The following is a 47,265-nucleotide window of genomic DNA, read 5'->3' as shown; positions in this document are numbered from 1 at the left end:
GGGGGCCCCCCCCGCGCCCCCCCCCCCGCCGCCGCCGCCCCGCCCACCCCGCCCCCCGCCGCCCCGGGGCGGGGGGGGGGGCGGGCCGGGCCCCCCCGGGCCGCAGCGCCGCCGGGCCGTCGCTGTCAGGCCGCCAGGCGCGCCTCGGCCGCCGGGTAGGTGACCCCGTGGTCCGTCAGGACCTCGGAGACCGTCCCGGGCCGGGAGACCAGGGCCAGGAGCAGGTGCAGGGTGCCGATGTGGCGGTCCTTGCGCCCGAGGGCGATGCGGAGCGAGCGCTCCAGGACCTTCTTCGAGCCCTCCGTGAAGGGGAGGTGGCGGTGGCCGGCGCGGCCGTCCGGGTCGTCCCGTCCCCACGCCGACCGGAGCGAGGCGCCCAGGGTCCGCCTGCGCGGCGCCGGGGCCGCGAGCGCACCCTCGCCGTGGGCCTCCTCGACGCGGGAGACGATCTCCGAAAGGTCGATGCCGAGCCCGGCCAGCGCCTCCTCGTCCGCCCGGGACAGGCCGCCCCGGCGGCGGGCCGCGGCGAGGTCCGCCGCCACCGCCGCGCGGTCGACGTCCAGGGCGTCCAGCGCGCCCCGCGACAGCAGGGCGAGCAGCAGGTGTTCCTCGGTGACCGAGGCCGATCCGGCCCGCCGGGCTTCGGCCACGGCGCCGGTCACGGTGTCGCGGGCCTCGGTCGTGAAGCGTTCGAACATCAGAGCCTCCCGTGCTTCTTGTGCACGGCCTGCCGGCTGACGCCCAGCTCGGCCGCGATCTCCTGCCAGGACCATCCCTGCGCGCGGGCACTGCGTACCTGTACGGCCTCCAGCTGCTCCAGCAGCCTGCGGAGGGCGGCCACGGCACGCAGGCCCACGCGCGGGTCACGGTCTCCGGCCCGTTCGGCGAGATCGGTTGCTTCCGTCATGACGTCAATTTAGGTTGACGCGGGAGGTGTGTCAACCCTTGTTGACGACGGGTCGCCGCCGCTACGGGGTGAGGACGACCTTTCCGAAGAGGTCGCCCGACGCGAGCTTCTCGAATCCCTCGCGCGCCCGGTCCAGCGGCAGCACCTCGTCGATGACCGGCCGCACCCCGGTGGTCGCGCAGAACGCCAGGAGGTCCTCCAGCTCGTCCTTCGAGCCCATCGTCGAGCCGACCACCTTCAGCTCCAGGAAGAAGATCCGGGTCAGCTCGGCGTGCGCGGGGCGGTCGCCGCTCGTGGCGCCGGAGATGACCAGGGTGCCGCCGGGGCGCAGCGACTTCACCGAGTGGGACCAGGTGGCCGCGCCCACCGTCTCGATCACGGCGTCCACCCGCTGCGGCAGCCGGGCGCCCGGTTCGTACGCCTCCAGGGCGCCCAGCTCCACGGCCCGCTTGCGCTTGGCCTCGTCCCGGCTGGTGGCGAAGACGCGCAGGCCCGCGGCCTTGCCGAGGACGATGGCGGCGGTGGCGACCCCGCCGCCGGCACCCTGGACGAGGACGGAGTCCCCGGGGCGCACCCCGGCGTTGGTGAACAGCATCCGGTACGCCGTCAGCCAGGCCGTCGGCAGGCAGGCGGCCTCCTCGAACGAGAGCCCGGCGGGCTTGCGCAGCACGTTCCAGGCGGGCACGGTGACCTGCTCGGCGAAGGTCCCCTGGTAGCGCTCGGTCAGGATCGAGCGGGGCTCGTCCGGGCCGACCCCGTGGCCGCTCTGGCCGATCACGGAGTGCAGGACGACCTCGTTGCCGTCCTGGTCGGTCCCGGCGGCGTCGCAGCCGAGGATCATCGGGAGCTTGTCCTGGCCGAGGCCCACCCCGCGCAGCGACCACAGGTCGTGGTGGTTGAGGGAGGCGGCTTTGACGTTCACGGTCACCCACCCGGGCCGGGCCTCGGGAGCGGGGCGCTCCCCCAGCTCCAGGCCGTTCAGCGGGTGGTCACGGTCGATTCGGGCGGCATAGGCAGCGAACATGCCGCGACGCTACCGCTGGGTACGGCCGGGTTCCAGCCCCTCGGGGAACGGGGTGGTGAGGTCTTCGTCGCACCCGGCCCAAAGCCGGCGGCCCGGCCGGATCGCTCCGGCCGGGCCGCCGCCCCTACAGCTCAACGCCCAGGTCAGGCCAGGCGGGCCACGCCGTCGGCCTTGGCCGCGGCGGCGACGGCCGTGGAGACGGCCTCCGCGACGCGCGGGTCGAACGGCGAGGGGATCACGTAGTCGGCGGCGAGCTCGTCACCGACGACACCGGCGATGGCGTCGGCGGCGGCGATCTTCATGCCCTCGGTGATCCGGGTGGCGCGGACCTTGAGGGCACCGGCGAAGATGCCCGGGAAGGCCAGCACGTTGTTGATCTGGTTCGGGAAGTCCGAACGGCCCGTGGCCACGACCGCCGCGTACTTGTGCGCGACGTCCGGGTGGACCTCCGGGTTCGGGTTGGCCATGGCGAAGACGAACGCGTCCTTCGCCATCGAGGCCACCGCCTCCTCGGGAACGGTTCCGCCGGAGACGCCGATGAAGACGTCCGCGCCCGCGAGGGCCTTCTCCAGCGAGCCGGTCTGGCCCGTCTTGTTGGTCAGGCCCGCGATCTCCGCCTTGACGTCCGTCAGATCGCCGCGGTCCGCCGAGACGACGCCCTTGCGGTCCGTCACGCAGACGTCGCCGATGCCCGCGTCCACGAGGATCTTGGCGATGGCGATGCCCGCGGCGCCCGCACCCGAGATCACGGCGCGCAGGTCGCCGAGCGTGCGCCCGGTGAGCTTGGCGGCGTTGCGCAGGGCGGCCAGCGTCACGATGGCCGTGCCGTGCTGGTCGTCGTGGAAGATCGGGATGTCCAGCGCCTCCTGGAGGCGGCGCTCGATCTCGAAGCAGCGGGGGGCGGAGATGTCCTCCAGGTTCACCCCGCCGAAGGACGGCGCCAGACGGATGACCGTCTCGACGATCTCGTCCGTGTCCTTGGTGGCGAGCGCGATCGGGACCGCGTCCACGCCGCCGAACTGCTTGAAGAGGATGGCCTTGCCCTCCATCACGGGGAGGGAGGCCTCGGGACCGATGTCGCCGAGACCGAGCACGGCCGTGCCGTCGGTGACGACGGCGACCACGTTGGACTTCCAGGTGTACTCGTTCACCAGCTCCGGCTGCTCGGCGATGGCGCTGCACACCTTCGCCACGCCGGGGGTGTACGCGAGGGACAGGTCGTCCTTGTTGGTGACCGGCACCGTGGCCTGGATGGCCATCTTGCCGCCCCGGTGCAGGGCGAACACCGCGTCCGGGTTGTTGTCCGTCGCGTTGTCGGTGTGAGGGTTGACGATCTCCGCTGCCACTTTGTGTGACCCCTTAAGTCCTTTGAATCGTTGAGGGTGGCCACTCCTGGTTAAGGGGTGGGCGGGCACCGCGTTCGTACTCCGCATCGGCGGTTGGACCGCCTCCGCGGAGGGGAGGTTCGTACGCGCGGGCGCGCCGCACGCGCGCCCTGAGCCCCGGATGAGGGGTGTAAGGATCTGTTCTACCGGATGAACGCTCACCCAGACGAGTCGATTCCGGCTCGACCATAGGCTGCTTGTCATGGTTTTGGCTAAAAGTCCAAACCCGTGTGTCCAATGGGCGAGACGCACCGCAAATAGTGAGGCGGAACGGGCAGGTCACGGCGGTTTGTGCGGCTCCGGGGGCCCTTGCCCGCAGTCCTGTTGGGTAGCCGGGGGTGTCCGTTATCTGATTTTGACCTCGCGGGCAGCCTGAATGCGTCAGTCCGAATGGCAAGATGCCGTAATCACACAAGGTCGCGACACTCGATGGTGCGTGCCCGACCGTTTTTCGGTGCTTTTCCACCAGCCGGAGGAACCAGCTCATGACCGCAAGCATCACCCGTCGTTCGACCGCCTCCCGGTCCCGGATCGCCGCGGTCGGCGCGATCGCGGTCGCCGGTGCCCTGATCCTCACCGGCTGTGGGGACCAGACCGACAGCGGCTCCGCCACCAAGGAGAAGACCAGCGACGCTCCGCTGTTCTCCAAGCTTCCGAAGAAGATCCAGGACGCCGGCGTCATCAAGGTCGGCTCGGACACCGCCTACGCCCCGATGGAGTACGTCGAGAACGGCAAGATCGTCGGCGTCGACCCCGATATCGCCCAGGCGCTCGAGAAGCAGCTCGGTGTGAAGCTCCAGTTCACCTCCGGCACCTTCGACGGCCTGCTCACCTCGCTCGAGACCGGCCGCCAGGACATCGCCATGTCCTCGATCACGGACAACAAGAAGCGCCAGGAGGGCCTGGACGACAAGGGCGCCAAGATCGGCAAGGGCGTCGACTTCGTCGACTACTTCTCCTCCGGCGTCTCGCTCCTGGTCAAGAAGGGCAACCCGGAGAACATCAAGTCCTTCGACGACCTGTGCGGCAAGACGGTCGCCGTCCAGCGGGGCACCACCTACGAGGACACCTTCAAGGCGCAGGCCGAGAAGTGCGGGGACAAGAAGCTCACCATCGAGGCGTTCGACACCGACGCCGAGGCCCAGACCCGCGTCAAGGCCGGCGGCGCCGTGGCCGACCTCAACGACTTCCCGGTCACCGCCTACGCGGCCAAGACCTCGGGCGGCGGCAACGACTTCGAGGTCGGCGGCCAGCAGACCGACGTCGGCCTCTTCGGCATCGCGGTCTCCAAGGACAACACCCAGCTGCGCGACGCCATCAAGGAAGCCCTCGACGCCATCATCAAGGACGGCTCCTACGCCAAGGTCCTGGAGAAGTGGAACGTGAAGGACAGCGCCGTGCCGTCCGCCACGATCAACGCAGGCAAGTGATCCGAGCGCTCCACTGAAGGGCAGTCGTTGTGACTGACAAGATCGACAAGGGTCCGGCCGCAACCCCGCCGGCCGGACCCGGCGCCTCGGGCACCCCCTACGAGGCGATCAAGGCCATCCCGGTACGGCACTACGGACGCTGGGTCAGCGCCGTGGTCGTGGCCGTGCTGCTCGCGTGGCTGGTCTACGCGTTCTCCCAGGGCAAGATCATCTGGGGGACGGTCGGCGACAAGCTGTTCGACTCCTCGGTCCTCAGCGGCCTGGGCAACACCATCATCATCAGTGTCGCGTCGATGGCGCTGGGCCTGGTGCTCGGCATCCTCTTCGCCGTGATGCGGCTCTCGCACAACCCGGTCACCAGCTTCGTGTCCTGGCTGTACATCTGGTTCTTCCGCGGCACCCCGGTCTACGTGCAGCTGCTGGTGTGGTTCAGCCTCCCGCTGATCTTCCAGTACATCAACCTGGGGCCGATCTACAAGAACGAGACCGTCGACGTCATGACGCCGTTCATGGTCGCCCTGCTGGGCCTGGGCCTGAACGAGGGCGCCTACATGGCGGAGATCGTCCGTGCGGGCATCCAGTCCGTCGACGAGGGCCAGAGCGAGGCCTCCCACGCACTGGGCATGACCCGGACGCAGACGATGCGCCGGATCGTGCTGCCGCAGGCGATGCGGGTGATCATCCCGCCGACCGGCAACGAGTTCATCAACATGCTCAAGACCTCCTCCCTGGTCTCGGCGGTCCAGTACACCGAACTCCTGCGGGCCAGCTCCAACATCGGCAGCACCGCCGGCGCGATCATCGAGATGTACTTCGTCGCCTCCATCTGGTACCTGGCGCTGACCAGCGTGTTCAGCGTCGGCCAGTACTACCTGGAGCGCCGCTACGCCCGCGGTTCGCTGCGCAGCCTGCCGCCGACGCCGCTGCAGCGGCTGAAGGCCAACCTGAACATGTTCCGCCGTACGGAGGTGGCGAAGTGACCGCCCAGCCGATGGTCAAGGCAGAAGGCGTCCACAAGTCGTACGGCGCCGCCCACATCCTGCGCGGGATCGACCTGGAGGTCGCCCCCCGCGAGGTCTTCTGCCTGGTCGGCCCGTCCGGCTCCGGCAAGTCGACCTTCCTGCGGTGCATCAACCACCTGGAGCGGATCAACGCCGGCCGGCTGTCGGTCGACGGCCAGCTGGTGGGGTACAAGCAGAAGGGCGACAAGCTCTACGAGCTGAAGGACAGCGAGGTCGCGGCCCAGCGCCGGGACATCGGGATGGTCTTCCAGCGCTTCAACCTCTTCCCGCACATGACGGCCATAGAGAACGTCATGGAAGCCCCGGTCATGGTCAAGGGCGAGTCCAAGGCGGTGGCCCGCGAGCGCGCGGTGCGCCTGCTGGACCGCGTGGGCCTGGGCGACAAGGGCGGGAACTACCCCACCCAGCTCTCCGGCGGCCAGCAGCAGCGCGTGGCGATCGCCCGCGCGCTGGCCATGGAGCCGAAGCTGATGCTCTTCGACGAGCCCACCTCGGCGCTCGACCCGGAGCTGGTGGGTGACGTCCTGGACGTCATGCGGGACCTGGCCGAATCGGGCATGACCATGATCGTGGTCACGCACGAGATGGGCTTCGCCCGCGAGGTCGGCGACAACCTCGTCTTCATGGACGGCGGCGTGGTCGTCGAGTCGGGCCACCCGCGCGAGGTGCTGGGCAACCCCCAGCACGACCGGACGAAGGCCTTCCTCTCCAAGGTGCTCTGAGCCGGGGTGTTCTGACACCGGGAACGCGAAAGAGGGGCGGTACGGGAATCCCGTACCGCCCCTGCGCCGTTCCCGGTCCCTGCTCCGGGCTGCCGGCCGGCCCTACTTCACGCCCAGGACCAGCCCGTCCGAGGGGGAGCGCCAGACCGTGCGGGCCTCCGCGAACCCCGTGGCCAGGAGGGTGCGGACGTGCCAGGCCTCGGACGGGGTGTCGCCGTCGGCGTGCTCCCCGAAGATCGCGAAGCGCTGCTCCACGGCCCCGGCCAGAACCGGATCCGCGGCGGCCCCGGCCCACCACTCGGCCCAGTCGGGCACACCGGACGCCTTGGCGCGGGCCATCCCGGCGTGCCGGTGAGCGCGCTCGGCGGCGTCGATGCGGGGAGTGGCCGGGTCGGGCATGCGGTCGGCGTTCATGAACACCCCGGCCGGGCGGACCAGCAGCGCGAGCTGCCCGTACAGCACGGCGAGGTCCTCGGCGTGCAGCCAGTGCAGGGCCGTCGCCGTCAGGACCGCGTCGTACGTGTCGTGGGGCAGGGCCGCGCGCCAGTCGGGGTCCTTGAGGTCCGCCGTCACGAAGGCGACCCGGTCATCGCCCGCGAAGTGGCCGCGGGCGATGGCCAAAAGCGCCGGGTCGAGGTCGACGCCCGTGCAGGTGGCCTCCGGGAACCGCTTGAGCACCCGGTCCGTAATACTTCCCGTACCGCACGCGAGATCCAGTACCCGGGGGGCGGGGCCGACCAGGGCCTCGACCATGTCCAGCATCACCCGGAACCGCTCCTCGCGGTCGGGCATGTACCACTCCTGCTGGCGGTCCCAGCTGTCCTGCCAGGCCTGCCAGTAGGCACCGGTATCGGTCGTCCCTGCCGTATCCACCCTCGCGAACCCCTCTGTACGTAATACCCTCGAATACGTCTCAGCCGTTACCGTAGACACTAATCCGCAGCCGTAAGGACTACAAGTGGAACTGGCCCATTACTCGGACTTCGCCGTGCGCCTGGTCAACACCGAGGAGCCGGCCCGCAACAAGGACTCGCTGACCTCGGTCGACGCCGTCCGCGCCCTGTTCGGCGCCAGCGTGCAGATGGCCCGCCGGGTCACCGAGACCGACGTCACCCGCTTCCGCAACGTCCGCGGCCGGCTGCGCGCCGTCTTCGAGGCGGCCGACGGCGGCGACCACGTCCTCGCCGTCGACCTGCTCAACTCGCTGCTCATGGAGTTCCCCGTCAGCCCGCAGGTCTCCGGCCACCAGACCCTCGGCGAGGACGGCGCCCCCGACTGGCACATCCACCTCGCCGAACACCCCTCGAACGCCTCCGCGGGCTACGCCGCCATGGCCTCCTTCGGACTGGCCTTCCACCTCACCGAGCACGGACCCGACCGGCTCGGCCTGTGCCAGGCCGCACCCTGCCGCAACGCCTACCTGGACACCTCCACCAACCGCTCGCGGCGCTACTGCTCCGACCGCTGCGCCACCCGGGCGAACGTGGCGGCCTACCGCGCCCGCAAGCGGCTGGAGGCCGAGGCGTCCGCCCGCAGCGGGCGCAGCGCCGAAACCGCCCACGACAGCCGCGCCCTCAGCGACCGCTGACCCTCCTCGCGCGGCCGGAAGCGCAGGACCGCCGTCGCCAGCACCAGCTCCCCGGGCACCGGCCCGAAGACGGTGCTGTCGCCGGTCTCGTTGTACGGGTTGTCGCCGAGCACCCACCAGCAGCCGCCCGGACGCCGCTCCACCGCCCGCTTGACCACCAGCAGGTCCTGCTGGAACGGGTGGCGCAGCACCACCACGTCACCCGGACGGACCGCCGCCCCGTAGCGGACCACCAGCCGGTCGCCGTGGAGCAGCGTGGGCACCATCGACGGCCCCGCCACCTCCACCACCTCGAACCGCTTGCGCGGGCGCCCGATCTCCGTCATGCCCGACCTCCTCGTCACCCCCCGCATGCTGCCGTACGGCCCCGTACATTCGCTCACCGGTCCGCACGCGAGCCTGGACTTTTGTCCTAAGCCCATGGGGGCGACCGCGAAAACGGGATTCCGAGCGAGTAATCTCCCCCTTGAGAAGACGATCACGAGGAGGACACACTCCATGCTTTCCCGCCTCTTCGCCCCCAAGGCGAAGGTCTCCGCCCACTGCGACCTGCCGTGCGGCGTGTACGACCCTGCCCAGGCCCGCATCGAGGCCGAGTCCGTCAAGGCCGTACAGGAGAAGTACCAGGCCAACGACGACGCCGACTTCCGCGCGCGCGCCATCACCATCAAGGAGCAGCGCGCCGAGCTGGCCAAGCACCACGTCTCGGTGCTGTGGAGCGACTACTTCAAGCCGCCGCACTTCGAGAAGTACCCGCAGCTGCACACCCTGGTCAACGACACCCTGAAGGCCCTCTCGGCCGCCAAGGCGTCGAACGACCCGGCCACCGGCCAGAAGGCCCTCGAGCTCATCGCCGAGATCGACCGCATCTTCTGGGAGACCAAGGCCGCCTGATCCGGCGCCCGGTCCCCGCGCCCGCGCCGTCTTCGGCGGGCGACGGAACCACGAGAACGGCCCGACTGCCCACCGGCAGCCGGGCCGTTCTCGTGCGGTCGTCCGTGTGCGGGGTTCTCGCAGGTCCGCTCACTCGTCGGCGTCGTCGTCCTCGTCGTCCAGGCGTGCCAGCCAGGTGGCCAGGCGTTCCACCGGGACCTCGAAGTCCGGGTTGAGGTCGACGAAGGTGCGCAGCTGCTCGGCGAGCCACTCGAAGGTGACCTCCTCCTCGCCGCGCCGCTTCTCCAGCTCCTCGATGCCGCGATCGGTGAAGTACAAGTCGGGCTCCGTGCCGTGATGAGGATGGTCAGGGGGTGTTTCCCGCCAGGATAATCCGCGCCGCGGCAAGACCTCCCGCCCCGCCAGGCTCCGGCGCTAGCCTGGACGCCTCACGAGCTGGGGGGCGCGCATGACGCCAGGGCGCACGGTCGGTTCCGCGCGCGCCTTCGAGCTTCTGGAGCCCCTCGTCCAAGCGGCGACCGTACGCGTCCACGCCCCGCCGGACGGGTATGGAACGGCTGGGACCGGACCCACCTGGGGGAGCGGGTTCTTCATCGCCCCCGGCTGGGTCCTGACGTGCGCGCACGTCGTCGGTGAAGGGGGTGCTGCGGTGCGTCTGACGGGGCGCGAGGTCGGCATCACCTTCTCCTCCGGGGGCAACGGCTCCACCGGCACGGTCACCGGGCGCGTGGAGTGCGTCCTGCCCGAGCGCCTGGAGGAGCGCCGCCCCGGGCCGCGGGCCCTGTGGGACCTGCCCGACCTCGCCCTGATCCGGGTCCTGGCCCCCGTCTCGCACGCCTGCGTCTGGCTGACCGACCGTTCCCGGCCGCGCTTCGACGAGGTCGCGTACTTCGGCTGCACCGAGGACCTCGGCATGCCCGAGATCACCGGCCGCACCACCCGGCTGCGCGGGACCGCGGGCCACGGCGCGGCCATCCGGCTCGGCGACGACGACGCGATCGAGCCCGGCATGTCCGGCGGGCCGGTGGTCGACCTGGTCCGCGGCGAGGTCGTCGGCGTGGTCAAGGCCCGGCGGCACACGGGCGGCGGCGGACTCGCCGTGTCCGTCGTGCAGCTGCGCACCCTGCCGATGCCCCTGCGCGGACAGACCGGCCTCTACCGCCGGGTGATGCAGGCCCACGACCTGTACCACTACGACCAGCACCTGAGCGACCTCAACAGCCGCCGGACCTGGACGGACGTGCACGGCGAACTCCCGCCCGGGGAAGGGGACCCGTACGGCGGGCGCGGCCGGCTCACCCCCGGCGAACGCACCACGCTGTGCGGGCTGCTCGCCGAACTGCCCCCGCCCGGCTCCTCGGAGGTCGTACGGGCCCTGGTGGAGGCCGCGCGCGGGGAGGAGCCGGAGCCGCATCCGCTGGCCCCGCTCAGCTGGCGCGACGGCCTGGGGCTGCTGCACGACCCGCCCGGCGGGGCGGGGGAGGCCGCGGCCATGCTGCGGTACGCGACGGACGTGAGCGTGGCCGACTACCGCGAGCCGCCGACGCCGGGCGCGGACGAGGAGCTGTGGGACTGGGTGCGGGCCACCGCCGAGCGGCTGTGGCGCCCGCTGCGCCGCGAGCTCGGCGAGCGCCACGAGCGCGGGCTGGCCGAGCGGGAGCGACGCCGGCGGGCCTCGGCCGGGCAAGCGGTGCGCGGGCCGGTCCGGCCGTCCGGCGGGCTGCCGTCCGGGGCGTCGGTGCTGCTGGAGGTGTGGGCGCACGGCTGGGAGGACGTCTGCGACTGGCGGGTCTCGGTGCTGGCGGGCCCGGACCGTCCCGGGCGGGTGACCCCGGTGGACTCCGGCGTGCGGGCCACTGAGGCGGGCCTGCCGGAGGCGTTGCGGGCCCCGCTGGCCGAGGCGTTCCGGCGCTGCGACACCCACGAGGCGGCGGCCCCGCTCGAAGTGGCCGTCGCCCCCGAGCTGTTCGGGCTCGCGGTGGACGAGTGGGTGCTCGTGGGCAGGGTGCCGGTGGGGGTGCAGCGGCCGGTGGTGTTCCGGTACCCGGCCGGGGACCCCGCGCCCGCGGTGGCCGCGCGGTGGGCGCGCGTGCATGCGGGGCCGCTGCTGGACGAACGGGCCGACTGTGTACGGGGGCGGCCGCGCAGCCCGTCCGCGGCCTGGCTGGCCGGGCTCCCCGACAACACCGTGCCGGTGCACTGCCGGGCGGCGGCGCACGAGCCCACGCTGGGCTCCCTGCATGAGGTCCGGGACGCCGGGTACGGGGTGGTGGTGTGCCGGCGGCCCCCGGCGGAACAGGGCGTGTCGTGCGCCGCCTTCCACCGCGGGCTGCGGGAGGAACTGGCCGACGCCGGACGGGCGGAGGTGCTGCCGCTGCGGTTGCAGGCGTTGCGGGGGCGGGCGTACGGGGCCGACCCGGACGCGTACTGGGCGGCGGGGACGGCGCTCGTCTGGAACGACCCCGCACGCGCCCTGCCCGAGGACGAGCCGCTCCAGGGCGACCTGTGACCGGCAGGAGGGAGCAGCACCCATGAACGACGAATGGCTCATATACCGCGGGGTGGGCGAGCCCCACGACGGGATCGAGGCCCTGCCCGATCCGCCGCCGTGGCGGGACTTCGACGGCGGGCCCGTGGGGGAGGCGGGCGGTCCGGCAGCGGCGGCGGACGGGAACGTCGCCCGGCGGCTGGGTGCCCACCGGCAGGCCGCCGAGCTGCACCGGCCCGAGCCGGAGGAGCTGGAGGCCATCAACGCCGCCCTGTACCTGCGGCGCCCGCTGCTGGTGACGGGTTTTCCGGGGACGGGCAAGTCGACCCTCGCGCACGCCGTCGCCCACGAGCTGAAGCTGGGGCGGGTGCTGCGCTGGCCGGTGGTGTCGCGGACCGTGCTCCAGGACGGGCTGTACCGCTACGACGCCCTGGCCCGGCTCCAGGACGTGCAGATCGCGGCGAGCGGCGGGGCGCCGGGCGGGGCGCCGGGCATCGGGAAGTACATCCGGCTGGGGCCGCTGGGCACCGCGCTGCTGCCGACGGCCCGGCCCCGGGTGCTGCTCGTCGACGAGCTCGACAAGAGCGACATCGACCTGCCCAATGACCTGCTGAACGTGCTGGAGGAGGGCGAGTTCGCCCTTCCCGAGCTGGAACGGGTGGCCGACAGCGAGCCCGAGGTGCAGGTGCTCACCGACGACGGGTCGAAGGTGACGGTCATGGGCGGCCGGGTGCGCTGCCGGGCCTTCCCCTTCATCATCCTGACCAGCAACGGGGAGCGGGACTTCCCCGCCGCGCTGCTGCGGCGCTGCATCCAGCTCAAGCTGGGGCAACCCGGCGAGAAGCGGCTCGCCACGATGGTCCGCGCCCATCTGGGGGAGGAGGCCGCCCAGTTGGGGGCCGACCTGATCCGCGAGTTCCTCAGCCGCTCGCAGTCCGAGCTGGTCGCGGCCGACCAGCTGCTCAATGCCGTCTACCTGACCCACTACGCCGCCCCGCCCACCCGGGAGGACCTCGCGGACCTGCTCATCCAGCGCCTCGACCGCCCGAGGTGACGGGCCGTGCCGCCCGCCGGACCGCCCGGTATCCGTGAACTGGCCGTGCTGCTGCGCGGTGCCGGGCTCGATCCGTCCGCCGAGGAACTCGCCGACGCGCTGTGGCTGGCCGGGCGGATGGGCCGGCCCGGGCCGCCCGCGCCGGGCGCGGAGGCGGCCGTGCCGGTACCGGAAGCTGAAAACGAGGTCAGGCTGTCCGAGGATCCCGAGCCGGAAGAGCCGGAGACCGAGGATCCGGTCAGGCTCTACGCGCCGGGGCCGCGCCGCACCATCGAGGCGGAGGCGGACCCCGCAGGGGAGCCGCCGGGGGAGCGCGGGGTGCCCGTACGGGTGCCCGGAGCGGCCGCGCTTCCCCGCATCCTCGAGATCCAGCGGGCCCTGCGCGTGCTCCAGCGGCACCGCCCGCCGGCCCCGCCCACCCGGACGGTGCTCGACGAACCGGCCACCGCCGAGGCCAGCGCCCGCGCCCTCGGCCTGGTCATCCCGGTGCTCAGGCCGGAGAGCCGGCGCGAGGCCACCGTGCGGCTGGTGATGGACGCGTCGCCGTCGATGGCGGTGTGGCAGGACATGTTCGAGGAACTACGGTCCGTGTGCGAGCGGTTGGGAGCCTTCCGGGACGTCCAGGTGCACTACCTGCACCGGCTCCCCGACGGTACGGCGGCGCTCGGCCGCAGCCCCCTGCCCGGCGCCGGGCTGCGCTCGGGGGACCAGCTGCGCGACCCCACCGGACGGGCGCTGACCATGGTGGTCTCCGACTGCACCGGACCGCTGTGGCGCGAGGGCTCGGCGCAGCGGCTGCTGCACCGGTGGGCCGAGTGCACCCCGTGCGTGGTCGTCCAGCCGCTGCCCCAGCGGCTGTGGGGCCGCAGCTGGCTGCCGACCGAGCGCGGCACGCTCTCCCGGATCGACGGCAGCGGGCAGAAGCTGAAATTCCGGTCAGACCGGCCGCCGCTGCCCGGGCGGCCCACGGGAGGGCTGACCGTGCCCGTGCTGCCGCCCAGCGCCATCGCACTGGGCGCGTGGGCCCGGCTCGTCGCCGGGCTCGGCACCGGCCCGGTACCGGCCGAGGTCGGCCGGGTGCTGGCCGCCCATCCGGCCGCGCCCCTGCCGCCGCCCCGGGCCGTACGGCCGCCGCGCGAGCTGGTGGCACGGTTCCGGTCCTCGGCCGCACCCCGGGCCGTACAACTGGCCGTGTACCTGTCGGCCGCCCCGCTGACGCTGCCCGTCATGCGGCTCGTGCAGCGCACGATGCTGCCCGACTCCGAACCCTCGGACCTCGCGGAAGTACTGCTGAGCGGCCTGCTGCGGCGCAGCGCCGACACCCCGGGGCAGTGGTACGAGTTCGCCCCGGGGGTGCAGGACGTACTGCTGGGGCCGCTGGGGCGGGACGAGGCCGCTCTCGTGCTCAAGCACTGCTCGGAGTACGTCCTGGCCCACTTCGGGCGGGGGGTGCGCAACTTCCCCGCCCTCGCCGTCTCGCAGCTCACCGGAGCCCCGCCCGTGACGGCGGACCAGGGCGGTCCGGGGCCGGGTCCGGCTCCCGGGCTCGGGACGGGGCTGGGGACGGGGATGGGAGCGGGTCTCGGGACGGGGGGCGCGGACCGGGCAGCCCCCGCCGGGCGGCTCCCGCAGGCCTTCGCGCACGTCTCGGCCAAGGTGGTACGCCGCTACCTGCCCGGCGTCCCGGAGGAGGGTCCGCCGGTGCGCGAGCCCGCCGCGCCGGCCGCGCCGCCCGCCAGAGCCGGAGCCGTACGCGCCGCGCGGGAGCGGCTCGCCGACGCCGACCGGGACCGGACCGGGGACGCCGACGGGGACGCACGGGCGCTCTACGAGGCCGTGGCCGTCCTGCGCCGGGCCGTCGCGGCCCCGGCCGGCCCCGGCGACCCGCCCGAGGAGGCCGAGACCGAGCTGGCCGGCGCCCTGCTGCGGCTGTGGGCGGTGCAGCGCGACCCGGAACTCCTCGCCGAGGCGGAGCGCACCGTGACCGGCCTGGGCACGCCCCCGGCCCGGGCCGTACTGGGCCGGGTGCTGTACGAGCGGGCGCTCGTCGCCGGGCCCCGGGCGGACCTGCTGGGCGCCGCCGACCGGGAGTTCGCGGCGGCGGGCGCCGACGCCGACCCCGCACTGCGGCGGGACTGCGCGGTGCGCCGGGCCGACACCCTGATCCGGCTGAGCGCGCTGCGCGGGGACCCGGGCGCGCTGCGCGAGGCGCGCGCCGCCCTGGAGCCCCTCGCCGGCGCCACCGGGGACGGGGCGGCGCACCCCGAGCTGCGACGGGCCCTGGGCCGCGTCCTGCTGGCCCTGCTGCCCCACACCCCCGCCCCGGCCGAGCGCACGGCGCTGGCCGAACAGGCCGCGGCCCGCCTGGCCGTGACCGGCCCGACCGCGGCCGACGCCGCCGGGCGGGAGACGCGCGCCCGGACCCGCGTCGAGCTGGCCGGGGCGCTGCGCCACCTGCCCGGGCGGCTCGAGGAGGCCGCCGGGCAGCTGCACGACGCCTTCGAGGAGGCGGGCGGGGACCCCGACCTGCGGGTGGCCGCCCTGGTGTGCCTGGCGCGGGTGCACCGGGCCCGGTACGAGCGGGACGCCGACCCGCGGGCCCTGGAGGACGCCGCCCAGGCGTACGGCCGGGCCCGGCGGTTGATCCCCCGGGACGCGGAGGCCTTCGGGGAGCTGCTGCCCGAGTGGGGCGACGTCCTGCTGGAGCGGGCGCGGGCCGAGGACGGCCGGCGGTTCACCGGGGCCGCCGTACGCGTGCTGCGCGACAGCCGGGCGGCGGTCCCGCAGTCCGACCCGGGAGCGGCCCACCGGCTGCTGCGGCTGGCCACCGGGCTACGGCTGCGGCACGCCTACGAGGGGGACGCGGTGGACCTGCGGGAGGCGGAGTACCTGCTCGAACTCGCCGTCCGGCAGAGCCGCAGCCCGCTGGAACGGGCCCGCGCCTGGCGGGACCACGCGGACGTGCAGCTGGAGATCCACGGCCACACCCGGGCGGCGGACCGCCTCGACCGGGCGGCGGACTCCTACCGGCGGGCCTGGCGGGCCGCCCTGGAGGCCGAACGGGAGGAGCGCCGGGATCTCGCCGTGCAGCTGGCGGCCCGCGTACAGGAACTGCGCGGGGAGGTGCTGGAGCGGCTGGCCCGGCCCCGGGCCGCCCTGGACGCCTACCGCTCGGCGCTGGAGCTGTGGGCACGGCTCGGCGCGCGAAGCCAGGCAGGCTCCGGGGGAGGTGATGAGGCAGGCTCCGGGGGAGGGGCCGGGGGCGGGTCCCAGGGAAGTTTCGACGGGCAGTACGAGAGGGAGCCGGACGGTCAGGCGCAAGGGCGGTCCGCGGCGCTCGCCGAGCGGATCCGCGCCCTGGAGGCGGCCCTCTGAGCTGCTCTGCGCCCCCGGCCCGGCCGTTTCCGGGCACCGGGGGAGGGGAAAGGGCAGTGGACCATCGAACATCCGGAGCAACAGGGGGACGGGCGACCCATGGTGACGAAGGATAAGGACGTGGCAGTGGTGGTCCACGCGTGCCCCGCACGGCTGCCGGACCTCTCCGGGCTCGACCTGGCGGCGCTGCGCGGGATCGACCATCCCGTGCTGGCCCAGGTGATCGAGGGCATGGTCGAGCGGGTGACCCATCCGGCGGAGATCCTGAACGCCTTCGACTCCGGGGTCGACTGACCGGGCGCGGCACCGGGGCCTCCCGAGCCAACCGGCCGCGGCACCGGGGCCTCCCGAGCCAACCGGCCGCGCGGCACCCGGGCCTCCCGAGCCGCGGGAGCCCGGGCCTCCCGAGCCAACCGGCCGCGGCGCCCGGGCCTCCCGAGCCGCGGGCGCCCGGGCCTCCCGAGCCAACCGGCCGCGGCACCCGGGCCTCCGGAGCCAACCGGCCGCGCGGCACCCGGGCCTCCCGAGCCGCAGCCGCCCAAGCCGCAGGCGCCGCAGCCGCCTAAGCCGCGGGCACCCCAGCCGCCCGAGCCGCGGCCGCCCGAGCCGCGGCCGCCCGAGCCGCGGCCGCCCGAGCCGCGGCCGCCCGGGCCGCCCGGGTCGCCCCGCCCGCAGGCCGATTGACCACTTTCCGCCGTTAGCCGAGGCCGTCCGAAGGGCAGGGATGGACCGTCCGCAGGGGGCGACTCCCTGCGGCGTCCGGGGGCGGGGGCGGGAGGTACAGCGATGAGGCACACCCACACGAGCGCGGCCGAGCCGCCCGCGCACCGCAGCCATGCGCCCTGGCCCTACGCCCGGCTCGACGTGCCCGCCCTGCGGGCCGCCGGACACCGGCCCCACCCCATACGGCAGTTCGTCCTCAAGACGCGCAGCCGTTGCAACCTCGCCTGCACCTACTGCTACGTCTACGAGATGGCCGACCAGGGCTGGCGCGCCCAGCCGGCCGTCATGACCCCCGCCACCGCCGCCCGCGCCGCCGAGCGCATCGCCGAGCACGCCGCCGCCCACGACCTGCCCCGCGTCGACCTGGTGCTGCACGGCGGCGAACCGCTGCTCACCGCGCCCGCCCGGCTCGCCGAACCCGTCGACGCCGTGCGGGCCGCCGTGGCGGCGGCAGCCCCCCGCACCCGCGTCACCGCCACCGTCCAGACCAACGGGACCCTCCTCACCCGCGGCCGCCTCGCCGCCCTGGCCGCCGCCGGGATACGCGTCGGCGTCAGCCTCGACGGGGGGCTCCCCGCACACAACACCCGCCGCGTGGACCACGCCGGACGCCCCGGATTCGGCGCCGCCGCCCGCGGCCTGCGGCTGCTGGCCCGGCACCCGGACAGCTACGCGGGCGTGCTCTGCGTCGTCGACCTCGCCCAGGACCCCGTCGAGACGTACGAGTCCCTGCTGGCCTTCGCCCCGCCCAGCGTCGGGCTGCTGCTGCCCCTCGCCAACTGGAGCTCCCCGCCACCCGGCCACCGCCCCCGCGGGACCCCGTACGCCGACTGGCTCCTCGCCGTCTTCGAACGCTGGTGGCACGACGGGCTGCGGCGCACCCGGATCCGGATCTTCGAGGAGATCATCGCCCTGCTGCTCGGCCTGCCCGCCACCACCGAGACCCTCGGACTCACGCCCGCCGCCACCGCCGTCATCGAGACCGACGGCTCCATCGAACAGGCCGATTCGCTGAAGTCCGCCTACGAGGGCGCCGCCGGCACCGGCATGGCCCTGCGCACCCACAGCTTCGACGAGCTCCTCGACCACCCCGGCTTCGCCGCCCGCCAGCTCGGACGGGACGCGCTCGCCGCCGGCTGCCGCGCCTGCGAACTGGTCGAGGTGTGCGGCGGAGGGCACTACCCGCACCGCTACCGGGCGGGCGAGGGCTTCTTGCAGCCGTCCGTGTACTGCGCGGACCTCCAGGTCCTGATCCGGCACATCGCCACGGCAGTCGCCCGGGCGGCCCAGCCCCCGGCGGTCGCCTCATGACGGCCGCCCTCCACGCCTTCACGGTCTCCTCCCCCACCCTGCGCGCCCTCGCCTCGACCGAGCCCTGCACCGACGGCACCCACCTGGTGCGCGACGTGCGCCGCTCCAAGCGCCTGGTCCTGCTGCGCGCCGTCCTCGACGCCGCCCCCGGCGCCCGGGCCGGGGAGGCCGCCGACCACTGGGCCCTGCTGGAAGCGGCCGAACGCCGCGCCCCGGACGCCGTCCGCGATGTCCTGCACTACCCCGCCACCGGCGTGTGGGCCGAAGAGACCCTGCGCCGCCTGCACGCCCCGTACGGGCCCCCGCCGGACCTGGGCCACCTCGGGTCCCTCGCCGTCGCCGCCGCCCTGCGCGCCGGACTCGCCTTCACCCACACCCTGCGGCCCGTGCACGGCCGCCTGCTCCTGCCCACCCTCGGACTGCTGCGCCCCGCCCGCCCCGGCCCGCTCACCCTCACCGAACGCTCCTGGGACCCGGATGACCCGGCCACCCTGCCCCTGCACACCCTGCCCGGGGGCCGGACCGCCCTCGACGACCTCGACCCCTACCGGGCACCCGGCTCCGCCCGGCCGGCCCCCGTGCGCCCCGCGCGCCGGCTCACCCCCAAGGGCCACAAGCGCTGGGACACCCAGTGGACCGGCGCGCTCACCCTGCTCCAGCGCTACGACACCGCCCGCGCCGAGGAGACCGTGCGCCTGCTGCGCTCGGTGGTGCCGCTGGCCGGCGGCTCCCGCTCCACCGGCGCCACCCTGCCCGCGGCTGCCGGTTCCGTACTGGCCCGCGCGCAGGCCCCGCCCGCCCTGGCCGCCACCCTCGTCCACGAGGTCCAGCACGGCAAGCTCACCGCCCTCGCCGACGTCCTCACCCTGCACACCGCCGACCGGACCCCCCGCTACTGGGCCCCGTGGCGCGCCGACCCGCGCCCCCTGGAGGGACTCCTGCACGGCGCCTACGCCCACCTGGCCCTGGCCGGGTACTGGCAGCGCGCCGCCCTGTACGGGGCCCGCGGCGCCTGGGCCCAGCACGCCCGCATCCGCGCCCAGGTCGCCGCCGTCCTGCCCGTCCTGCGTGCGAACGACCGACTCACCTCCGCCGGGCGGGAGTTCACCGACGCCATGGCGGCCGCCGAGCGCGCCATGGACGACCTCCCGCCGCCGGGGGACCAGCACGCCACCGCCCGCCGCGCCGTCGACCGCGAGCGCCGCGCCTGGTGCGAGGCCCATCCCGAACTCGCCCCGTTCGTACGGGCTTGAGGGGCTTCGCCAGAGCCGGTGCTGCGGTACCTTTTCAACCCCGTCCACTGCCCGGATTTCAGGGAGACGGCCGCATGACCACCGGTAGTCGGCAGGAACAGGGCACCACCGCTGGACCGCAGCGCTTCGTCATCAGCTTCGCCGGGTTCAACCGGCCGTGGGCCGTGTGGATCGCCCACCGCCTGGAGGAACACGGCCACCGCGTCGCCCTCCAGCGCTGGGACCCGCAGAACAGCCCCGGCCTCGTCGAGGCCCTGGATGACCTCGCCCGCTCCGGCAGCCGGGTCCTCCTCGTCCTCAGCGAACGCTACTTCTCCGCCGGCACCCACACCGACGACGAGGCGTGGAACGCCGCCCTGCGCACGGTCACCGACCGCCACCCCGACCGGTTCGCGGCGGTCTGCCTCACCGACGCCCCGCTGCCCAGCGCCGTCGCCGCACTGGAGAAGACCGACCTGTGGGGCCTGGACGCGTACGAGGCGGAGTACCGCGTGCTGCGCCGCCTCGAGCTGCCCACCGACCGCATCGGCACCGAGACCGGCCGCCGCGGGCCCCGCTTCCCCAACGACCCGCCCGAGATCTGGGGCCGGGTCCCGCGCCGCAACCCCCGCTTCACCGGCCGCAACGACGTCATCGGCACGCTGCGCGCCGCCCTGACCGAAGCCCCGGCCGGCGCCTCGACCGTCACCCTGCTCGGGCTCTCCGGAGTCGGCAAGACCCAGGTCGCCACCGAGTACGCCTACCGCTTCGCCTCCGAATACGACGTGGTCTGGTGGGTGCCCGCCGAGGACCGGCCCACCCTGCGCGAACGCCTCGCCGACCTGGCCCCCGCCCTCGGCCTGCCGCGCGGCGCGGGCAGTTACGGCGAGCAGATCCGGGCCGTGCTGGAAGCCCTGAGGCGCGGATCCCCGTACAGCCGCTGGCTGCTGGTCTTCGACGGCTGCGACAACCCCGACGACCTCACCGACCTGCTGCCGTCGGGCGCGGGCGACGTCATCATCACCTCGCGGAACCGCGAATGGGCCTCCCGGCACACCAGCCTCGTCGAAGTCCCCCTCTACGCCCGGCCGGAGTCCATCACCTTCATCCGCCGCCGCGCCCTGCGGCTCACCGCGACCGAGGCCGACCAGCTCGCCGAGGCCCTGGAGGACTACCCGCTCGCCCTCGACCAGACCGCCGGCTGGCTCGCCGACTCCCCGCTGACCGTCGGCGACTACCTGGCGCTGCTCCAGCGCCGGCTGGACTCCCGCGAGGCGGTCACCGTCTCCGACGACTACCCGCTGCCCTTCCCCACCGCCCTGGCCATACTCCTGAACAACGTACGGGAGAACTTCCCCGACGCCCTGGCCCTGCTGCGGCTGTTCGTCTTCTTCGCGCCCGGGCCGGTCCCGCTGCGGCTGCTGCGCGAGTTCCCCGTCGACGACGTACCCGAACAGCTCGCCGGCCTGATCAACGACCAGATCCGGTGGAACGCCGCCCTCAACAAGCTCGTCCAGTTCTCCGTCGTCCGACTGGAGTACTCCGACCTGCCCGAGGAGGAGGGCGGCGGCGGGCTGGAGACCGTACAACTGCACCGCATGGTGCACGGCATCGTCCGCGACAACCTCTCCGCGGAGGAGGCCGAACCGCTCGCCCGCGCCATCCGCCAGGTCCTCGCCGCCGCCGACCCGGGCCGCCCCTCGGACTCCCGGCTGTGGCCCCGCTACGCCGAACTCATCCCGCACCTGGCCACCTCCGGCGTGCTCACCAGCAGCAACCCCCGCATCCAGAACTTCCTGCTGCAGTGCCTGCGCTACCTGATCCTCGCCGGGGAGTACCGCACCTGCCTGCGGCTGTCCGAGGAGACCGACCAGGCCTGGCGGGCCATGCTCGGCGAGGACCACCCCAAGGTCCGCGAGCTCAGCTACCAGTACGGCGGAGCCCTGCGCAACCTCGGCCTGTTCCGCAGGGCCGAAACACTCACCAAGGCCGTCGCCGACCGGCTCACCGGCGAACGCGGCGACCGCGACCTGGAGACCCTGCGCGCCCGCAGCGCCTACGGCGGAGTCCTGCTCTGCATCGCCAAGTTCGAGCCCGCCCGCGAGATCTTCGAGCACTGCCTGGCCACCTACCGCGAGCTGCTCGGCGAGGACGACTCCACCACCCTGGGCGCCCAGAACAACCTCGCCGCCACCTACCGGCTCCTGGGCCGCTACCAGGACGCCTACGACCTCGACCTCGACACCCTGCGCCGCCGCGAACGCGTCCTGCGCGCCCAGCACATCTCCACGCTCTCCTCCGGCATCGCCTGCGCCATGGGACTGCGGCTGATGGGCCGCTACCGCGAGGCGCAGACCCGCCAGGAACAGGGGGTCAAGCTCAACACCCAGGTGCTGGGACTGGGCCACCCCCAGACCCTGCGCGCCGAGCACAACCTCGGGCTGTGCCTGCGCCGTTCGGGGGACATCCCCGGCGCGGGGCTGCGGCTGCGGACCGTGTGGGAGCGCGCGACGCGCGTGTTCGGCGTCGACTACCCGTGGACGCTGATGGTGGCCTCCGACTACGCCACCTACCTGCGGGAGTACGGGGACATCGGCGAGGCCCGCCGGATCTCCGAGGACGTGGTCCGCGGCTACCAGTCGCAGCTGGGCCTCGCCCACCCGTACAGCATCGGCACGGTCGGCAACCTCGGGCTGGTCCTGCGCGCGCAGGGTGAGCGGGCCGAGGCCCTCTCCCTCGCGGAGCAGGCGCTGGTCGGCATGCGCGGTGCACTCGGCGACCGGCACCCCTGGACGCTGGGCTGCGCCCTGAACGCCACCGGTCACCGCAACATCACCGGTCACCTCGAGGACGCACTGTCCCTGAGCCGGGAGACGCTGCGCACCGTGGAGCAGGTACTGGGCCCGGACCACCCGATGACGCTGAGCGCCCACATCGCGCTGGCGGCCGACCTGCGGTCGGTCCGGGAGGACGCGGAGGCGGGCAAGCACGAGGAGGCGGGCATCAAGGGCCTCACCCGCACCCTGGGCCCCCAGCACGTCCACACGGTCGCCGCGAAACAACAGACCCGCCCGTACTGGGACTTCGAGCCGCAGCCGTAGGGGGCGGGGGGACGGGGGGCGGGGCGGGGGCTTCGGGGGGCCTGCGCCCCTGGGGCCTGATCAGGGAAGGTTTGGGGGTTTCCCGCCAGTCCCATAGTCCTTCCGGGTCGGGCCGCCCTGTCAAGGGCGCTCCCTTCGTCGCGTCGCTTCGCGATGGCCTTCGGCCACCCTTGACAGACCGTCCCGCCCCGGAAAGACAAGGACTGCCGGGAAGCCCCCAAAAGAACGGTCCACTGGTTCACGATCACAGCCACTGGCCATCAGGGACCGGCTCCCAGGTTGCAGCGGCCATGTCCCGGCCCGGGCCCGTGGGTGGGCGGACTGCGGGGCCGGTGAGCGCGCCAGATCGCTACGCGCTCCTCAGATCTCAGCGTCCGGCGGCCGTCCGGGGCCCAACCCGCACCAGACAGCGGCCAGAAGTACCTGGCGAGACGGGAGGCGCGCCAGATCGCTACGCGCTCCTCACATCTCAGCGTCCGGCGGCCGTCCGGGGTCCAACCCGCACCGGACAGCGGTCAGAAGCGCATTCCACGCCTTGGGCGCGTCAGCTCGCTCGCGCTTCGGACGTCTCGGCGTCCGGCGGCCGTCCGTGGGGGTTACCGGCGGGCTCGATGTTGGCGGCTGCGGTGGTGAACTCGCGGCCGTTGGCCACCCGGATGTAGGCCAGTTCCATCCAATGGTCGCGGAGAGTCGAGTCCGAGACGTTCTCGTTGATCACGGCCATCAGCATTCCTTCGGTGCCCGAAGCGAGGTCGCGCACACGGCGGCGGAGCAGGCGATGAGGCACGTACTCGTAGCGTTCAGTCATCTGTCCGCTCCCCGAAGGATGCGATGAAGCGGTCCCAGCCGGCCCGAGAGCGGTCGAGGAGTTCTTGGCTGAGCCCGGCCAAGGCCTTGTGTCCGCCGAGGTGGCACGGGCATTGCGTGGTGTGCCGCGGATGATCCGGCCTGGGGCGTTCGACATGCTCGGTCACGAGCCCTCCCATCTGTCTGTTCGTACGGGCAGACAGATGGTGTGCCGCGGCAAGTGCCGCAAAGGATACAAGCTGTATCCCTTGTCGGTGTTGATCAGATGGCGTCGATCCACTCGCCGTAGGAGGTCAACGACGTGGCGTCAGCACGCTTGAGTCGGCGGATCTTCCCGATGTCCTCTCGGGCCCACGGGTGCTCGCGTACGTGTTGCGGTGCGTGCTTGCGGGCTTCCCTGAGGCATTTGAAGGCTTCGTCGGGGTTGCCGGACCACAGTTGTGCACGCGCCACCTCGATCCAGAATCCGGACCGGCGCTCTGCCGGGATCTCCCGGCCCGGGCTCCATTCACGGGCGACGTCCAGGGCGCGGCCGATGTGGTCCCTGCCGAGGCTGACCGAGACGGCCACTTCGTGGACGCGGACATTGGACGGTCCGAACGAGGTGCCGAGGTAGATGCCCTCGGGAACGTCCTGCGCGAGTGTCCGGGCCTCATTCAGATGGCTGTACGCGGCCTCCGCGCTGCCTGCTCGCGCGGCCACGACGGCGGTCCGCATGTGGAGTGCGCCAAGGGTCGCCATCGACCGCACGGTGTTCGGTGCAGGGCCCACATCGAGGGCTCGCTCCAGCGCGAGGTGGCCGGCCCGGTAAGCACGGGCGGCAAGGAAGGTCTCGGCGCGTACGTAGGCGACGCTAGTGCTCAGGTCCGGGTCCTTGGACTGCCCGGCGGCCCACCGCATCACGTCGATCAGCCGGGCCGAGAGATCGTGTGCGCCGAATTTGTAGGCCACCGCATCGGCCGTTCGCGCCGCCGCGACGACGAGGCGTGCCGCTTCCTCGCTGTGGGCGCCAGAGGCCGAGTGCAGGTACGCCAGCGCGTCCCCCAGAAGCTTGGGGCCGTGCGTCGCGATCAAGCCGTATTGGGCGGCAAGGCGCCACCCCACAGCATCATCGATGTCCTTTCGCAACTGGTCCAGTGGCCTGCCAGCCGGGTCCAGCGCGAGCTCGTAGCCGGCAATCGCCGCGGAGATCGAGGGGAGTGCGGCGTGGACGCGGCGGCTGGTGCCGACGTGTGCCGGATCGAGGCGAGACGCGTCCACACCGAGAGCGGCGGCGATCGCTTCCAGCGTGGACGGCCCGGGTGAACGGACGCCGCGCTCGCAGCCTTTGATCATGGGAAGGGAGACGTGCGCCTCGCGAGCGAGGTCAGCTTGAGTCATGCGTCGGGCACGCCGTCGAGCGGCGATGCGCTGCCCGATGTGTTCGGCCATGCCCGGACCGTACCGCGCGGACCGGTGGGCGTGGCGTGAACTGGGGACCTGTTCCTACGGTTTGACGATGTCCGGCAGTTCGGCAAGGGAATCGATCGACCAGTCTGCGGCGGCCCGGACTTCGGGGTCGTCTGCCCACCAGTGACCCCATGGGCCACGCCGGATGTGGGCAGTGCGCAGGCCCGCGGCTCGCGCCGGGTGGATGTCATTGGCCGGGTGGTCGCCCACGTACAACGTCTCGGAGGGAGAGCTGCCGGACACCGCCAACACCTGTTCGAAGAACGCGTTCGCCGGCTTGGACACGCCCCACTCGCCCGAGGTGACGACGAGGTCAGCGGGCAGGTCCAGGGCACGCAGCAGGTCACCGGCGCGGCGGCTTTGATTGCCCGCGATGATGACCCGTACCCCGATGGCTCGGAGCCCTTTCAGTGCCGGGCGGACGTCCTCGTAGAGGTCGCTCTCGTCGAGCCGCTCGCCGCGTCCCGCGGCGTCGCGGGCGGCGTATTCGGCGGTGATGTCGATGCCGGGGCGCAGGAGGCGGATCGCGTCCGCATTGTCTCTGCCGTCCACGACCACGGCACCCACCAGCGCCGAAAGGGTGTGGCGGGACACGCCGAGCCAGTCCGCCCACGCGGCCCAGTATCGATCGTCTCGGGTGAGGGTTTCGCCGATGTCCAGAACGACGGTCCGAATCATCCGGCCAGCGTACCGACGGCCTGCGCACCCCGGGCTCGCCGAGGCAGCGGATGCCGCCACGCGGACAGCCGGAAGGCCCGGCCCCCGCGCCATCCCAGCCCCGGACGGCCGTCGGACGCTGAGATGCGAGGGTGCGCGTAGCGATCCGGTGCGCCCAAGGCACGGAATGCGCTTCTGGCCGCTGTTTGGTGCGGGTTGGGCCCCTGACGGCCGCCGGACGCTGAGATGTGGGGAGCGCGTAGCGATCTGGCGCGCCCACGGCGTGGAATGCGCTTCTGGCCGCTGTCTGGTGCGGGTTGGGCCCCGGACGGCCGCTGGACGCTGAGATGTGAGGAGCGCGTAGCGATTTGATGCGCCCGCCGGCCCCGCCTTCGGCGGTCATGGGGCCGGGCGGGGGCGTGGCTCCCTGCAACCTGGGAGCCGGTCCCTGATGGCCCCTCACTCGGATCATGAACCAGTGGACCGTTCTTTTGGGGGCTTCCCGTCAGTCCTTGTCTTTCCGGGGCGGGACGGCCTGTCAAGGGTGGCCGAAGGCCATCGCGAAGCGACGCGACGAAGGAGCGCCCTTGACAGGGCGGCCCGACCCGGAAGGACTATGGGACTGGCGGGAAACCCCCAAACCCTCCCTGATGCAGGCCAGTCGACTCCCGACCACCGCAGCCACCGCCGCACCGCCCGGGCCGCCCCCACGGAACCCCGCCCCACCCCCGACCCCGCCCAGCAAGCCCTTAGCCCCTGCCCCACCGCCGATGGGGGCGGGTGGGCAACCGCCGGGTCCGGTGGTGGGGAGAGGGGGGCGAATGCGCCGCCCCCGCGAAGCCCCGTACGCAAGCCGGAAGGCCCGGCCCCCCCAGGGGAGCCGGGCCTTCCGGACTGTTGAGCCGAGCGCAGCGGCTATGCCTCGAAGACCTCGTTCAGCAGGAGCTGCTGCTCCGCCTGGTGGCGCTTGGCCGAGCCGACCGCCGGCGACGAGCCGTGCGGGCGGGAGATGCGCCGCAGGCGCTCGCCCGCCGGGACGTCCGCGCCGACCGCCAGGTCGAGGTGGTCGATCAGGTTGAGGGCGATGAAGGGCCACGCACCCTGGTTCGCCGGCTCTTCCTGGGCCCAGATGTACTTCGCCGCGTTCGGGAACTTGGCGATCTCCGCCTGGAGTTCCGCGCCGGCCAGCGGGTACAGCCGCTCGATGCGGATGATCGCGGTGTCCGTGATGCCGCGCTTCTCGCGCTCGGCCTCCAGGTCGTAGTAGACCTTGCCGGCGCAGAAGACGACCTTGCGGACCGCGTTCGGGTCCACCGTGCTGTCGCCGATGACCGGACGGAACGAACCGCTCGTGAACTCCTCCGCCTTCGACGCCGCCGCCTTCAGACGCAGCATCGACTTCGGGGTGAAGACGATGAGCGGCTTGTGGTGCGGGTTGTGGACCTGCCAGCGCAGCAGGTGGAAGTAGTTGGAGGGCAGGGTGGGCATGGCCACCGTCATGTTGTCCTGCGCGCACATCTGGAGGAAGCGCTCGGGACGCGCGGACGAGTGGTCCGGGCCCTGGCCCTCGTAGCCGTGCGGGAGCAGGAGGGTGACGCCGCTGGTCTGGCCCCACTTCTGCTCCGCCGAGGAGATGAACTCGTCGACGACGGTCTGCGCGCCGTTGACGAAGTCACCGAACTGGGCCTCCCAGAGGACCAGCGCGTCCGGACGGGCCAGCGAGTAGCCGTACTCGAAGCCCATGGCCGCGTACTCGGAGAGCAGCGAGTCGTAGACGTTGTAGCGGGCCTGGTCGTCCGACAGGTACTGCAGCGGGGTGTAGTCCTCGCCGGTCTCGCGGTCGATGAGGACCGCGTGACGCTGGCCGAAGGTGCCGCGGCGGGAGTCCTGGCCGGACAGGCGGACCGGGGTGCCCTCCATGAGCAGCGAACCGAAGGCCAGGGTTTCGCCCATGCCCCAGTCGATGGTGCCCTCGTCGATCATCGCCGCGCGGCGCTGCAGCTGCGGCAGCAGACGCGGGTGCACGGTGACGTGCTCGGGGATGTTGACCTGGGACTCGGCGATCCGCTTGACGACCTCCTGGGAGACCGCGGTGTTCACGGCAACCGGGAACTCCTGCGCGGTCTGCGCGGGCGCCACCGGGGCGCCGGTGGGGGCGGCCGCGGCCTCGCGGACCTCCGCGAAGACCTTCTCCAGCTGTCCCTGGAAGTCCTGGAGCGCCTGCTCGGCCTCTTCCAGCGTGATGTCGCCGCGACCGATGAGGGACTCGGTGTAGAGCTTGCGCACCGAGCGCTTCTTGTCGATCAGGTCGTACATCAGCGGCTGCGTGAAGGCCGGGTTGTCGGACTCGTTGTGGCCGCGGCGGCGGTAGCAGATGAGGTCGATGACCACGTCCTTGTTGAACGCCTGGCGGAACTCGAAGGCGAGGCGCGCGACGCGGACCACGGCCTCCGGGTCGTCGCCGTTCACGTGGAAGATCGGCGCCTCGATCATGCGGGCCACGTCGGTCGCGTACATCGAGGAACGCGAGGACTCCGGGGCGGCGGTGAAGCCGACCTGGTTGTTGATGACCACGTGCACGGTGCCGCCGGTGCGGTAGCCGCGCAGCTGCGACATGTTCAGCGTCTCGGCGACGACACCCTGGCCGGCGAAGGCCGCGTCACCGTGCAGGGCCACGGGCAGGACCGTGAAGTCCGTGCCGCCCTTGTTGATGATGTCCTGCTTGGCGCGGGCGACACCCTCCAGGACCGGGTCGACCGCCTCCAGGTGGGAGGGGTTGGCGACGAGCGAGACCTTGATCTGCTCCCCGTCCAGGCCCGTGAAGGTGCCCTCGGCGCCCAGGTGGTACTTGACGTCGCCGGAGCCGTGCATGGACTTCGGGTCGAGGTTGCCCTCGAACTCGCGGAAGATCTGCGCGTACGACTTGCCGACGATGTTCGCGAGCACGTTCAGGCGGCCGCGGTGGGCCATGCCGATGACGACCTCTTCGAGGCGGGCCTCGGCGGCCGAGTCGATGACGGCGTCGAGCAGCGGGATGACGGACTCGCCGCCCTCCAGCGAGAAGCGCTTCTGGCCGACGTACTTCGTCTGCAGGAAGGTCTCGAAGGCCTCCGCCGCGTTCAGGCGGCGCAGGATGCGCAGCTGCTCCTCGCGCTCCGGCTTGGAGTGCGGGCGCTCGATGCGGTCCTGGATCCAGCGGCGCTGCTTCGGGTCCTGGATGTGCATGAACTCGACGCCGGTGGTGCGGCAGTACGAGTCGCGCAGCACGCCGAGGATGTCGCGCAGCTTCATCATCGACTTGCCGGAGAAGCCGCCGACCGCGAACTCGCGCTCCAGGTCCCACAGGGTGAGGCCGTGCTCGGTGATGTCGAGGTCGGGGTGCTTGCGCTGCTTGTACTCCAGCGGGTCGGTGTCGGCCATGACGTGGCCGCGGACCCGGTAGGAGTGGATCAGCTCGAAGACGCGGGCGGCCTTGGTGACGTCGTCGTCGTGCGAGGCGTCGATGTCGCGGTTCCAGCGGACCGGCTCGTACGGGATGCGCAGCGCCTCGAAGACGTCGTCGTAGAAGCCGTTCTCGCCGAGCAGCAGGTTCGCGACGACGCGCAGGAACTCGCCGGAGGCCGCGCCCTGGATGACCCGGTGGTCGTAGGTCGAGGTCAGGGTCATGACCTTGGAGATGCCCAGCTTGTTCAGGGTGTCCTGCGAGGTGCCCTGGAACTCGGCGGGGTAGTCCATGGAGCCGACGCCCATGATGACCGACTGTCCGGGCATCAGGCGGGGCACGGAGTGCACGGTGCCCAGGCCGCCGGGGTTGGTCAGCGAGACGGTGACGCCGGTGAAGTCGTCCATCGTCAGCTTGCCGACGCGGGCGCGGCGGACGATGTCCTCGTAGGCCTGCCAGAACTCGAAGAAGTTGAGGGTCTCGGCCTTCTTGATGCCGGCGACGACGAGCTGGCGGTCGCCGTTGGGCTTCACCAGGTCGATCGCGAGGCCGAAGTTGACGTGCTCCGGCTTGACCAGGGTCGGCTTGCCGTCCTTCTCCGCGAAGGAGTGGTTCATGGCCGGCATGGCCTTGATCGCCTGCACCATCGCGTAGCCGATGAGGTGGGTGAAGGAGATCTTCCCGCCTCGAGCGCGCTTCAGGTGGTTGTTGATCACGATGCGGTTGTCGAACAGCAGCTTCACCGGGACGGCGCGGACGGACGTGGCCGTCGGGACGTCGAGGGAGGCGTTCATGTTCTTCGCAACGGCGGCAGCCGGGCCGCGGAGCGTCACCAGTTCCGGGCCCGCGGGGGCCTCGGTGGCGGGCGCGGCCTGCTTGGCTACGGGAGCAGGAGTGGCGGGCGCGGCCGGTGCGGCGGCCGGGGCCTGGGAGGTGACAGTCACAGCAGGGGCACCAGAGGGGGTGGCAGGAGCAGGGGCAGGAGCTGACACGGGCGTGGGCGCGGGGCTCGGGGCGGCAGGGGCCGCGGCGCGCGCCGCCCCCGTGGCGGCGGCGTCGACGGCCTGCGGAGCTGCGGCGACGGGGGTGGCGGCCTGTGCGGAGGCGCCATCCGGTGTCGGGGACTTCTTCGGCTCTTCGGCCTTGACCGGAGCGGCGGTGCCCCCCGGCTTGTAGTCGGCGAAGAAGTCCCACCAGGCCCGGTCGACCGAGTTCGGGTCCTGGAGGTACTGCTGATAGATCTCGTCGACGAGCCACTCATTGGCGCCGAAGCCTGAGGCAGGGGTCTTCCCGCCCTCTGCTGCTTCGGTCGTGGTGCTCGAGTTACTGGGGGACTGTGGCGACACGGCGGCAACCGCCCTCTTCCGCTTCACAAGGTATGGACAGCGGGAATAAAGGCTACGCCTCCTCGGCCGCCAGATGCAGACCGGGCGGGACATCCGTCGCGCAGGTCACATCGAACGGCGGGTTTCGCTGCCTGGAATGGCGGGAAACAAGCGTGGTTCGGGTAGGGGGCAGCGTGGTTGCGGCCCCCTTGGCTTCGCACCCCTGACGGACCCCGGGTGCGTGTGGCCGAGATCATGTCCTTCCCACTCGAACCCTACGTCAACGCGGAGCCTGCGAGCTGCCCGGAAGCGTGACGAGGATGCGGCAGCCCCGTGACGATTCGGCCACGCCGATGTGCCCTCCGTGCAGCTCCACTGCCCAGCGGGCGATCGCCAGGCCCAGCCCGGTGCCCCCGTCGCCGGCGCGTGCGCTGCCGCGGTTGAACCGCTCGAAGACCCGGTGCCGCTCCGCCTCCGGGATGCCGGGGCCCTCGTCGCGCACCTCCAGCTCCAGCGCGCCCGGTGCGTCGCCGGCCCGGGCGTGGACCGTGACCCGGCCGTGCGGGGGGCTGTGCTTGACCGCGTTGTCGATCAGGTTCGCGACGACCTGGTGGAGCCGCTCGGCGTCCGCGTACGCCGTCAGCTCGGGCGGGAACACGTCCAGGTGCAGGTGGACGTCGTTGCGGGTGTGCCCGCCGGAACCGGAGAGCAGGCCCGGCCGGCCGGCGGCCGCCAGCCCCGACTCCTTGAGCACCCCCGACAGGTAGGGCCACACCTCGAAGCGGCGGGCCTTCAGCGGGACCACGCCGTTGTCCACCCGGGACAGGTCCAGCAGGGTCTCCACGAGGCGGCCGAGGCGCTCGGTCTGCTTGAGCATCGTGCGCATGGTCTCCGGATCGGCGGCCGAAACCCCGTCCACCACGTTCTCCAGGACCGCCCGCAGCGCGGAGATCGGCGTGCGCAGCTCGTGCGAGACGTTGGCGACGAGCTCCTTGCGGTGCCGGTCCACCGCCTCCAGGTCGTCCGCCATCACGTTGATCGTCGAGGCCAGGTCCCCCAGCTCGTCGCGGCGCCCCGCCCCCCGCACCCGGCGCGTGTAGTCGCCCTGGGATATCGCCCGGGCCACCCGCGTCATGTCGTCCAGCGGTGCCGTCAGGCTGTGCGCCACGAACTGGGTGATCAGCATCGAGGCGATCACCGAGAAGACCGTGATGAACCGCAGCTCGGTGTCCGTGCGCAGGGCCACCAGCAGCAGGCCGGTCGTGATGAAGACCGAGACCACCACAAGGGTGCCCAGCTTGGTCTTGATCGAGAACGGCGAGAAGGGCCGCAGCCCCGGGCCGGGGTGCCGGCCGCTCATGCCTGCGCCGGAGTCTCCAGGGCGTACCCGACGCCGTGGACCGTACGGATCCGCTCCGCGCCGATCTTGCGCCGCAGGGCCTTGATGTGGCTGTCGACCGTACGGGTCCCGGACGCGTCGGCCCAGTCCCACACCTCGGCCAGCAGCTGCTCCCGGGAGAGCACCGCCCGCGGGGTCCCGGCCAGGCACACCAGCAGGTCGAACTCGGTCGGCGTCAGGTGCACGTCCTCCGTCTGCACGCGGACCCGGCGCTGCGCGTGGTCGATCTCCAGGTCGCCCAGGCGCAGGGTGGCCCCGCGCGGTGCGTGCGCGGCCAGTGTGGCCCGTTCCACACGCCGCAGCAGTACGTGGACCCGTGCGGCCAGCTCGCGGATGGAGAACGGCTTCGTCATGTAGTCGTCCGCGCCGACGCCGAGGCCGACCAGCAGGTCCGTCTCGTCGTCGCGGGCGGTGAGCATCAGGACCGGGACCGGCCGCTGGGCCTGGACCCGGCGGCAGACCTCGAGTCCGTCGAAGCCCGGCAGCATCACGTCCAGGACCAGCAGCTCGGGCAGCCAGCTCTCGGCGGCGGCGACGGCGGCCGGCCCGTCCGCGGCCGTCTGCACCTGGAATCCCTCGGCCCGCAGCCGGGCCGCGATGGCCTCGGCGATGGTCTGGTCGTCCTCGACGACGAGTACGCGCCGCTGTGCGCCGGGGGTCGCCGAGGCGCCGTTGTGGGTGTGCGTCTGTTCCATGTCCCGGTCCGCCCCTGAAGATCTGCGTGGTGGGGTGCAGCGTAGAGGAGGCACCGGCCTGCGGCTATGCGGGGTTCGGACAGGGCATTTGTGCTGATCATCCGGGTTGGAGGCAGGATGTACCGGCCTCCAGGGACAGTCCGTGGCCCTGGGCGAACACCGGGTCCGCGGTGTCGTCCGGGACGTCCGCGCGGGAGGTCTCGACGGCCTGCATCGACCGCGGGAGCTCGAAGGGATCGACGTTCCGGTCGACGGTCCGGTCGACGTTCCGCACGTACGGCCGGGGCCGGGGGCGCCGGCTCCGGCTGCGTCCCCGGCTTCGCGGAGAGCGGAATAATCTGCTCCGGATTTATCGGTACGAACGGGTTCGCCGGGGCCGCCGCTCCCTAGCCCGCCGTGAACGGCGGCAGCGCGTCCAGCACCTTCCGCAGGGCCGGGATCAGGGCCTCCTGCTCCGCCGCCACCTCGAAGCCGCCGTGCACGAACGCGTAGGTGAACCCGTCGTAGACCGTCGTGTCGCCCGTCGCGATCCTCGGCAGCCGCGCGAAGTCCGCCTCCCGCAGGGCGCTGCGCAAGGCGGCGAGCGCCGCTTGCGACAGCTTTCCGGTGCCCTCCGGCTCGGCCTTGCGGCCCAGTCGGGTCCACGAGCCGTCGCCCTTGACGATGAGGGTGTGGACCTGGCCGGCGTAGCCGCCGCTGCGGCTGACCTGGACCAGGGTCTCGGTCGCGGCCGGGGACTCGGCGGGGGCCGGAGCCGCCGTCGTCGGAGCGGGCGCGGCCGTGGCGGCGGGGGCCGTCGTGGCGGGCGTGGCCGCCGGGGTGCGTGTGCCGGTCGCCGGCGGCCGGCCGTCGTCGCCACCGGAACCGGAGGGCCCGCATCCGCTCAGGACCGTGCCCAGCACCGCCGCCGTCACCGCCGTCACCGCCACCGCCCGGAACGCTCGCACACCCACCTCCGCAGGTACTCCGCCCGAACCCCGAGTATGGAGTCCCCGCACCCGTAACGACAGCACCCGGAGGCAGCCATCCGCCGCACCGCCCCCTGGCTCGTCCTCCCGCCGCTGCTCGCCGCCCTCCTCGGCCTGTGGGGTCTGGAGCGCGGCGGCAGCATGTGGCGCGACGAATCCGTCACCTGGCAGGTGGCCCACCGGCCGCTCGGCGCCCTGGGGGAGCTGCTCGGCCAGGTGGACGCCGTGCACGGCCTGTACTACCTGCTCATGCACGGGGTGTTCCTGGTCTGGGACGGCGGCCTGTGGGCCCTGCGGCTGCCCTCCGTCGCCGCCACCGCCCTCGCGGCCGCCGGGGTGGCCGCGATCGGGCACCGGCTCGCGGGGGACCGCGGGCGCGGGGCGGACCGGGCCGCACTGTTCTGCGGCCTCGCGTACGCCGTGCTCCCGCCCGTGCAGACCTACGCCCAGGAAGGCCGCTCGTACGCCCTCGTCGCCGCGGCGGTGGTGTGGGCGACGTACCTGATGCTCCGCGAGCGGTGGACGGCGTACGCGGTGGTGCTGCTGCTCGGCTGCTGGCTGCACGAGTTCGCGGTCCTGGCCCTGCTCGCGCACGCCGTCACCGCCTGGCGCTCGCGCGGCTGGCGTCTGGCCGCCGGCGCCGTCGTGGCCCTGCTGCTGCCCCTCGCCCTGGTCAGCGCCCGGCAGGCGGAACAGCAGCTCGGCTGGCTCGGGCGGCCCTCCTGGCAGGACTGGGCGGCGTACGGGGTGCTCGCGGGCGCCGTACTGCTCCTCGCGCGCGGCGCCCGGTCGCGCGACCTCGTCCGCGTGGCCGTGCCCCTCGCGCTGCTGCCGCCCGGGCTGCTGATGACGCTCTCGCTGGTCCACCCCTGGTACGTCGACCGGTACGTGCTCTACGCGCTGGCCGGGCTCGCCCTGCTGGCCGGGGTCCGGCTGGCCGCGGCGCGCGGATCGTGGCCGTGGCCGTGGCTGCTGGTCGCGGCTCTGCTCGTGCCCTTCGGCTGCTGGTCGGTGTGGCTGCGCACGCCGGAGAGCCGCAAGGACGACGTGCTGGCGGTGGCGGCCGCGGTCCGCGAGCGGGCCCGGCCGGGGGACGCGGTGCTCTTCCTGCCGTCGCGGCGGCGCGAGTGGCTGCTGTCCTCGCCGGATGTCTACGGCGGACTGCGCGACGTGGCCCTGGCCCGCTCCCCGCAGGACTCCCACAGCCTCCAGGGCACCGAACTGCCGTCGCAGCAGATCCGCGAGGCCCTCATCGCGTCCCCCCGGGTCATCGCGCTGCTGGACCCGGCCGGGCAGCCCCTGGACCCGTACCCGCGCGAGGCGGTGAAGCGGCAGACGCTGGCGGCCTGGTTCGACCTCTGCTCGGTCACCGGGGTGCGGGGCGCCCGCGTCGCGCTCTACGCACGCCCGGGCGGCTGCCCGGCCTGAGGCGTGCGGCAGGATGTTGCCCCACCCCTCGAGGAGCAGCCGTATGACCCCCAACTCCCTTGAGCCGTCGGGGCCGCTGGTCGGAGCAGACTGGCTGGCCGACCGGCTCGCCGCGCCCGGACTGGTCGTCTTCGACGCCTCCGTCGGCGCCCACCGCGGGGCCGGCCGGCGGATCCCCGGCGCCCGCCCCTTCGACCTCGACGGGCACCTGTCCGACCACGAGGCCCCGGCCCCGCACACCATGCCGGCGCCCGCACGGTTCGCCGAGGCGCTGCGGGACCTCGGCCTCCACGACACCGACACCGTGGTCGTGTACGACGGCGCCGGCATCTACTCCAGCGCCCGCGCCTGGTGGATGCTGCGGGCCATGGGCTTCGACCGGGTCGCCGTCCTCGACGGGGGACTGCCCGCCTGGACCGCCGCCGGCCTGCCCGTGGAGAACGCCCGCCCCGCCTACGACGGCCCGCGCGGCTCCTTCACCCCCCGCCCGCGCCCGGGCCTGCTGGTCGACGCCGCGGCCGTCACCGGGGCCCTGGCCGACCCCGCCGCCGCCGTCCTCGACGCCCGCACCCGCGAGCGCTTCGCCGGCACCGCTCCGGAACCCCGCGCGGGCCTGCGCGGCGGCCACATGCCGGGCGCGCTCAACCTGCCCTTCGGGGACCTGCAGCGCGACGGCGGCCTGATGCGCCCCGCCGGGGAACTCCGGGAGGCCTTCGCGGCGCTGGCGGGCGAGCGGGAGCGGCTCTACTTCAGCTGCGGCTCGGGCGTCACCGCATGCGTCCTCGCCCTGGGCGCCGACCTCGCCGGCTACCGGCGGCTGGCCGTGTACGACGGCTCCTGGAGCGAGTGGGGCCTGCCGTCCGCCGAGCGTCCGGTGGCCACGGGCCCGGCCACGGGCAAGGGGTGACGTCCGCAACTGAGCATCTCTGCGCAGAACTGCGGAGTTGCGGACCCGGCCGGTCGACGGCATGCGTCAGGCGCCGCCGCCGCTGATGCCCGGGGCGACGAAGCGCCGGTGCAGAGGGAAGAACTGCGGCTCGGGGTCGCTCTCCACGCCCAGTTCGCCCTTGACCACGGGGGCGATCCGGGCGGCGATGAACCGGTTGAAGTGGTCCTCGGACTCCCAGACGTCGAGCACGTTGAGACCGCCCGAGACGAACCACGCGGCGTGCAGCAGGCACCCGTCCGGCGCGTCCTCCTCCCAGCGCACCCTCTCGCGCACCGTGTCGTAGAGGTCGGGCGTGATCTCGGGCCAGGAAAAGGTCATCACGACAGCCATGGGGCTTCCTCTCGACCGCGGGGACGCGCCGCGGGCGGGTGGCGCGCGGCCTCGCAGCGACGCTAAGCGGCGGTCCTGCCCCGTGCACTCCAGGGCGTCCATCCGTGCTGGGGGACCGACCGCGCTTTCCTCCGTTCGCCCCAGGCGAACGGAGGTTGGGGAACATTGGGCGGCGCAGATGCATTGAGTCGGCATAGCTCAACTTCACTGCCGGAGGGTTGATCATGGCTTCGACGTCCGTAACGCTCACTCTGCCCGTGCTGCCGCTCGACGACGAGGTCGTGCTGCCCGGCATGGTCGTTCCGCTGGACCTGTCCGACGCCGAGGTGCGCGGGGCCGTCGAGGCGGCCCAGGCGGCGGCGGGCAGCGGGAAGCCCCGGGTGCTGCTCGTGCCGCGGGTCGACGGGAAGTACGCCGGGACCGGGGTGCTCGGGACGGTCGAGCAGGTGGGCCGGCTCTCCGACGGCGACCCCGGCGCGCTCATCCGCGGCCGCGGGCGCATCCGCATCGGCGCCGGGACCACCGGCCCCGGCGCCGCGCTCTGGGTCGAGGGCGAGACCGTGGACGAGCACGTGCCCGACCCGCTGCCGGGTGCGGTCACCGAGCTCGTCAAGGAGTACAAGGCGCTGGCCACCAGCTGGCTCAAGAAGCGCGGGGCCTGGCAGGTCGTCGACCGGGTCCAGCAGATCGAAGGGGTCTCGGCCCTCGCCGACAACTCCGGATATTCGCCGTTCCTGACGGTCGGACAGAAGGTCGAACTGCTCGAGACCGCCGACCCGGTCGCCCGCCTCAGGCTGGCCGTCAAGGCGCTCAGCGACCACCTCGCCGAACAGGACGTCGCCGAGTCCATCGCCAAGGACGTGCAGGACGGCGTCGAGAAGCAGCAGCGCGAGTTCCTGCTGCGCCGCCAGCTCGAGGCCGTCCGCAAGGAACTGCGCGAGCTGGGCGGGGAGAAGGACGGCGAAGAGTCCGACGACTACCGCAGCCGCGTCGAGGCCGCCGACCTCCCCGAGAAGGTCCGCGAGGCCGCCCTCAAGGAGGTCGACAAGCTGGAGCGGGCCAGCGACCAGAGCCCCGAGGGCTCCTGGATCCGCACCTGGCTGGACACCGTCCTCGAACTGCCCTGGAACGAGCGGACCGAGGACCGTTACGACATCCGGGGCGCCCGGGCCGTCCTCGACGCCGAGCACGCCGGGCTCGGCGACGTCAAGGACCGCATCACCGAGTACCTCGCCGTCAGGAAGCGCCGCACCGAGCGCGGCCTGGGCGTCATCGGCGGCCGCCGGGGCGGGGCCGTGCTGGCGCTCGTCGGACCGCCCGGCGTCGGCAAGACCTCGCTCGGCGAGTCCGTGGCCCACGCCATGGGCCGCAAGTTCGTCCGGGTCGCGCTCGGCGGCGTGCGCGACGAGGCCGAGGTACGAGGGCACCGCCGGACCTACGTCGGCGCCCTGCCGGGCCGGATCGTACGGGCCATCAAGGAGGCCGGGTCCATGAACCCGGTCGTGCTCCTCGACGAGATCGACAAGGTGGGCTCCGACTTCCGCGGCGACCCGGCGGCCGCGCTGCTGGAGGTCCTGGACCCGGCGCAGAACCACACCTTCCGGGACCACTACCTCGAGGTGGAGCTCGATCTCAGCGACGTGGTGTTCCTGGCGACGGCCAACGTCCTGGAAGCCATCCCGGAGGCGCTCGCCGACCGCATGGAGCTCGTCCGGCTCGACGGGTACACCGAGGACGAGAAGGTCGTCATCGCCCGCGACCACCTGCTGCCGCGTCAGCTGGAGCGGGCCGGCCTGGGCGCCGACGAGGTGGTCCTGCAGGAGGAGGCGCTGCGCAAGCTCGCCGGCGAGTACACCCGCGAGGCGGGCGTGCGCACCCTGGAGCGGTCCCTCGCGCGGCTGCTGCGCAAGGTGGCCTCGCAGCACGAGCTGGGCGAGCGGGAACTGCCCTTCACCATCGGCGCCGGCGACCTGCGCGCGCTGATCGGCCGGCCCCACCACGTCCCGGAGTCCGCCCAGGACCCGGCGGAGCGGCGCACCGCCGTCCCCGGTGTGGCCACCGGCCTGGCGGTGACCGGCGCGGGCGGCGACGTCCTCTTCGTGGAGGCCTCGCTGGCCGATCCGGAGACGGGCGCGGCCGGCCTGACCCTCACCGGCCAGCTCGGCGACGTCATGAAGGAGTCGGCGCAGATCGCCCTCAGCTTCCTGCGCTCGCACGGCGCCGAACTGGAGCTCCCCGTCGCCGACCTGAAGGACCGGGGCGTGCACATCCACTTCCCGGCCGGTGCGGTGCCCAAGGACGGCCCCAGCGCGGGCATCACCATGACGACGGCCCTCGCCTCGCTGCTCTCCGGGCGACAGGTGCGCACCGACGTGGCCATGACCGGCGAGGTCTCCTTGACCGGGCGCGTCCTGCCGATCGGCGGGGTCAAGCAGAAGCTGCTCGCCGCGCACCGGGCGGGCCTGACCACCGTCATCATCCCCAAGCGCAACGAGGCCGACCTGGACGACGTCCCGGCGGAGGTGCTCGAGGGGCTGGAGGTGCACCCGGTGACGGACGTGCGCCAGGTGCTGGACCTGGCCCTGTCGCGGGCGCAGGCCCCGGAGGAGCTGGCGGTCACCGCCGCCGCCTGACGGGCGGACCTGCGACGGCCCGGGACCCCGCAGCGGCGGGGCCCCGGGCCGCGGCCGCGCCCGCTGCGAAATACTGGCGGCTCATCCACCACCGAAGGAGCCGGCGTGTACGGGAGCGAAGACCAGGAGTTCCTTGCCCTGGAGCGGGAGCTGTCCGTCTTCCTCCGGCGTGCCCGCGCCTCCTCCGGCGAGATGGCGCGCGCCCTCCACCCCGAACTGGAACCCGCCGCCTACGGGCTCCTCGTCCGCCTGGAGGCGGCCGGCCGGCAGCGGGCCACCGAGCTCGCCGCGTACTTCGGCGTCGGCAAGGCCACCATGAGCCGCCAGCTGCGGGCCCTGGAGGTGCTCGGCCTGATCGCCCGGGAGCCGGACCCCGCCGACGGCCGGGCCTTCCTGGTCGGCCTCACCGAGGAGGGCCGCGAGCGGTTCCTGCGCGTGCGCGACGCCCGGCGCGAGCAGTACATGCGCAAACTCGCCGACTGGGACCGCGGCGAGGTGGCGGAACTGGCCAGGCTGCTCAACCAGCTGAACGCGGGCGAGGACGCCCCCTAGGCGGGGGGCGCCGTGTCCTACAGCTCCGCGTAGACCGCCGAGGCGTCGTCGTGCCGCTTGTACCGGGCCGGCGGGCGCGCCGGGTCGGACTCGAGCGCGCGGACCCGGCCGATCAGCCCCTCCGCGCCCTCCTTCCGCAGGACCGCCAGGCACTCGGACCAGTCGCCCTCCCCGAACGTGTCCGTCCACCGGCTCGCCCCGTCCGTGAGCGCGGCCACCGCCCGGACCCGGTCGCGCGGGGTGCGCCCCGTCACCGCCCGGACCGCCACCGCGGGATCCGCGGCCGCCGTGAAGAAGCCGCCCTCCGCGTTGCGCAGGCGGTCCGTCGCCCCCACCGAGCGCAGCACCTCCCGGGGGACCCGGTCCAGCCGGTCGTCGAGCACCGCCGTCACCCCGCCGCCGGGCTCCTGGAGGAGCAGGACCGAGTCCGAGAGCACCAGGTGCTCCACGGACGCCTCGTCCCAGCGCACGACGACCACCGTCGCCTGCGGAGTGCGGACGTGAGAAAGGTCACAGGTGTCCCGGTGCGCGTCGGCCGTGGCGCGCACGGCCTCCGCCAGGATCCGGTCCAGCGGCATGTCCCGCCGCGATCCGGACAGTTCGGTCAATCGGCCGCCGAGCCGGGCCGCGAACCACGGCACGCCGTGCACGCAGCCGTCCTCGCCGCGCGGCGGGGTGACCCCGTCCAGAGCGACCAGTACGCCGCCGCCCGAAGCGGGGATCGCGGCCGACACCCAGTCCTCATTGGGGCGTTCCGGGCTGCCGGGGGCGGAGGCGAGGTCGATGCGCATGCGGGCATTGTGCCGGGCACGGGGTGCGGAGCGCGGGCAGGTCCGTACCAGAAGGGGGGGAGGGGCCGGAGCGGGCCCCCGCGCAGCGCGCCGCGGCCCCGGCGGCGGGGCACCCCGGAATGTGGGCGGGCATACTGCCAAAGCCCGCATCGATCTTTCAACCGCCTGTCCACGGACGCGCTCTGGCGCCGGATGTCCGAGTTGGTCGCCAACTCATCCGTGATGTTCACTCGTTCGAGTGGCCGGGTGGGCGATGTGCGGCTCTCTCCCCATCACACTGCAAAGGTCTGAGGCGGTACGAGGGGGGCGGAGGCGTTTACTTGTTGACCGGCCGTTACCTCGGCCACACGAGTAGACGAGCAAGAGCACACGTACAGGATTGCGAGCACCGGTGCAGAAGAAGCGGTCTCGGAAGAACGGCACCGCCACCGACGGCCCGGCCCCCGCAGGACGCCGCGTCCGCGTGCGCCGCAGGCTGGTCGTAGGCGTGGCCGTCGCCGGCCTCACCGTCCTCGCGGCCGGCGCCCCCGCGGTCGTCTCCGCCACGAGGGAACTGAACGACTCCCAGCGCCTGGTCACCCTCGCGGAGCAGACCCGGCAGACCCTCACCCTCGCCCACCTCCTGGGTGACGAACGCGACGCCGTGGTGGAGTACGCCGCCAAGGGCCGCCCCGGCACGGCCAAGGGGCCCGTCCAGGAACGCGCCGCCCGCACCGACCGGCAGCTCGCCGAGGTCCAGGCCGAAGCCGACGAGGCGACCGCCCGCACCCTCGCCCGCGTCCAGGCCGTCCGCACCGAAGCCGTCGACGGCAAGGGCAGCGCCCTCGCCGCCCACCAGGCCTACGCCGGGGTCCTCGCGGAACTGCTCGCCCCCGGCGACCGGCTCGCCGAACTGACCCCGCCGCGCGCCACGGCCGCCCTCGCCACCACCCGCCCGATGGCCCCGCTGGGCCAGGCCGTGGAACAGGCCTCGGCCACCCGCGGGCTGCTGCTCGCCGCGCTGGCCGTCCCCCGCGGCGAGCAGCTCCCGGGCGCGGCCGTGGTCGACGAACTCACCACCGCCGCCCAGCGCTCGCGGGTCCGGGAACAGGCCGCCCTGGACGACTTCGCGCGGGCCGCACGGCCCGACGTACGCCAGACCCTCGCCGCCACCGTCACCGGACCGGAGGTCAAGGCGGCCGACGACTACCTCAAGCGGCTCACCGACCGGCCCACGCTCACCGCCGCCGACCGCAAGACCGACGCCGCCGCCGTGGGCTCCGCGCTCACCGCCCGCATCGACCGCATGCGGTCCGTCGAATCCACCCTCGCCGGCCAGCGCGCCTCCGCGCTCGCCACCCTGCGCGACGACGACGTGACCCGACTGGAGACCGTGATCGCCCTGCTGGGCGTGCTGTTCCTGGTCACCGTGGGCGTTTCCACCGCCGTGGCCCGCTCGCTGACCCGGCCGCTGTCCGTGCTGCGCCGCGGCGCCGAGCGGCTGGCCACGCCGGAGGGCTCGGTGGAGCCGGTCCGCTTCACCGGCCGCAACGACGAGTTCGCCGAAGTGGTGCGCCACCTGAACGCGGTCCGCGACCAGACCGTCTCCCTGCACACCCGGATCGCCGGGCTCGACGCCGACCGGCGCCGGATCATCGGCCGCAACGAGGCACTGGCCTCCGGCCGCGAGGCGCTGGAAGAGGAACTGTCGACGCTGCGCGCCGGGCTGGAGGAGCACCGCCGCATCATGTCGACGACCTCCGTCTCGCTGTCGCTGCGGACCCTCGGCCTGGTGGAGCGCCAGCTCGCCGTCATCGAGGAGCTCGAGTCCAAGGAACAGGACCCGGACCGGCTCGCGACCCTGTTCAAGCTCGACCACCTGGCGACCGTGATGCGCCGCCACAACGAGAACCTGCTGGTCCTGGCCGGTCAGGAGCACGGCCACGGCCAGGGGCTGCCGGTGCCGCTGGTCGACGTCATGCGGGCCGCGGTGAGCGAGATCGAGCGCTACGAGCGCGTCGAGCTGGCCGCGCTGCCCTCGTACACCCAGGTCGCCGGACACGCGGCCGACGACATCTCGCACGTGCTCGCCGAGCTGCTGGAGAACGCGACGACGTTCTCCCCGCCGGACGCCAAGGTCAAGGTGTCCGGGTGGCTGCTGGACTCCGGCGACGTGGTGCTGTCCGTCGTCGACGAGGGCATCGGGGTCACCGAGGACCGCCTCGAAGCCCTTAACGCCCGGCTGTCCACGCCCGAGGCCTACGACGAGGAGCCCGAGGCCGAACACGGCCTGGGCCTCGGCCTGTACGTGGCCGGGCGCCTCGCCGCGCGGCACGGGGTCACCGCCGAGCTGCGCACCCCGCGGCACGGCGGCACCGAGGCGCTCGTGGTCGTCCCGGCCGCGCTGCTGCCCGCCACCCCGCCGGCCTCGCCGGTGCACACCCTGGCCGCGCCGGGAGCACCCGCGCTGCACCTGCCGGGCGTGATCGCGGAGGCCAACGAGAACACCCTGCCGAGCCGTGTGCGCGGGGCCGCGCAGAACGGGCCGGAGGTCGGGCCGGAGGTCGGGTCGGAGACCGGACTGGAGACTGGGCCGGAGATCCGGTCGGAGGTCGGGCCGGAGATCCGGTCGGAGGTCGGGCCGGAGGTCGGGTCGGAGGTCGGGTCGGTGGCCTTGGCGGCCGACGCTCCGTCGGAGACCGGGATGGAGACGGGCCGGGAACCGGACCCGGACCCGGCGGGGTCCGAGGCGCCGGCATCGGCCGAGGTTCCGGCATCGGCCGAGGCGCCGGCGTGGGCCGAGGTTCCTGCGCAGACGGCCCCGGCGACCGGTCCCGCGGAGGCTCCGGCGGCGGAGGTTCCGGGTGGGGCCGGTCCCGAGGAGCAGTTGCTCGCGCGGGTCGTCCCCGACGCGGAAGGGGCGGGCTTCGCGGTGGCGGACCCCGGGTCGGAGGTCCCGACCGGCGCGACCGCTGCCGCGCCCGGTGCCGACGTACGGGAAACCGGGCACGAGCCGGATCCGCACCGGCATGCCACCCCCGAGGACAACTGGCTGCCGCGCCAGGGCAGCCACCCCGCCGACCCGGCCGACGCCGGGGTCGGCGGGGTCGGCGCCGAGGCCGAGGCCGTCACCGACAAGGGCCTGCCGAAGCGGACGCCGCGGTCCGTGGCCGCCGGCCGCACGGAGGGCGCACCGCCCCAACCGCCGCGCAAGGTCGACGCCGACGAACTGCGGCGCCGGCTCGGCGGGTTCTACCAGGGCGCACAGGACGGGCGGCGCGTGGCCGCCGCCGAGCTCCAGCAGGACCAGCATCACGGGCAGACCGACCGGGGGGACACCGCACAGGAGGCACGCACATGACCGCGCCCAGTACGTACGGACTGAGCACCCAGGCCCGCAACCTGCAGTGGCTGCTGACCGACCTGGTCGAGGAGGTACCCGGCGTCAACTCCGTCGCCGTGGTCTCCTCGGACGGGCTGCTGCTCCTGTCCTCCGACCCGGGTGCGGAATCCTCCGGGGGACCCCGCACCAAGGGCCCGCGGGGCGCCTCCGCCGACCTGGCCACCATCGTCTCCGGCCTCGGCAGCCTCACCACCGGTGCGGCCGCCCTCATGGACGGCGGCACGGTCAAGCAGACCATGGTGGCGATGGAGCACGGCTCCGTCTTCGTCATGGCCATCAGCGACGGCTCCCTGCTGGGCGTGCACGCCGCGCCCGACTGCGACATGGGCGTCGTCGCCTACCACATGGCCCTGTTCGTCGGCCGCGCCGGCCACGTCCTGACCCCCGAAGTCCGCAGTGAGCTGCGCCAGTCGATGGAGAAAACCCCGTGAGGAGTCCGGCCTCCGACCGGCTGCCGATACGCGGCGCCGACCGCCGTCCCGCCCGCGTCCGCCCGTACTCGCTGACGGGCGGCAGGACCCGCTTCACGCAGGTCCTGCTGGTGGAGACCTTCGTCGCCGCCCTGGACGCCGGTCCCGTCAAGGCGCCCGACCGCATGCCCGAGATGCCCGCCATCGTCGAGGTCTGCCGCCGCATGCGCACGATCGCCGAGATCGCCGCGCTGCTGAAGCTGCCGCTCGGTGTGGTCCGCGTCCTCGTCAGCGACCTCGCCGACCAGGGAAGGATCCGCGTCTACGGCACGGGCCACGGCACCGGCCGCCCCGAACGCGCACTGCTCGAAAGGGTGCTCAGTGGTCTTCGCCGTCTCTGACCAGCCGGTGGTGCCGGCCGCGGACGACGAGCCCGTCCAGCCCTGGCAGTACGACCGCTCGCGCGCTCCCGTCGCCGTCAAGGTGCTGGTCGCGGGCGGCTTCGGCGTCGGCAAGACCACCTTCGTCTCGTCCGTCTCCGAGATCACGCCGCTGCGCACCGAAGCGGTCATGACCCAGGCCAGCGTCCCGACCGACGACCTGACCGGCACCCCGGACAAGAGCACCACCACCGTCGCGATGGACTTCGGCCGCGTCACCCTCGACGACGACCTGGTGCTGTACGTGTACGGGACCCCGGGCCAGGAGCGGTTCTGGTTCATGTGGGACGACCTGGTGCGCGGCGCCGTCGGCGGCATCGTCCTGGCCGACACGCGGCGGCTGCGCGACTGCTTCCCGGCCCTCGACTACTTCGAGAGCTGCGGGCTGCCGTACGCCGTCGCCGTCAACCACTTCGAGGGCTCGGAGTCCTATGAGCCGGAGGACGTGCGGGAAGCGCTGACCATCCCGCCGGACGTCCCCGTCGTGATCATGGACGCCCGCAGCCGCGTGACGGTCGTCGAGTCCCTGCTGGCCCTGGTCGGACACGCCCTGGACACCACTCCCGAATAGAGAACGTGACAGATGCGCAAGATACTTGTCGTAGGGGCCGGCCAGTCCGGTCTCCAGCTCGCCCTCGGACTCCAGTCGAAGGGGTACGAGGTCACCCTCATGTCCAACCGGACCGCGGACGAGATCCGCACCGGCCGGGTGATGTCGACGCAGTGCATGTTCGGCACCGCGCTCCAGCACGAACGTGATCTCCAGATCAACTTCTGGGAGCAGCAGGCCCCGAAGATCGAGGGTCTCGGGGTCTCGGTGGCGGCTCCCGACGGCAGCCGCCCCATCGACTGGCTCGGCCGGCTCAAGGGGTACGCACAGTCCGTTGACCAGCGCGTGAAGATGGCCGGCTGGCTCGACACCTTCGCGCAGCGCGGCGGGCAGCTGGTCATCCACGGGGCGTCGGTCGCGGACCTCGACTTCTTCTCCCGGACGTACGACCTGGTGCTGGTGGCCGCCGGCAAGGGCGAGCTGGTGTCCATGTTCGAGCGGGACGCGGCACGCTCCCCGTACGACGTCCCGCAGCGCGCTCTGGCCGTCTCGTACGTGCACGGGTTGGGCCCGCGCCCCGAGCACCCGGAGACGGAAGCGGTCCGCTGCAACCTGGTGCCGGGTGTCGGCGAGCTGTTCGTGATGCCGACCCTGACGACGTCCGGCCGCGCGGACATCCTGTTCTGGGAGGGCGTTCCGGGCGGGCCGCTGGACGTGTTCCAGGGCGTGAAGGAGCCGGGGGAGCACCTGGCGCTCACGCTGGAGCTGATGGAGAAGTTCACGCCGTGGGAGTACGCGCGTGCCACGAAGGTGGAGCTCACGGACGCCGGCGCGACCCTGGCGGGCCGGTACGCGCCGGTGGTCCGCAATCCGATCGGGCGGCTGCCGGGCGGCGGGCTCGTGCTGGGCGTCGCGGACGTGGTCGTCGCCAACGACCCGATCACCGGGCAGGGCTCGAACTCGGCCGCCAAGTGCGCGGCCTCGTACCTGTCGTCGATCCTGATGCACGGGGACAAGGCGTTCGACGAGGCGTGGATGAAGGCCACCTTCGACAAGTTCTGGTTCACCACGGGCAAGCCGGTGACCCAGTGGACGAACGCGATGCTGGGCGTCCCGCCGGAGCACGTACTGAACCTGATCGGGGCCGCCGGGCAGCTCCAGCCGGTGGCGGATCGATTCGCCAACGGCTTCGACCACCCGGCCGACTTCGACGCGTACTTCTACGACCCGGAGGACGCGGCGGATTACTTGGCGTCGGTGGCGGGTGCGGGAGAGGGCTCCGGGGGTTCTTCGGAGGAGTAGGCCGTGTCGTCTGTGGCGTCTGTGGCGTCTGTGGCGTCTGTGGCGTCTGTGTCGTCCGTGGCGTCCTCTTCCGCCGCTGTTGCGGGCAGTGGTGGAGGGGTGAACTCCGCGAGTGGGGAGCCGTCGGGGTCCGGGCGCACGGCGCCGAGGAGCGGGTTCGCGGCGATCGGCGAGACCTTGATCTTCGTGCCGGGGCGGGGTGCTTGGATCACCTTGCCCCCGCCCACGTACAGGCCCACGTGGGTGGCCTTCGGGAAGTAGACCACCAGGTCCCCGGGCCGCAGCTGGTCCAACGGCACCTTCGGGAGCGTCGCCCACTGCTCCTGGCTGGTCCGCGGGATGGCGCGGCCCGCGTGCGCCCAGGCCTGCGAGGTCAGTCCCGAGCAGTCGAAGGATCCCGGCCCCTCGGCGCCCCACACGTACGGCTTGCCGATCTGGGCCGCCGCGTACCTGAGGGCCGCCCCGCCGGCGGCCGTGGGCGTACCGGTGCGGGCGGGGAGCCGGCCGGAGTCCACCAGCTCGCGCTGCGCGCCGGCGGTGTTCGCGGCCTCGCGCGCGTCGAGCTGCGCGAGCTGCTCGGGGGTCAGGGCGGCGAGCAGGCGCTCGACCTCCTTGAGTTGCGTCGCGACCTCGGCCTTCTGCTGCTTCTGGCGCGCGGCCAGGGTCTGCTGGGAGTCCAGGGCCCGGCGGGCCCGGGTGGCGAGGGCGCCGGCCTCCCGCTCGCCTCGGGTGAGCCGGTGGAGTACGGCGGCCTGCCGGGCGCCCTCGCGGGCGGCGAGGCGGCGCTGGTCGAGGGCGGCCTGGGGGTTGCCGGCGAGCAGCATGCGGGCGTACGGGGAGATGCCGCGGGCGCCCTGGTACTGCTCGCGGGCCAACCGCCCGAGGAGCGCCTTCTCGGTGCTCAGGGCGGTACGGGCCCTGCCGAGCTCGGCGGTGAGCCGCCGCTCTTCGTCCTGGTGGGTCTTGAGGGCGACTTCGGTGGCGTTGAAGGCTTCGGTGGCCTCTTCGGCCTTCTGGTACAGCGCTTGCAGCCGGGTGAGCAGCACCCCGACGGACTGGCCGGATGCGGGGGGTGTTTGGGTTGTGGTGGTTGTGGTGGTTGTGCTCGACGTGCCGGTTGTGGTGGTTGTGCCGGTTGTGCTCGACGTGCTGGTTGTGCCGGTCGTGCGCGACGTGCTGGGCGGGCCGGGCGCCGCGGGTGGACCGGGCTCGGCGTCGGCTACGGGGAGTGGGCCGGTGGTGACGAGCACCGCGGCGATGCAGACGGCACGAAGCAGCCGTGGGGACAATGGGATCACCTCCGAGGCGCCCGATGCTGCCATGCGCGGTATGACAAATCCCCCAATGGGGACGGCGGGCCGGGGAGGGGTCACCCGGTTGGGGGGCTCGGGGGTGGGCCGTCTCACTGGGCGGGGGCTTCGGGGGGCCTGCGCCCCTGGGGCCTGATCAGGGAGGGTTTGGGGGTTTCCCGCCAGTCCCACTGTCCTTCCGGGTCGGGCC

Annotated in this window: 38 protein-coding genes and 1 pseudogene; 21 read left to right on the top strand and 18 right to left on the bottom strand. The window is 73.2% G+C overall.

What is annotated here, in order from left to right; translation table 11 throughout:
- Positions 1–125 precede the first annotated feature (125 nt).
- The 4 genes from AB0D44_RS27505 to AB0D44_RS27490 all read right to left on the bottom strand — a co-directional run bounded on the left by AB0D44_RS27505 (position 126) and on the right by AB0D44_RS27490 (position 3,277).
- A complete protein-coding gene (locus AB0D44_RS27505) occupies positions 126–698 on the bottom strand; it encodes a Clp protease N-terminal domain-containing protein (protein WP_362595727.1) in 573 nt (190 codons plus the stop codon).
- Entirely contained in the window at positions 698–907 is a 210-nt protein-coding gene (locus AB0D44_RS27500; protein ID WP_042818984.1) for a helix-turn-helix domain-containing protein, read from the bottom strand. The genes AB0D44_RS27505 and AB0D44_RS27500 overlap by 1 nt, the downstream gene beginning before the upstream one ends.
- A 61-nt stretch (positions 908–968) precedes the next feature.
- Positions 969–1,931, bottom strand: a complete 963-nt coding sequence (locus AB0D44_RS27495) for a zinc-binding dehydrogenase (protein WP_362595725.1) — start codon at positions 1,929–1,931, stop codon at positions 969–971.
- A 143-nt stretch (positions 1,932–2,074) separates the two neighbouring features.
- Positions 2,075–3,277: an NADP-dependent malic enzyme gene (locus AB0D44_RS27490; RefSeq protein ID WP_362595723.1), complete on the bottom strand. Its 1,203-nt coding sequence runs from the start codon at positions 3,275–3,277 to the stop codon at positions 2,075–2,077.
- Positions 3,278–3,801: 524 nt separating this feature from the next.
- On the opposite strand from AB0D44_RS27490, the gene AB0D44_RS27485 reads away from it, so the two are divergent.
- Genes AB0D44_RS27485 through AB0D44_RS27475 form a run of 3 tightly spaced genes read left to right on the top strand, consistent with a single transcriptional unit; the run spans position 3,802 to position 6,490 of the window.
- Positions 3,802–4,746 (top strand): ABC transporter substrate-binding protein, encoded by a 945-nt coding sequence (locus AB0D44_RS27485; protein ID WP_362595721.1) that lies wholly within the window; start codon positions 3,802–3,804, stop codon positions 4,744–4,746.
- Between the two features lie 29 nt (positions 4,747–4,775).
- The gene (locus AB0D44_RS27480) at positions 4,776–5,726 is read left to right on the top strand and encodes an amino acid ABC transporter permease (RefSeq protein WP_362595719.1); all 951 of its coding nucleotides are present in this window, start codon (positions 4,776–4,778) and stop codon (positions 5,724–5,726) included.
- A gap of 11 nt (positions 5,727–5,737) precedes the next feature.
- Positions 5,738–6,490 (top strand): amino acid ABC transporter ATP-binding protein, encoded by a 753-nt coding sequence (locus tag AB0D44_RS27475; protein WP_208948825.1) that lies wholly within the window; start codon positions 5,738–5,740, stop codon positions 6,488–6,490.
- 102 nt (positions 6,491–6,592) lie between these two features.
- Here AB0D44_RS27475 and AB0D44_RS27470 read toward each other — a convergent pair whose 3' ends face one another.
- The gene (locus AB0D44_RS27470; protein ID WP_362595729.1) at positions 6,593–7,282 is read right to left on the bottom strand and encodes a class I SAM-dependent methyltransferase; all 690 of its coding nucleotides are present in this window, start codon (positions 7,280–7,282) and stop codon (positions 6,593–6,595) included.
- 166 nt (positions 7,283–7,448) lie between these two features.
- On the opposite strand from AB0D44_RS27470, the gene AB0D44_RS27465 reads away from it, so the two are divergent.
- A complete protein-coding gene (locus AB0D44_RS27465; protein ID WP_362595717.1) occupies positions 7,449–8,078 on the top strand; it encodes a CGNR zinc finger domain-containing protein in 630 nt (209 codons plus the stop codon).
- On the opposite strand, the gene sodX is transcribed toward AB0D44_RS27465, so the two are convergent.
- On the bottom strand, positions 7,982–8,404 hold the full coding sequence (gene sodX / locus AB0D44_RS27460; protein ID WP_362595715.1) for a nickel-type superoxide dismutase maturation protease: 423 nt from the start codon (positions 8,402–8,404) through the stop codon (positions 7,982–7,984). The two genes, AB0D44_RS27465 and sodX, sit on opposite strands and share 97 nt — an antisense overlap.
- Positions 8,405–8,576: 172 nt before the next feature.
- Between sodX and sodN the strand changes: the two genes are divergently transcribed.
- Entirely contained in the window at positions 8,577–8,972 is a 396-nt protein-coding gene (sodN, locus tag AB0D44_RS27455; RefSeq protein WP_136215065.1) for a superoxide dismutase, Ni, read from the top strand.
- 129 nt (positions 8,973–9,101) lie between these two features.
- Here the strand turns inward: sodN and AB0D44_RS27450 are convergent, their stop codons facing one another.
- A complete protein-coding gene (locus AB0D44_RS27450) occupies positions 9,102–9,290 on the bottom strand; it encodes a DUF6104 family protein (protein WP_030709801.1) in 189 nt (62 codons plus the stop codon).
- Positions 9,291–9,420: 130 nt separating this feature from the next.
- Here AB0D44_RS27450 and AB0D44_RS27445 point away from each other — a divergent pair, with 130 nt between their 5' ends.
- The 7 genes from AB0D44_RS27445 to fxsT all read left to right on the top strand — a co-directional run bounded on the left by AB0D44_RS27445 (position 9,421) and on the right by fxsT (position 22,256).
- Positions 9,421–11,481, top strand: coding sequence for a trypsin-like peptidase domain-containing protein (locus tag AB0D44_RS27445; RefSeq protein WP_362595713.1), 2,061 nt, complete (start codon positions 9,421–9,423; stop codon positions 11,479–11,481).
- Positions 11,482–11,503: 22 nt separating this feature from the next.
- Positions 11,504–12,514 (top strand): MoxR family ATPase, encoded by a 1,011-nt coding sequence (locus AB0D44_RS27440; protein ID WP_362595712.1) that lies wholly within the window; start codon positions 11,504–11,506, stop codon positions 12,512–12,514.
- Between the two features lie 6 nt (positions 12,515–12,520).
- Positions 12,521–15,889 carry an SAV_2336 N-terminal domain-related protein gene (locus AB0D44_RS27435; RefSeq protein ID WP_362595710.1) on the top strand — a complete coding sequence of 1,123 codons (3,369 nt, stop codon included), beginning with the start codon at positions 12,521–12,523 and terminating at the stop codon, positions 15,887–15,889.
- 99 nt (positions 15,890–15,988) lie between these two features.
- The gene (gene fxsA, locus AB0D44_RS27430; RefSeq protein WP_362595708.1) at positions 15,989–16,183 is read left to right on the top strand and encodes an FxSxx-COOH cyclophane-containing RiPP peptide; all 195 of its coding nucleotides are present in this window, start codon (positions 15,989–15,991) and stop codon (positions 16,181–16,183) included.
- A gap of 492 nt (positions 16,184–16,675) precedes the next feature.
- Positions 16,676–17,923 carry an FxsB family cyclophane-forming radical SAM/SPASM peptide maturase gene (locus AB0D44_RS27425; protein ID WP_362595706.1) on the top strand — a complete coding sequence of 416 codons (1,248 nt, stop codon included), beginning with the start codon at positions 16,676–16,678 and terminating at the stop codon, positions 17,921–17,923.
- A complete protein-coding gene (locus AB0D44_RS27420; protein ID WP_362595704.1) occupies positions 17,920–19,176 on the top strand; it encodes an HEXXH motif domain-containing protein in 1,257 nt (418 codons plus the stop codon). Before AB0D44_RS27425 ends, AB0D44_RS27420 begins: the two co-directional genes overlap by 4 nt.
- A gap of 74 nt (positions 19,177–19,250) precedes the next feature.
- Positions 19,251–22,256: an FxSxx-COOH system tetratricopeptide repeat protein gene (gene fxsT / locus AB0D44_RS27415; RefSeq protein ID WP_362595702.1), complete on the top strand. Its 3,006-nt coding sequence runs from the start codon at positions 19,251–19,253 to the stop codon at positions 22,254–22,256.
- Between the two features lie 515 nt (positions 22,257–22,771).
- Here fxsT and AB0D44_RS27410 read toward each other — a convergent pair.
- The 8 genes and pseudogenes from AB0D44_RS27410 to AB0D44_RS27375 form a co-directional block, all read right to left on the bottom strand.
- Positions 22,772–23,064, bottom strand: a pseudogene (locus AB0D44_RS27410) (hypothetical protein).
- Between the two features lie 260 nt (positions 23,065–23,324).
- Positions 23,325–24,494, bottom strand: a complete 1,170-nt coding sequence (locus AB0D44_RS27405; RefSeq protein ID WP_362595701.1) for a helix-turn-helix transcriptional regulator — start codon at positions 24,492–24,494, stop codon at positions 23,325–23,327.
- A 54-nt stretch (positions 24,495–24,548) separates the two neighbouring features.
- On the bottom strand, positions 24,549–25,190 hold the full coding sequence (locus AB0D44_RS27400) for an HAD family hydrolase (protein WP_362595699.1): 642 nt from the start codon (positions 25,188–25,190) through the stop codon (positions 24,549–24,551).
- 894 nt (positions 25,191–26,084) lie between these two features.
- Entirely contained in the window at positions 26,085–29,957 is a 3,873-nt protein-coding gene (locus tag AB0D44_RS27395; protein ID WP_362595697.1) for a multifunctional oxoglutarate decarboxylase/oxoglutarate dehydrogenase thiamine pyrophosphate-binding subunit/dihydrolipoyllysine-residue succinyltransferase subunit, read from the bottom strand.
- 259 nt (positions 29,958–30,216) lie between these two features.
- Positions 30,217–31,296: a HAMP domain-containing sensor histidine kinase gene (locus tag AB0D44_RS27390; protein ID WP_362595695.1), complete on the bottom strand. Its 1,080-nt coding sequence runs from the start codon at positions 31,294–31,296 to the stop codon at positions 30,217–30,219.
- Positions 31,293–32,030: a response regulator transcription factor gene (locus tag AB0D44_RS27385; protein WP_362595693.1), complete on the bottom strand. Its 738-nt coding sequence runs from the start codon at positions 32,028–32,030 to the stop codon at positions 31,293–31,295. The genes AB0D44_RS27390 and AB0D44_RS27385 overlap by 4 nt, the downstream gene beginning before the upstream one ends.
- 97 nt (positions 32,031–32,127) lie before the next feature.
- Positions 32,128–32,304 (bottom strand): hypothetical protein, encoded by a 177-nt coding sequence (locus AB0D44_RS27380; RefSeq protein WP_362595691.1) that lies wholly within the window; start codon positions 32,302–32,304, stop codon positions 32,128–32,130.
- A gap of 112 nt (positions 32,305–32,416) precedes the next feature.
- Positions 32,417–32,977 carry a hypothetical protein gene (locus AB0D44_RS27375; protein WP_362595690.1) on the bottom strand — a complete coding sequence of 187 codons (561 nt, stop codon included), beginning with the start codon at positions 32,975–32,977 and terminating at the stop codon, positions 32,417–32,419.
- A 162-nt stretch (positions 32,978–33,139) separates the two neighbouring features.
- Between AB0D44_RS27375 and AB0D44_RS27370 the strand changes: the two genes are divergently transcribed.
- Positions 33,140–34,426, top strand: coding sequence for a hypothetical protein (locus AB0D44_RS27370; protein ID WP_362595688.1), 1,287 nt, complete (start codon positions 33,140–33,142; stop codon positions 34,424–34,426).
- Between the two features lie 43 nt (positions 34,427–34,469).
- Positions 34,470–35,333 (top strand): sulfurtransferase, encoded by an 864-nt coding sequence (locus AB0D44_RS27365; RefSeq protein WP_362595686.1) that lies wholly within the window; start codon positions 34,470–34,472, stop codon positions 35,331–35,333.
- A gap of 66 nt (positions 35,334–35,399) precedes the next feature.
- Here AB0D44_RS27365 and AB0D44_RS27360 read toward each other — a convergent pair whose 3' ends face one another.
- Positions 35,400–35,705, bottom strand: coding sequence for a hypothetical protein (locus AB0D44_RS27360; RefSeq protein WP_362595684.1), 306 nt, complete (start codon positions 35,703–35,705; stop codon positions 35,400–35,402).
- Positions 35,706–35,929: 224 nt separating this feature from the next.
- On the opposite strand from AB0D44_RS27360, the gene lon reads away from it, so the two are divergent.
- Entirely contained in the window at positions 35,930–38,338 is a 2,409-nt protein-coding gene (lon, locus tag AB0D44_RS27355; protein WP_362595682.1) for an endopeptidase La, read from the top strand.
- 105 nt (positions 38,339–38,443) lie between these two features.
- A complete protein-coding gene (locus AB0D44_RS27350) occupies positions 38,444–38,890 on the top strand; it encodes a MarR family transcriptional regulator (RefSeq protein WP_362595680.1) in 447 nt (148 codons plus the stop codon).
- A 17-nt stretch (positions 38,891–38,907) separates the two neighbouring features.
- Here AB0D44_RS27350 and AB0D44_RS27345 read toward each other — a convergent pair whose 3' ends face one another.
- Positions 38,908–39,681, bottom strand: a complete 774-nt coding sequence (locus AB0D44_RS27345; protein WP_362595678.1) for a hypothetical protein — start codon at positions 39,679–39,681, stop codon at positions 38,908–38,910.
- Between the two features lie 391 nt (positions 39,682–40,072).
- Here AB0D44_RS27345 and AB0D44_RS27340 point away from each other — a divergent pair, with 391 nt between their 5' ends.
- The 5 genes from AB0D44_RS27340 to AB0D44_RS27320 are packed head-to-tail and all read left to right on the top strand — an operon-like array spanning position 40,073 to position 45,765.
- Positions 40,073–43,021, top strand: a complete 2,949-nt coding sequence (locus AB0D44_RS27340) for a nitrate- and nitrite sensing domain-containing protein (RefSeq protein ID WP_362595676.1) — start codon at positions 40,073–40,075, stop codon at positions 43,019–43,021.
- Positions 43,018–43,494, top strand: coding sequence for a roadblock/LC7 domain-containing protein (locus AB0D44_RS27335; RefSeq protein WP_362595674.1), 477 nt, complete (start codon positions 43,018–43,020; stop codon positions 43,492–43,494). Before AB0D44_RS27340 ends, AB0D44_RS27335 begins: the two co-directional genes overlap by 4 nt.
- The gene (locus AB0D44_RS27330; RefSeq protein WP_362595673.1) at positions 43,491–43,874 is read left to right on the top strand and encodes a DUF742 domain-containing protein; all 384 of its coding nucleotides are present in this window, start codon (positions 43,491–43,493) and stop codon (positions 43,872–43,874) included. Before AB0D44_RS27335 ends, AB0D44_RS27330 begins: the two co-directional genes overlap by 4 nt.
- Positions 43,855–44,484, top strand: a complete 630-nt coding sequence (locus tag AB0D44_RS27325; RefSeq protein WP_362595671.1) for an ATP/GTP-binding protein — start codon at positions 43,855–43,857, stop codon at positions 44,482–44,484. Before AB0D44_RS27330 ends, AB0D44_RS27325 begins: the two co-directional genes overlap by 20 nt.
- 12 nt (positions 44,485–44,496) lie before the next feature.
- Positions 44,497–45,765, top strand: coding sequence for a styrene monooxygenase/indole monooxygenase family protein (locus tag AB0D44_RS27320; RefSeq protein WP_362595669.1), 1,269 nt, complete (start codon positions 44,497–44,499; stop codon positions 45,763–45,765).
- Here the strand turns inward: AB0D44_RS27320 and AB0D44_RS27315 are convergent.
- Entirely contained in the window at positions 45,708–46,811 is a 1,104-nt protein-coding gene (locus AB0D44_RS27315; protein WP_362595667.1) for a C40 family peptidase, read from the bottom strand. The two genes, AB0D44_RS27320 and AB0D44_RS27315, sit on opposite strands and share 58 nt — an antisense overlap.
- Positions 46,812–47,265: the final 454 nt, after the last annotated feature.

Origin of the sequence: Streptomyces sp. NPDC048349 (assembly GCF_040651925.1) — a bacterium.
Classification (GTDB): Bacteria; Actinomycetota; Actinomycetes; order Streptomycetales; family Streptomycetaceae; genus Streptomyces.
Note: the sequence above shows the minus strand (reverse complement) of the source record. Positions and strands in the feature narration are given on the sequence as shown.

Coding starts and splice junctions, on each gene's coding strand:
- AB0D44_RS27505 (WP_362595727.1), bottom strand. CDS start 698: ATGTTCGAACGCTTCACGACCGAGGCCCGCGACACCGTGACCGGCGCC.
- AB0D44_RS27500 (WP_042818984.1), bottom strand. CDS start 907: ATGACGGAAGCAACCGATCTCGCCGAACGGGCCGGAGACCGTGACCCG.
- AB0D44_RS27495 (WP_362595725.1), bottom strand. CDS start 1,931: ATGTTCGCTGCCTATGCCGCCCGAATCGACCGTGACCACCCGCTGAAC.
- AB0D44_RS27485 (WP_362595721.1), top strand. CDS start 3,802: ATGACCGCAAGCATCACCCGTCGTTCGACCGCCTCCCGGTCCCGGATC.
- AB0D44_RS27475 (WP_208948825.1), top strand. CDS start 5,738: ATGGTCAAGGCAGAAGGCGTCCACAAGTCGTACGGCGCCGCCCACATC.
- AB0D44_RS27470 (WP_362595729.1), bottom strand. CDS start 7,282: ATGCCCGACCGCGAGGAGCGGTTCCGGGTGATGCTGGACATGGTCGAG.
- sodX (WP_362595715.1), bottom strand. CDS start 8,404: ATGACGGAGATCGGGCGCCCGCGCAAGCGGTTCGAGGTGGTGGAGGTG.
- sodN (WP_136215065.1), top strand. CDS start 8,577: ATGCTTTCCCGCCTCTTCGCCCCCAAGGCGAAGGTCTCCGCCCACTGC.
- AB0D44_RS27445 (WP_362595713.1), top strand. CDS start 9,421: ATGACGCCAGGGCGCACGGTCGGTTCCGCGCGCGCCTTCGAGCTTCTG.
- AB0D44_RS27440 (WP_362595712.1), top strand. CDS start 11,504: ATGAACGACGAATGGCTCATATACCGCGGGGTGGGCGAGCCCCACGAC.
- fxsA (WP_362595708.1), top strand. CDS start 15,989: ATGGTGACGAAGGATAAGGACGTGGCAGTGGTGGTCCACGCGTGCCCC.
- AB0D44_RS27425 (WP_362595706.1), top strand. CDS start 16,676: ATGAGGCACACCCACACGAGCGCGGCCGAGCCGCCCGCGCACCGCAGC.
- AB0D44_RS27420 (WP_362595704.1), top strand. CDS start 17,920: ATGACGGCCGCCCTCCACGCCTTCACGGTCTCCTCCCCCACCCTGCGC.
- fxsT (WP_362595702.1), top strand. CDS start 19,251: ATGACCACCGGTAGTCGGCAGGAACAGGGCACCACCGCTGGACCGCAG.
- AB0D44_RS27405 (WP_362595701.1), bottom strand. CDS start 24,494: ATGGCCGAACACATCGGGCAGCGCATCGCCGCTCGACGGCGTGCCCGA.
- AB0D44_RS27400 (WP_362595699.1), bottom strand. CDS start 25,190: ATGATTCGGACCGTCGTTCTGGACATCGGCGAAACCCTCACCCGAGAC.
- AB0D44_RS27390 (WP_362595695.1), bottom strand. CDS start 31,296: ATGAGCGGCCGGCACCCCGGCCCGGGGCTGCGGCCCTTCTCGCCGTTC.
- AB0D44_RS27385 (WP_362595693.1), bottom strand. CDS start 32,030: ATGGAACAGACGCACACCCACAACGGCGCCTCGGCGACCCCCGGCGCA.
- AB0D44_RS27370 (WP_362595688.1), top strand. CDS start 33,140: ATGTGGCGCGACGAATCCGTCACCTGGCAGGTGGCCCACCGGCCGCTC.
- AB0D44_RS27365 (WP_362595686.1), top strand. CDS start 34,470: ATGACCCCCAACTCCCTTGAGCCGTCGGGGCCGCTGGTCGGAGCAGAC.
- AB0D44_RS27360 (WP_362595684.1), bottom strand. CDS start 35,705: ATGGCTGTCGTGATGACCTTTTCCTGGCCCGAGATCACGCCCGACCTC.
- lon (WP_362595682.1), top strand. CDS start 35,930: ATGGCTTCGACGTCCGTAACGCTCACTCTGCCCGTGCTGCCGCTCGAC.
- AB0D44_RS27345 (WP_362595678.1), bottom strand. CDS start 39,681: ATGCGCATCGACCTCGCCTCCGCCCCCGGCAGCCCGGAACGCCCCAAT.
- AB0D44_RS27335 (WP_362595674.1), top strand. CDS start 43,018: ATGACCGCGCCCAGTACGTACGGACTGAGCACCCAGGCCCGCAACCTG.
- AB0D44_RS27320 (WP_362595669.1), top strand. CDS start 44,497: ATGCGCAAGATACTTGTCGTAGGGGCCGGCCAGTCCGGTCTCCAGCTC.